We start from the raw sequence: 57,030 nt of genomic DNA, 5'->3' as shown, positions 1-57,030 counted from the left end.
CGCGTAGCCGAACAGTTCGCTCTCGATCAGCGCTTCGGGAATCGCCGCGCAGTTCACCGCCACGAACGGCCGGTCGGCCCAGGGCGAGCTGCGGTGCACCGCCTTGGCGAATTCTTCCTTGCCGGTGCCGGTGGCGCCGCACAGCAGGATCGACACGCGGTGCTTGGCCAGCTTCAGCGCATTGTCCAGGTTGTGCAGCACGCGCGGATCGGAGCCGACATGGTCGTTGGCCCGTGCAGCCTGGCCATCCTCGCCGGCGGCGCGCGTTCGGCCGGCAGCGATGCGCGCGCGCGGCGGCTGCGCCAGGGCGAAGAAGCGGCGGCCGTGGCAGGCGCAGCGGATCGACCACAGGGTGCTGGCATCGTTGCGCGCGCGCTGCTCCAGCGTATCGAAATCCAGCTGCATCACCTGGGCGATGTCGCGCCCGACCAGTGCGGTGCGATCCGGCTTGCCCAGCTGTTCCAGCGTCGCCTCGTTGACCGCGAGCACGCGGCCATCGCCGCCGACCGCGATCAGCGCCTCGTGCAGCAGCCCGGCGAACTCCGGGCGGCTGTGGAAGCGCAGGATCCACGCATGCCGGTACTGCTCCAGGAAGTAGGCGCGGGCGATCTGCGCCGCCGACATGCGCACCAGCGCGCCGGTATGGCATTGCACCAGCTTGGTGTCGCGCGCGTCGGGCGTGGAGGCATCCAGCACCGCCAGCAGGTGGCCTTGCGGATCCAGGATCGGCGCGCCGCTGCACGATAGCGGCAGGTGCCGTTCCAGGTAATGCTCGCCCCGGTGCACGCTCAGCGCGCTGCACTCCACCGCGCAGGTGCCGATGCCGTTGGTGCCCTGGTAGCGTTCGGCCCAGCTGGCGCCGCAAAACAGCCCGGTCTCGCGGAACGCCCGCAGCAGCGCCGGATCCTGCACGCTGTGCAGCACGGTGGCCTCGGTATCGGCGAACACCACCGCGTAGCTGCCGCCGGCGATCTGCTCGTAGAGATTCTCCATCTCCACCTTGGCGATGCGCAGCAGCGCCTCCAGCCGCTGCTGGCGCTCGCGCAGCTGGCCGTTGTCGTGGACCATCGGTGAGGGATGGGTGTCCGGGTCCAGGCCGTAGTCGTCGAGGCAGCGCCGCCAGGAGCGCGCCAGGGCAGGCGGCAACGGATCGATCTGGCGGAACCGGCGCATCCGCGCCAGCAAGGCGGACTCGGCCTCGGCGGCCGATGGCGCCGAGGCCGCGGCCTGCGGGAGGTTGGCTACAGTCAACTCCGACACGTGGCGCCCCTCGATCCGACCCCGGATCAGGCCGCCAGTGACGCACAATCGGATGCCGGGCTCAAACCGCAGTGCAGCAAAAGCGGGGATTTGGGAGTCGGGATTGGGGAATGGCAAGAGCGGCTTGGCTGGTGTGGATACCGTTCGCGCTGCGGCCAAAATGAAAAAACCGCGCGATCGCGCGGTTCTTCGTGGCTTCAAGGCGCCGGCTTCCTGCTTTTGCGACTCCCCAATCCCGACTCCCGGCTTTTCAGCAGCCGAATGGCTGATCATCCCAGCCTTACAACGCGTAGCCGAATTGCTGCTTGAACTGGTCGTTGAACTCGTCGAAGTCGAAGCGCTGGTTCTGGGTGCCGGGGTGCTCGACCTTCAGGGCGCCCATCAGGTTGCCCATGCGGCCGATGGTCAGCCAGTCGCAGCCGCGCTGGATGCCGAAGATCAGGCCGGCGCGGAAGGCGTCGCCGCAGCCGGTGGGGTCGACCACGCGGCGCTCGTGCGCCGGCGGGATGTCGTAGGTCTTCTCGGGGGTGTGCACCAGCGCGCCCTTCGGGCCCTGGGTGGTGATGTAGGCCTGCACGCGCGAGACGATGTCCTTCTCGTCCCAGCCGGTGCGCTCCTGCAGCAGGTTGGACTCGTAGTCGTTGACCACCACGTAGTCGGCCTGCTCGATGAACTGGCGCAGCTCCGGGCCGTTGAACAGCGGCATGGCCTGGCCGGGGTCGAAGATGAACGGCACGCCGCCGGCGCTGAACTCCTCGGCGTTCTGGATCATGCCCTCGCGCCCGTCCGGGCCGACCAGGCCCAGGGTCACGCCCGGCACGTCCTTCACGTGGTTCTCGTAGCTGCGCATCATCGCCCCTGGGTGGAAGGCGGTGATCTGGTTGTTGTCGTGGTCGGTGGTGATGAACGCCTGCGGGGTGAACAGTTCCTCGATCACCTTGACCCGCGACAGGTCGATGCCCAGCGCCTGGAAATGCTCGCGGTACGGGCCGAAGTCCTGGCCCACGGTGCCCATCGGGATCGGGTGGCCGCCCAGCAGGTGCAGGTTGTAGGCGATGTTGCCGGCGCAGCCGCCGAATTCGCGGCGCATCCGCGGCACCAGGAACGACACGTTCAGGATGTGCACCTTGTCCGGCAGGATGTGGTTCTTGAACTGGTCCGGGAACACCATGATGGTGTCGTAAGCGAGAGAACCACAGATCAGTGCAGACATCGGGCAGGCCTTGGCGGAGGGATGAGCCCGCATTCAGGCGGGCGAGGGGCGGGGTCGCCGCGGCGCAAAGGGTAACGGCTGCGGCCCGGCAGGGCCAGAACCACGATCCGTGGCGGTCCCGGCAATGCCGCGCAACGCTCGGTTTTAGCGAGAATTTTCCTTGCCCGCACCCAGGCGGATTGCTAGGCTAGCGGACTTCGTTTTCTGCCCATTTTTTCGCCATTCTGGCGACGGCGCGCGCCCCAGGACCCAATCCCCCGATGTTCAAGAAACTCCGCGGCATGTTCTCCAACGACCTGTCCATCGATCTGGGCACGGCCAACACCCTCATCTACGTGCGTGGCCAGGGCATCGTGCTGAACGAACCGTCGGTGGTGGCGGTGCGCCAGGACCGGGCGATCGGCGGCACCCGCTCGGTGGCCGCGGTGGGCGCGGAGGCCAAGCAGATGCTCGGCCGCACGCCGGGCCACATCACCACCATCCGCCCGATGAAGGACGGCGTCATCGCCGACTTCACCTACACCGAGGCGATGCTGAAGCATTTCATCAAGAAGGTGCACAAGTCGCGCTTCCTGCGCCCCAGCCCGCGCGTGCTGGTGTGCGTGCCGGCCGGCTCCACCCAGGTGGAGCGCCGCGCGATCAAGGAATCGGCCGAGGAGGCCGGCGCCCGCGACGTGTACCTGATCGAGGAACCGATGGCCGCGGCGATCGGCGCCGGCATGCCGGTGACCGAGGCGCGCGGCTCGATGGTCATCGACATCGGCGGCGGCACCACCGAGGTGGCGGTCATTTCGCTGAACGGCATCGTCTATTCGCAGTCGGTGCGCATCGGCGGCGACCGCTTCGACGAGTCGATCACCAACTACGTGCGCCGCAACCACGGCATGCTGATCGGCGAGGCCACGGCCGAGCGGATCAAGCTGGAGATCGGCTGCGCCTACCCGCAGGCGGTGGTGCAGGAGATGGAGATCTCCGGCCGCAACCTCGCCGAGGGCGTGCCGAAGATGATCAAGATCAACTCCAACGAAGTGCTGGAAGCGCTGCACGAGCCGCTGTCGGGCATCGTCTCGGCGGTCAAGCTGGCGCTGGAGCAGACCCCGCCGGAACTGTGCGCCGACGTCGCCGAGCGCGGCATCGTGCTGACCGGCGGCGGCGCGCTGCTGCGCGACCTGGACCGGCTGATCTCCGAGGAAACCGGCCTGCACGTGCAGGTCGCCGACGATCCGCTGACCTGCGTGGCCCGCGGCGGCGGCCGTGCGCTGGAGCTGGTGGACATGCACGGCAACGAGTTCTTCGCACCGGAGTGAATGTGAGGCCGGGAATGGGCAGTGGGGAATGGGGAATAGAATGGCCCCTCCGACGCTGCCCTGCCGGCGCCGTCTCCACTCGCCTGCCTGCGCCCCGGCCCGATCGCGCCGGGAGCGCGCCATTGCGTTCCGATTCTCCACTCCCGATTCCCCATTCCCGGCTCTAACCGTGCCTCCTTACGCCGGTCCTCCCGTCACCGCCCGCCCCGGCGAATCCGCCAGCACGCCGCGCCTGCTGGTCTACCTGGCGCTGGCGCTGGTGCTGATCGTGCTCGACGCGCAGGCCGACTGGCTGGCCCGCCTGCGCAGCCAGGCCACGGTGCTGGTGCAGCCGATCTGGGCGCTGGCCGGCCTGCCCGGGCGGCTGGGCACCCAGGTGCAGGAGAACGCGGCCAGTCACGCGCAGTTGGTCAAGGAAAACCGCGCGTTGCGCAACGAGCTGCTGATCGCCAAGGCGCGCCTGACCCGGCTGCAGACCGCGGCGCTGGACAACGCGCAGCTGCGCGAACTGCTGGGCGTGGCCGAGCGCCGCGGCCTGGACGTGCAGCTGGCGCCGATCCTGGACATCGACCTGGACCCGACCCGGCAGCGGCTGGTGCTCGACGCCGGCAGTCGTGACGGCGTGCACGTCGGCCAGGCGGTGATCGACGCCGGCGGCCTGATGGGCCAGGTGATCGCGGTGACCCCGCTGCACTCCACCGTGCTGCTGTTGACCGACCCCGACCACGCGGTGCCGGTGACGGTGGCGCGCAACGGCGTGCGCCTGATCGTCTACGGCCGCGGCGGCAGCCTGGAGCTGCGCGACATCCCGCTCAGCGCCGGGGTCGAGGTGGGCGACGAGATCGTCACCTCCGGCCTGGGCGGCCGCTTCCCGGCCGGCTTCCCGGTCGGCACCATCTCCGCCCTGCGCCCGGACGACACCCACGCCTTCCTGGTCGGCGAACTGAAGCCGGCGGCGAAGCTGGACCGGGGGCGGGATGTGTTGTTGCTGCGGCCTTCGGCCGCGGCAACGGGATTGGGGATTCGGGAGTCGGGATTGGTGAAAAGCGGCGCTACTGGCGTCGGCGACGGACATGGAATGCCGGCGGCGACCACGCAGCCGGTGTCCCCCTCTCAGCAGGCGACGCCTTCGCAGGGCACCGGCGACCAGCCGCGTGCACGGCCCGCGGCCGCGTCCGCAGCCCCCAAGCCGCCAGCGCCTTCCCCAATCCCCAATCCCCAATCCCCAATCCCGGCGTCTCCGCAGGAGACGCAACAATGAGCCGCCTGCGCAGCAAGGGCTGGGTGCTCCCGGTCAGCGTGATCGTGGCGCTGTTGCTGGGGTTGATGCCGTTGCCGCTGGTGGTGCAGCCGCTGCGGCCGTACTGGCTGGCGCTGGTGGTGGCGTACTGGGTGATCGAGACGCCGGACAAGGTCGGGCTGGGCTTCGCCTTCGCGGTCGGGGTGCTGGCCGATCTGCTGTACGGCGGGGTGCTGGGCGAGCAGGCGCTGCGGCTGGTGATCCTGAGCTTCATCCTGCAGCGCTTCCGCGCGCGCATCCGCTTCTTCCCGATGTCGCAGCAGGCGCTGGCGATCGGCGGCCTGCTGGTCAACGACCGCATCGTCGCCGCGGCGGTGCACCTGGCGGTCGGCGAGCCGACGCTGCCGTGGAACTACTGGTGGGCGCCGCTGCTGGGCATGGCGCTGTGGCCGCCGCTGTTCGTGCTGCTGGACGCGCTGCGGCTGGGCCGGCGGAGCAAGTAGCATGGCCCTGCATCCGCGCCGCGCGCAGAAGAACCCGCACGCCGAGGCCGAGCAGTTCCGGCGGCGCGCGGCGCTGGGCTTTCTTGGCGTGCTGGTGGCGTTGCTGGGCCTGGGCGGCTGGTACTTCAAGCTGCAGGTGCTGGACCACGACGTCTACGCCACCCGCTCCGATGCCAACCGCATCAAGCCGCGGCCGGTGGTGCCCGGGCGCGGCATGATCTACGACCGCAACGGCCGCCTGCTGGCCGAGAACGTCCCCGCGTTCCGGCTCGACGTGACCCCGGACAAGGTCGCCGACATGGACGCGCTGCTGGCCGAGCTGGGCAAGGTCATCGCGCTGTCGCCGGAAGACATCGAGCGCTTCCAGGCCGCGCGCAAGGCCAGCCGCAGCTTCCGCCCGATCACCCTGAAGCTGCGCGTCAGCGAGGAGGAGCGGGCGCGCTTCGCGGTGGACCGCTGGCGCTTCCCGGGCGTGGAGCTGGAGCCCTACCTGACCCGGCACTACCCCTACGGCGACCTGTTCGCGCACGTCATCGGCTATGTCGGCCGCATCGACGAGAAGGACCTGGAGGCGCTGGGCGAGGGCAACGCCGCGCTGACCCACATCGGCAAGTCCGGGCTGGAGCGCTATTACGAGGAGGAACTGCGCGGCAAGGTCGGCTACGAGCAGGTCGAGACCAACGTGCAGGGCCGCGCGATCCGCACCGTCGGCCGGGTACCGGCGCAGTCCGGCGCCGACCTGCGCCTGTCCATCGACGCCGACCTGCAGCGCGCCATGGTCGCCGCGTTCGGCGACTACCAGGGCTCGGCCATCGCCATCGATCCGCGCACCGGCGAGATCCTGGCCATGGTCAGCCTGCCGTCCTACGACCCCAACCTGTTCGTCAACGGCATCTCCCACGCCGATTTCCAGGCGCTCAACAGCGACCCGTCGCGGCCGCAGTTCAACCGCCTGGTGCTGGGTGGCGTGGCGCCTGGCTCCACCATCAAGCCGTTCATGGGCCTGGCCGGCCTGGACAGCGGCACCCGCCGCCCGGAGGACAAGATCCTCTCCACCGGCATGTTCTACCTGCCCGGGGTCAGTCGCGGCTGGGGCGACTCGCACCGCGGCGGCCATGGCTGGACCGACCTGCGCAAGTCCATCGCGCAATCGGTGAACACCTACTACTACAAGCTGGCCATCGACATGGGCATCACCAAGGTCGACCAGTACATGACCCGCTACGGCTTCGGCGTGCCCACCGGCATCGACCTGGTCGGCGAGACCGGCGGCATCGTGCCGTCGCCGGCGTACAAGGCCAAGAGCCGCAAGGAGGCCTGGTACCCCGGCGACACGGTCAACATCGCCATCGGCCAGGGCGACTGGAAGGTGACGCCGCTGCAACTGGTGCGCGGGGTCGCCGGCATCGCCGATGGGCAGTTGCGCACGCCGCACCTGGTGATGGCCACGCGCCAGGCCTTCGACCAGCCGTGGGCGCCGGTGCAGCCGGGCACGAGCAAGCCGATCAGCGACAACCCCAGCAATCTGCAGGCGGTGCGCGAAGGCATGATGGACACCATGCGCCCGGGCGGCAGCGGCTATTCCATCACCGTCGGCGCGCCGTACCAGATGGCCGGCAAGACCGGCACCGCGCAGGTGGTCAGCCGCAAGGGCATCGCCGCGGTCGATCCGCGCAGCCTGCCGATGCACCTGCGCCACCGTTCGCTGTTCGAGGGCTTCGCGCCGGCCGAGCGGCCGACCATCGCCCTGGCGATCGCGGTGGAGGGCGGCGGCTACGGCGCCAGCACCGCCGCGCCGATCGCGCGCAAGATCTTCGATGCCTGGTTGCTCGGCCGGCTGCCGCCCGGGGTCGAGCCGCTGGACAGCCTGCGCGGCGCCACCGCGTTCGGCAGCCACCTGTACTACGCCGAGGATCCGGGCTCGCGCGCCGCCGCCGATGCGGTGGCGCTGGCCGCCGGCGAACGCCCTGTGCTGATCGGCCAGGCCGAGGTGGATGCCGCGGCGGTGCCGCTGCCGTCCGCGCCGCCACCGATCCCCGACGAGATTCCGGACGAGCGATGAAGGATTTCCTGCGCTGGCTGGTCGAGATCGGCGGCCGCTTCACCCGGACCCTGGACTGGCCGCTGTGCCTGGCGCTGGGCGCGCTGATGGCGATGGGGCTGGCGGTGCTCAAGAGCGCCGGCGGCATGCACCTGGTGATGGCGCAGGGCGCGCGTTTCGCGATCGGCGCGGCGGCGATGTGGAGCCTGTCGCGGGTGTCGGCGCTGCGCCTGCGCGCCTGGACCCCGCTGATCTACGCGCTGTCGATGCTGCCGCTGCTGGCGGTGTTCGTGCTCGGCACCGGCAAGTACGGGCGGCAGTGGCTGGACCTGAAGGTGTTCTACCTGCAGCCGGCCGAGTTGCTGAAGATCAGCATGCCGATGATGGTCGCCTGGTACCTGCACCGCATGCCGCTGCCGCCGCGCATCCCCACGGTGCTGGTCAGCGCGGTCATCATCGGCATTCCCACCGCCTTGATCATGCTGCAGCCGGACTTCGGCACCGGCGTGCTGATCGCCGCCAGCGGCGGCTTCGTGCTGCTGCTGGCCGGCCTGCCGTGGTGGTGGGTGGGCATCGCCGTCGGCGGCGTCGCCGCCGCCGCGCCGGTGGCCTGGCTGTGGCTGCTGCGGCCCTACCAGAAGGACCGCATCATGATGTTCCTCAATCCGGAGAACGATGCGCTCGGCGCCGGCTGGAACATCATCCAGTCCAAGATCGCGATCGGCTCCGGCGGCCTGCACGGCAAGGGCTGGGGCCTGGGCTCGCAGTCGCACCTGAACTTCATTCCCGAGCAGACCACCGACTTCGCCTTCTCCGTGCTCAGCGAGGAGTTCGGCTGGATCGGCGTGGCCACGGTGCTGACCCTGTACCTGATCGTCATCGGGCGCTGCCTGTGGATCGCCTCGCAGGCACGCGACACCTTCTCGCGGCTGCTGGCCGGCGCCACCGGCCTGGCCTTCTTCGTCTACGTGCTGGTCAACGGCGGCATGATCTCCGGGCTGCTGCCGGTGGTCGGCGTGCCGATGCCGCTGATGAGCTACGGCGGCACCTCGGCGGTGTCGCTGCTGGCCGGGCTGGGCCTGGTGATGGCGGTGAAGGCGCATCGTCCGGTGCACGGATACTGAGCCAGCGGTACGGCGGCCGGCGCGCGCTGGCTTAACCGCGCCCGCGAGACAGGTTGCCGCATGATTGCGGCGCGTGTCGCGCTTGCGCACAATGCGCGCCGATGCCACGTGACGCGCGCCGCTCCCCCCGGCCCACACGCGTGCAGGAACTTCCGGGCAGGCAGGTGCGACCCCGCGCATCCATCCCAGCCCACATCGCCGAGGCACCCCACGCAGCGCATCCGCCGATCCGGGCCCTGGCCCGTCCGTCCGCGTCGTCCGCCGCTCCCTCGCCGTTCCCGTGGTTGTCCCGATGCTCGGCGCTGGCCGAGATGGATGCGTGTCGATGAAATTCCTGCGCGTGTTGCTGTTGACGAGCGTGGTGCTGGGCCTGAGCGGCTACGCGCTGCTGCGCTATTACTTTCCGCCGGGGGCGCTGCACGCCCGCGGCTACGGCCGCGCCACCCTGGTGCATCCGCAGGGCGCGCCGCAGGGCCTGGTGATCCTGCTGGCCAGCGGCAGCCCGGCGCAGCGGCAGGACGCTGCGCAGCGCATCGCCGCCAGCGGCGCGCTGGTCGCGGTGGTCGACGGCCAGCGCTATCTCAAGCACCTGCGCCGTGGCGGCCACGGGTGCGACAAGGCCTGGCACGATGCCGAGCAGTTGAGCCGGCGGCTGCAGCGGCAGTTGCACGGCGACAACTACTACCTGCCGGTGCTGGCCGGCACCGGGACTGCCGCCACGCTGGCTGAGCGCATCGTCGGGGCCGCGCCCACCGCGACCCTGGGCGGCGCCATCGGCGTGGCGCCGGCGCCGACAGAGGTCTGCGCCGGCACTGCCGCCGCCACCCCGGCGCAGGGCTTCGTCGACACCGTGGCGGCGCCGGCCGACGGCGGCGTGGAGGCTGCGCTGGCGGCACGGGTCGCCGCGCACCTGCATGCGCGCGGCCGCGGCGGCGCGCTGGACGACCTGCCGCTGACCGAACTGCCGTCGACCATCCCGGGCGCGCCGCTGGCCATCGTGCTGTCCGGCGACGGCGGCTGGCGCGACATCGACAAGGGCATGGCCGAGGCCTTGCAGCGCCGCGGCATCGCCGTGGTCGGCTGGGACAGCCTGCGCTACTTCTGGCGGGCCAAGCCGCCGGCGCGGGCCAGCGCCGACCTGAGCCGGGTCATCGCCTATTACCAGCAGCGCTGGCGGCCGCAGAAGATCCTGCTGGTCGGCTATTCCTTCGGCGCCACCACGCTGCCGTTCATGGTCAACCGGCTGCCGCCGGCGCAGCGCGAGCAGGTCGGCCTGGTCGCATTGCTGGGCCTGGAGCACAAGGCCGATTTCCAGATCCGCGTGCGCGGCTGGTTCAATCTCGGCGACGCCGACGACGCGCTGCCGGTGCTGCCGGAGCTGGCGCGCATCGCCCCGGCGCAATTGCTGTGCGTGTACGGCGACAAGGAAACCGATACGCTCTGCCCGCAACTGCGCGCGCGCGGCGCGGAGGTGGTGGTGTTGCACGGCGGTCACCATTTCGACCAACACCCGGCCGGGCTGGCGACGATCGTCGACGACCGTTGGCAGCAGCTGTCCGCCGGCGCGCAGCCCATCGCCGAATTGCGAACGCCGCCGCACCCCGCGCCGGCCGCGGCGTCGCCCTCGGCCACGCCGCAGCCAGCGCAGGGCGCACTCCGGCAATGACCTCACCCATGCGCGCGGCGCTGCTGCTCGGCGGCCTGCTCGCCGCCGCTGCGTTCGGCAGTAGCGCGGCGACCGGCGATTCCCGCCGTGTCGTCGAACCGCAGCTGCCGTCGCTGTGCACCACGCTCGACGCTACGTTGCAGGCGCAGCAACGCCGCTTCGCCGACGCGCAGGAACGCAACCCGCCGGACACCGCGCGCATCCAGGCCGCGCTCGACCGCTGCGCCGATGGCGCGCACGGCATGGTGCTGCTGCGCGCCGGCCGCGGCACGGCCTTCCTCAGCGGGCCGTTGACGATGCGCAGCAACACCACGCTGGCGATCGACAGCGGCGTGACCCTGTTCGCCTCGCGCCAGCCCGCCGACTACCAGGTGCCCGGCCGCAGCGCCTGCGGCCAGGCGGCGACGCGCAGCGGCAGCTGCCGCGCGCTGATCACCCTGCAGGGGCGCGCCCTGGGCGTGATGGGCGTGCGCGATGCCGCCGGCCATCAGGGCAGCATCGACGGCCGCGGCGACCTGCCGATGCTCGGCGGCAGCGACAGCTGGTGGCAGTTCGCGCGCAGCGCCAAGGCCGCCGGCCTGACCCAGAACGCCCCCGACCTGATCCGCGCCCAGGACGTCGCCGATCTGCAGCTCTACCACCTCAACCTGATCGACGCGCCGTACTTCCACCTGTTCGTGCACGGCGGCGACGGGGTCACCGTGTGGGGCGTGCGGGTCAGGGCGCCAGCCAACAGCCCCAATACCGACGGCCTGGATCTGGACAGCGTGCGCAACGCGACCCTGGCCGACAACGACGTGATGGCCGGCGACGATGGCGTCGCGATCAAGACCAGCGCGGCGCGCTCGGCCGACATCACCGTGCGCGACTCGCGCTTCTACGGCACCCACGGCATCTCCATCGGCAGCGAGGTGATGTACGGCGTCGGCAACGTGCTGGTGGACGGCAACAGCGTGGTCGGCCACGACGCCGACGGCATCGTCGCCACCGACAACAACGGCCTGCGCATCAAGACCGGCCTGGCCAAGGGCGGTCCGGTGCGCGACGTGCTCTACCGCAACACCTGCCTGTTCGGCGTGGCCAGGCCGCTGGTGATCACGCCGCTGTACGGCCACGACCGCGGCGGCAGCCGCAGCGGCAGCGTGCCCAGCTTCACCGGCATCGTGGTCGATGGCCTGCGCGCGCAGGACACGCCGGCGGGCAAGGGCAGCACGGTGCAGGGCTACAGCGCCGCGACGCCGCTGGACCTGGTGCTGGCGCACGTGGCCGCCGACGTCACCGCCCTGCATGCCAGCAACGCACGCATCGGCGTGGACCAGTCCGACCTGCACTTGAGCGAGGACAGCAGCGCGGCCTCGACCTATGCGACCACGCTCGCCGGGTCGGTCCCTGCCTGCAGCAGCGCGCCGGTGTTCCCGGCCCTGTAGCCCGCACGCGCAACGCCGGCGGCCACTCGGCGCGCGCCCGCGTGGCGGGAGCGGTTGGTGTCTGCGTCTTGCGGCTTTGATGGCGTGCGCCGCCACGCACTGCAATCGTTCGCACGTGATGCCAGCGTCCTGTCACACCGCAGCGTTCCGCCGCCCTGCTGCGCTCAGCGCGCGCGTTCTTTATGCGCGTGATGCGGCAGCGCGCTTGATCCGGATCAATGCCCGCGCGTCGGCCGGCGCGCACAGTGCACGCGTCCTCCAAGCGAGCCGCGATCATGGCGTTCACTGTTGCAGTCCTGAGGGAAGAACAGGCCGAGGAGCGCCGCGTGGCGATGGTGCCCGCGGTGCTGCCGAAGCTGGCCAGGCTGGGCGCACAGCTGCGCCTGCAGGCCGGTGCCGGCAGCGGTTCGCGATTGCCGGATGCTGCCTATGCCGGCGCCACCGTGCTCGACGATGCGCAAGAGGTGGTGGCCGGTGCGGACCTGCTGCTGGCCGTGCAGGCGCCATCGCTGCGCACGGTGGCGGCGCTGCGCCCGGGCAGCATGCTGATCGCGATGCTGTACCCGGCCAAGCTGCCCGGCCTGCTGGAGCTGCTGTGCGAACGCCGCATCACCGCCTTCGCGATGGAGACCGTGCCGCGCATCAGCCGCGCGCAGGCGCTGGATGTGCTGTCCAGCCAGGCCGCGTTGGCCGGCTATTACGCGCCGCTGCTCGGCGCCGTGCATCTGCCGCGCATCCTGCCGATGATGACCACCGCGGTCGGTTCGCTGCGCGCCGCGCGCGTGCTGGTGATGGGCCTGGGCGTGGCCGGCCTGCAGGCGCTGGCCACCGCGCACCGGCTTGGCGCGATCACCGAAGGCTACGACGTGCGTCCGGAGACCCGCGAGCAGGCGCAGTCGGTCGGCGCGCGCTTCGTCGACACCGGCATCGACGCGCGCGGCGAGGGCGGCTATGCGCGCGAACTCAGCGCCGAGGAGCGGGCCAAGGCCGCATCGGTGCTGACCCAGCACATCCAGCAGGCCGATCTGATCATCACCACCGCCAATGTGCCCGGGCGCACCGCGCCGATCCTGATCGACCGCGAGCAGATCGCCGGCATGAAGCCCGGCGCGGTGATCGTGGATCTCGCCGCCGACAGCGGCGGCAACTGCGAAGGCAGCGTGCCGGGGCAGACCGTGGACGTCGGACCGGTCACCCTCGTCGCCCCCCGCAACGTTCCTTCGGCGTTGGCCCAGCACGCCAGCGAGCTGTACGCCAAGAACCTGCTGGGGCTGCTCGACCTGCTGGTGCGCGACGGCGCACTGGCGCCGGACTTCGACGATGCGGTGGTCGCCGGCACCGCGCTCACCCATGACGGCCGCCTCTGCCACCCACCGGTGCCGGCCGCCGCGCCCGTTCCCACCAAGGAGTCCTGAGTCATGTCCCTCGATCTGTCGATGAGCTGGCTGATCGCGTTGTACGTGTTCATGCTGGCCGCGTTCACCGGCTACGAAGTGATCGGCAAGGTGCCGTCGATCCTGCACACGCCGCTGATGTCCGGTTCCAACTTCGTCCACGGCATCGTCGTGGTCGGTGCGATGCACGCGCTGTTCAATGCCGATACCGTCGCCGGCCAGGCGGTCGGTTTCGTCGGTGTGTTGCTGGGCGCCGGCAATGCCGCCGGCGGCTACGTGGTCACCGACCGCATGCTGGCGATGTTCAAGCCCAGCGCCGCGCCGGCCGCGAAGGAGTAGCGCCATGCTCTCGCTCCTGGTGGAACTGAGCGGATTCGCCGCGGCCTTGTTGTTCATCCTCGGCCTCAAGCGCATGTCCTCGCCGGTGACCGCGCTGCGCGGCATCGTCCTGGCGGGGATCGGCATGCTGGTGGCGGTGGCCGCCGCCTTCGGCTATCTCGCCGACCTGCAGCCCGCGGCGCGTCCGCATGCGCTGACCAACCTGGCCCTGGCGCTGCTGGCGTTGCTGCTGGGCGGTGCCTGGGCCTGGCGCAGCGGCCGCCGTGTCGCGGTGACCGCGATGCCGCAGATGGTGGCGCTGTACAACGGCATGGGCGGCGGCGCAGCCGCGGCGGTGGCCGGGGTCGCGCTGACCGCGCGGCAGCCGCAGCAGGGGGGCCTGCACCTGGCGGTGACCGTGCTCGGCGCGCTGATCGGCGCGATCTCGCTGTCCGGGTCGGTGATCGCCTGGGCCAAGCTCGATGGCCGCATCAACACCGCGTGGCGGTTCAAGGGGCAGAGCGCGTTCAATGCTGCGGTGTTCCTGGTCGCGCTGGTGCTCGGCACACTGGTGGTCACCGGTACGGGCGGCGCCTGGGCGGCGCCAGCGTTCTTCGTTGCCGCGCTGGGCTTCGGCGTGCTGATGACGCTGCCGATCGGCGGCGCCGACATGCCGGTGGTGATCTCGCTGTACAACGCCTTCACCGGCCTGGCGGTGGGCCTGGAAGGCTTCGCCCTGCAGAACCCGGCGCTGATGATCGCCGGTATGGTGGTCGGCTCGGCCGGCACCTTGCTGACCGTGCTGATGGCCAAGGCGATGAACCGCTCGCTGGGCAACGTGTTGTTCAGCAATTTCGGCGACGGCGCCGCGGTAGTGCAGGGCGACGTGCAGGGCCGCATGACCGCGGTCGAGCCGGGCGATGCGGCGACGTCGATGCGCTACGCCTCCAGCGTGATCATCGTGCCGGGTTACGGCCTGGCCGTGGCGCAGGCGCAAGGGCGGCTGTACGAACTGGTGAAGCTGCTGCAGGCCGCCGGCGTCGACGTGAAGTTCGCCATCCATCCGGTCGCCGGGCGCATGCCCGGGCACATGAACGTGCTGCTGGCCGAAGCCGGCGTGCCGTACGACCTGATCTACGACATGGAGGACATCAACGACAGCTTCGCCAGCACCGACGTGGCGCTGGTGATCGGCGCCAACGACGTGGTCAACCCGGCGGCGCGCACCGACAAGGCCTCGCCGATCTACGGCATGCCGATCCTCAACGCCGACCAGGCGCATCAGGTCTACGTGATCAAGCGCGGCCAGGGCAAGGGCTACGCCGGCGTGGAGAACCTGCTGTTCTACGGCGACAACTGCGACATGGTCTACGGCGACGCCGCCGCGGTGCTCAACCGCATGGTGCAGGCGGTGAAGGAACTGGCCGCCTGACCCAACCGCTTCCCGCGCCGGCACGAGGCGTCCGGCGCTTTCCGACCTTCCACGAGGACACCACCATGACCTATGCCACCCGCAATCCCTATACCGGCGAATTGCTCGCCACCTTCCCGGAGGCCACCGATGCGCAGGTGCTGGCCGCGATCGATGCCGCCGACGCCGCGTTCCAGCAATGGAAGCAGGCCCCGTTCGCCGAACGCGCCAGGGTGATGCATGTCGCGGCGCGGCTGCTGCGCGCCAACACCCGCGAGTACGCATGCCTGCTGACCCTGGAAATGGGCAAGCTGATCGGCGAGGCCGAAGCCGAGGTGCGGCTGTCGGCGGACATCTTCGAGTACTACGCGGTCAACGCCGAGCGCTTGCTGGCGCCGGAGCATCTGCCGGTGGCCGATCCGGCCGAGGGCAGGGCGATGGTGGTGCACGAGCCGCTGGGCGTGCTGCTGGCGATCGAACCGTGGAATTTCCCGTACTACCAGATCGCGCGGATCATCGCCCCGCAACTGTCGGCCGGCAACACCGTGTTGCTCAAGCACGCCTCCAACGTGCCGCAGTGCGCGGCCAAGTTCGAGGCGCTGATGGCCGAAGCCGGGTTGCCGGCCGGGGCCTTCGCCAATCTCTACGCCACCCGCGGCCAGGTGGAGACCATCCTCAACGATCCGCGCGTGCACGGCGTGGCGCTCACCGGGTCGGAAGGTGCCGGCGCCATCGTCGCGGCCCAGGCGGCCAAGGCGCTGAAGAAGTCGACCATGGAACTGGGCGGTGCCGACGCCTTCGTGGTGCTGGACGATGCGCCGCTGGAGAAGACGGTGAAGTGGGCGGTGTTCGGCCGCCACTGGAACGGCGGCCAGGTCTGCGTGTCGTCCAAGCGCATGATCGTGGTGCAAGAGGTGTACGCGGAATTCCTGCGCCGCTACACCGACGGCGTGGCGGCGCTGAAGGCCGGCGATCCGATGGATCCGGCCACCACCCTGGCGCCACTGTCGTCGCAAGGCGCCGCCGACGAGCTGAAGCGGCAGATCGCCGAGGCGGTCAGGCATGGCGCCACCGCGACCGAGGTCGGGCCGCCGGTGCCGGTGCATGGCGCGTTCGTGCAGCCAACCCTCCTCACCGACGTCGCCCCGGACAACCCAGCCTACCACCAGGAGTTCTTCGGCCCGGTGTCGATGCTGTTCCGCGCCCGGGACGAGGACGACGCGGTACGCATCGCCAACGATTCGCCGTTCGGCCTGGGCGGCTCGGTGTTCACCGGCGACGAGGCGCGCGGCGTGGCGGTGGCTAGGCGCATCTCCACCGGCATGGTGTTCGTCAACCATCCGACCATGGTCAAGGCCGACCTGCCGTTCGGCGGCGTGCGCCGTTCCGGCTACGGGCGCGAACTGATCGGGCTGGGCATCAAGGAATTCGTCAATCACAAGCTGATCGACGTGGTCGACATCGACGCGCCGTTCTGAGTGGGTCGCTACGCGTGGGCCAGGCCGTCGGGGGCAACCCGGCGGCTTTTTTGTGCCGTCGCCACGCCGGAGGCCGGGGTGCGCACCCGGTGCATGCCGTCAGGTCATGCTGCAGGCGCACTTGACCTGGGGCAAAGTTCTTTTGTTTCATGGCGTTATTGGTAGAAATTCATCTTGAATCTGGTAGTCTGCCGGCATGATCCGACGCTCGCTGATTTGCCTGCTCACGCTTGGCCTGGTCGCATGCGCGACCCAGCCCAAGGCGCCGCCTTCGCCGCCGCAGGCCAGCGCGCCGCCGCCGGCGCCACGCCCGGCACCGCCGGTCGAAGCCGCGCCCGAGGCGGTGCAGGCGCCGCCGGTGGACCTGACCCCGGTGCCGTTCGAGGTCGCCCGTGCCAACTTCGTCCGCGACACCGCGGCCAAGTACGGCATCGATCCGGCGCAGATCGAGGCGACCCTGGCGCAGGCGCAGTTCAAGGATGCGATCGTCGCGGCGATGTCGCGCCCGGCCGAGCGGGTCAAGCCGTGGAGCGAGTACCGGCCGATGTTCATCAGCCAGGCGCGCATCGACGGCGGCCGCGCGTTCCTGGCCACGCACCGCGACGAACTGCAGCGGGTGCAGGCGCGCACCGGCGTGCCGGCCGAGACCATCGTCGCGATCATCGGCGTGGAGACCAGCTACGGCAAGAACGCCGGTTCCTACCGCGTGCTGGACGCGCTGTACACGCTGGCGTTCCGCTATCCGCGCAGCGGCGATCCGGCCAAGCTCGAGCGCGAGGTGCGCCGCGAGCTGTTCTTCCGCGATGAGCTGGGCCAGCTGTTCGCGCTGGCGCGCGAGGAGAACCTGGACATCACCACGCTGATCGGCAGCTATGCCGGCGCGATGGGCCTGGGCCAGTTCATGCCCTCCAGCTACCGCCAGTTCGCGGTGGACGGCGATGGCGACGGCAAGCGCAACCTGTTCACCGACTACGACGACGCGTTCTCGTCCATCGCCAACTACTTCGTCAAGAAGGGCGGCTGGGTGCGCGACGGGCTGGTCGCGGTGCCGGCCACGCTGCGTTCCGGTGCCGAGGAATTCAATCCGACCGACTGGACGCCGACCTACACCCTGGCCGACCTGGCCGCGCGCGGCTACACGCCGAACGTGCCGGTGCCGGCTGGCGCCACCGCCACCCCGATCGCGCTCGACGGCAGCGCCGGCAAGCAGTACTGGCTGGGCTTCCAGAACTACTACGCGATCACCCGCTACAACAATTCCAAGATGTACGCGATGGCCGTGTACCAACTGTCCCAGGCCATCGCCGGCAAGGAGTTACCACCGGCATGAACCCGAACGCGCTGCTCCGGATCGCTCCCGTCGTCGCTGTGCTGGCGCTGGCCGCCTGCAGCAGCGCCCCGAAGAAGACCGCCGGCGGCGCCGGGCCAGGCATCCGGGTCGAGGGCAAGGGCCCGGCGCACGTCGCCACCGGCTGCCCCTCGACCTCGCCCTACGCGCCGGCCAAGGAAGACCCGTCCAAGCGCGGCAACTACACCGCCGGCGGCCTGTACGCGCCCGGCGTGCGCGACACCACCCCGGACTACGTGCCCAACGTTGCCTGCATCCCCGAGCCGCTGGTCACCGACGAGCCGCGGTCGGCGATCGGCAACCGCTCCCCGTACATGGTGCTGGGCCGCGAGTACGTGGTCATCGACGATCCGCACAGCTACGTCGAGCGCGGCACCGCCTCGTACTACGGCAGCAAGTTCCATGGCCGGCTGACCTCCAACCGCGAGGTCTACGACATGTACGCGTTCACCGCCGCGCACAAGACCCTGCCGCTGCCCAGCTTCGCCCTGGTCACCAACCTGGACAACGGCGAATCGGTGGTGGTGCGGGTCAACGACCGCGGCCCGTTCCACGACGACCGGCTGATCGACCTGAGCTACGCGGCCGCGGTCAAGCTTGGCATCACCGGCAAGGGCACCGGCCGCGTGGAAGTGCGCGGCCTGACCCCGGCCGACAACGGCGACCTGCTGGCGCGGCGCCGCACCGGCCGCGCGCCGGCGACGCTGCTGACCAGCGCGCGCAGCGATACCGTCACGCGCGATCCCGCCGCGGTGCGGCGCGCGGCGCAGATGGACGATTTGGTGAAGACCCTGCCGGCGAAGTCGGCCGGCGCCACGGTGGCCGCTGCCACGACCGTGCCGGCGCGCGCCGGCACGGCCGCGGTCACCGCGCCCACCGCGGCGGCGGCCACGGCCACGGCCGCGGCGCTGCCGGAAGGCGAGCGTTGGCGCTATCGCGTCCAGGACGCGCCGGGCCGGGTCGGCGATGCCGACCGCTTCGACGCCTGGATGAAGTCGCGCGGCGTGCGCGTGGCCACCGGCAAGCCGGGCACGCCCGCCCCCAGCGTGGCCGCGGCGAACACCCCGGTGCGCGGCTCCCGCGGCACCGCGACCGCCACGCCCACTGCCGCGCCTGCGGCCGTCGTGGCCGCGCCGAGCGTTGCGGTGGCGACGCCGGCAACGCCGCCCAGGACGGTTGCCACTGTCGCAACGCGTCCCGAGGCCGACAGCGCGCGCGGGCCGCTCGGCATCCTGCTGCAGGTGGCCAGCTTCGCCAGCCGCGAGAACGCCAACCGCGCGCTGTCGCAGCTGGCCTCGGCCGGCATCGTCGGCGCCAGCGTCAGCGATATCGTCTCCGGTGGCCGGACCCTGTGGCGGCTGCGGGTGGCCGCCGAGGACCATGGCCGCGCCGCGGAACTGGCCGCGCGCATCGCCGGCCTGGGCTTCGGCCGGCCGCAGATCGTCAAGGATTGAGGCGTCGCGGCCGCGGCTGCGAGCGTGCGGCCATGCCGATGGCTTAACGCCGGGTCGTGGCGGCAGCGTGTGTGCCTCTGCCCGGGCGCCGGCTCGGCCTACAATGTCGCGTTTTCCATCGGCCTTCGGGCCCGCCAGGAGTCGTTTTAGATGAAATTCCGCTTCGCCGTCGCTGCCGTGGCCACGTTCGCCGTCGGCCTGGTTTCCGCGCAGACGCCCGGTCCGGTTCCCGCGCCGCCGGCCGCCGCTGCCGCCGCTCCGGCCACCGTGGCGATCCCGCCCGCGCCGAAGCCGGCCGTCTCCAAGTCCTGGGTGCTGATGGATTACGCCACCGGCCAGGTGCTGGCCGGCGAGAACGAACACGAACGCGTGGCCCCGGCCAGCATCACCAAGGTGATGACCTCGTACGTGATCGCGGCCGAACTGAAGCTGGGCAAGATCACCCGCGACGACCAGGTCATGCTCAGCGAGCGCGCCTGGCGCGAGGGCGGCGCCGGCACCGATGGCAGCTACAGCGGCTTCCCGGTCAACAAGACCGCGCGCCTGGAAGACATGGAAAAGGGCATGGCGATCCAGTCCGGCAACGACGCCGCGATCGCGCTGGCCGAACATACCGCCGGCAGCGAGGAAGCCTTCGCGTCGCTGATGAACGAGTACGCGAAGAAGATCGGCATGACCGGTTCGCACTTCGTCAACGCCCACGGCCTGTCGGCCGAAGGCCACTACACCACCGCCTACGATCTGGCGCTGCTGGGCCGGGCGATGGTGCGCGACTATCCGGAAACCTACGCGTACAACAAGATCAAGGAATTCCGCGTCGGCGACATCACCCAGCCGAACCGCAACCTGCTGCTGTGGCGCGACCCCAGCGTGGACGGCATCAAGACCGGGCACACCTCCGAAGCCGGCTACTGCCTGCTCAGCTCGGCCAAGCGCGGCGACCAGCGCCTGATCGCGGTGGTGATGGGCGACAGCTCCGAGAAGCAGCGCGCCGAGGACAGCCTGGCGCTGCTGAACTGGGGCTTCCGCTTCTTCGAGACCCACAGCCTGTACGAGCCGGGCAAGCAGGTCGCGCAGCAGCGCGTGTGGAAGGGCACCGAGAAGCAGGTGCTGCTGGGCGTGGCGCAGCCGCTGCTGGTCAGCGTGCCGCGCGGCCGCTACAACGAACTGAAGCCGGCGATCGAAGTGCCCAAGACCCTGGAGGCGCCGATCAAGCAGGGCCAGCAGATCGGCATGGTCAAGGTGAGCCTGGACGGCAAGGTGGTGGCGCAGGCCCCGCTGGTGGCGCTGAAGGCGGTCGACGAGGCCGGCTTCTTCAAGCGCCTGTGGGACAGCTTCTGGATGTGGTGGGAATCGGAGTAAGTTTTGAAAAAAGCCGGCGGAAACGCCGGCTTTTTTCTTGGGAATGGAGAACGGGGAATGGGGAATGGCAAAAGCGGCGTCCCACGACCTGGCGGATTGGTTGGGAGATGGGAACCCTGCTTTTGCTATTCCCCATTCCCGATTCCCCACTCCCGGCCTCAAAGCCGATAGCTGATCGTAAAACTCCCGAACACCGGCGTCTGCCGTTGCAGGTCGAACTCGCGGGTGCGCCAGTAGCGGGCGAGCGCGAACTTCCATTTGCCGCGCATCACCGCCAGGCCGATGCCGGCGTCGCCGACGAAGGGGCGCTTCTTCACGCTGTGGCTGTCGCGGAAGGTGTTGCCGTCCAGGGTGATGTCGCGCAGCACCCAGCGGCCGTCGCTGGTCACGAACAGGTGCGCCGACCAGCCGCTGCCGACGCTGCTGGCCGGCGGGGCGACGTTTTCGCCGGCAGGGCGCAGCGGCGAACTGCCGAAATCGTCGGGCAGCTTCCAGCCCAGGCGCAGTTCCATGCCGGCATTGGCGTGGGTATCCAGCGTGCCGAGCGCGCCGCCCCAGTGGCTGATCGCGTCCCAGCCCCAGCCGTCGCGGCTGCCGTCGCCGGACCAGCGGCGCAGGCGCTCGTGCAGCACGCGGAACACCGGTTCGTCGTGCAACTGGTTGTCCCAGCCCTGGAACTTGGCGTCGCCCAGTAACTCATGCACCGCATCCTGCACCTGCTTGCCCTGCGTCGACGGGCCGATCAGGCCCAGGGTGAGTTGCGTGGTGCGCAGGCGCTCGTCGTTGCGCGCGTTGTAGCCGATGTTCATCAGCAACAGGCCGGCGTAGGGACGGTCGTCCTCGATCAGGTCGCGGCGGGTCTTGTCGGTGGGGGTGAACAGCGCCTGGCCGATCGCGAAGGTCATGTTGCGCTGGGTGAAGTCGCTGTTCGGCTGCAACCATGTCAGCGCGCGGTTCACCGCCCGCGCCAGCCGGGGCAGGCAGGGGTCCTCGGTGTAGTCGCGCAGATTCGGCGAGACCAGGATCAGGCCGAACCCGTTGGTATAGCCCTGGTCCTGGCCGGCGCCGCCGAACAGGTCGTTGTCGACGCGGAAGTTCACCGTGGGCGCGGTCGCTTCCAGGGTGTCGCGTGGGCATTGCGTGGTGGCGGCCGCGGGCGCGGCGATGAGGGCGAGGGCAACAGCCAGCGGAAGGAGCGGGCGCGATGACGACATGAATGCGTCTCTGTTCGGAAGAGGGAGGACGGCGCCGCCCGCCGGCCGCCGGTGGCGGGGGGTGAACAGCAGGGACCATGAACGCAGCCCGTGCGACAAGGATAGGTGTATGCGCGTCGGCGGACAAATTCGTCCGCTTGGGTTTGTCCGTCCCATTTGCCCGCTTGCCGTGTGAAGGCGGCAGTGGGACGTGGGAGCAAGAAGCCAATGCCCCTGCGCGCAGGGCGCGACAGCGCCTGGCCCGCCGGCGCGCCTCGGACGCGCCGGCGCCAAGGGCTGCTTCGCTGCCCACCGGCGCGGCCTTGGGTTTGCCCGGCGCCGGCCCGATAATGCGGGCATGGACATCACTTCCGACAACCCCGATCACGGTTTCCAGTTCCCCGGCGTGTTCGAACTCAGCGCCATGGGCACCGCCAACACCGGCCTGGAGGCCGAACTGCCGCGCCTGCTCGTCGCCGCCGGCGTGGAGGTGATGGAAGAGCGCATCAGCTGGAAGCATTCGTCCAACGGCAAGTACGTGTCGGTCCGCATCGCCTTCCGCGCGGTCGACCGCGCCCAGTACGACGCCGCGCACCAGGCGCTGCGCGAACACCCGGAAGTGAAGTGGACGCTGTAGCCGAGGACGCGCCACTGGCGCCGGCACCGACGCTGCCGCCGTGCCGGGTGCGCCAGCTCGGCCGCCAGCCCTACGAGCCGGTGTGGCGGGCGATGCAGCGCTTCACCGACGCGCGCGACGAGGCCACGCCCGACGAACTGTGGGTGGTCGAACACGACCCGGTGTTCACCCTCGGCCAGGCCGGCAAGCCGGAACACGTGCTGGCGCCCGGCGACATTCCGGTGCTGCAGGTCGATCGCGGCGGCCAGGTCACCTACCACGGCCCCGGCCAGTTGGTGGTGTACCCGCTGCTGGACCTGCGCCGGCTGCACATCGGCGTGCGCGACTACGTGTGCCGGATCGAGCAGGCGATCATCGACACCCTCGACGAATGGAACATCCTCGGCCAGCGCCGCGACGGCGCGCCGGGCGTCTATGTCGGCGGTGCCAAGGTCGCCGCGCTCGGCATCCGCGTGCGCCGCGGATGCACCTTCCACGGCCTGTCGTTCAACGTGGCGATGGACCTGGAGCCGTTCCACCGGATCAATCCCTGCGGCTACCAGGGCCTGCAGGTGACCGCGGTGCTAGACTTGGGCGGTCCCTCCGGCATGCAGGCGGTCACTCCGGTCCTGCTGGCCCAACTGGCGCGCCAGTTCGGGCTGACCCTGCAGCCGCTCGACGCCTTGCCCGACCTCTCGCTCACGCACGCGGCCTGACCGCCTGCCCGCCGACCACGCCATGACCCAGCCCAGCGCACGCTCCATTCCCTTGCAGGTCCTTTCCGGCGACAGCGCGTCCGCGCCGCTGCAGACCGGCGTCAAGCAGTTGGGCGGCGACAAGATCGCGCGCTCGCCGGTGCAGTTCGCCGACGCGCCGGTGCTGCGAAAACCGTCGTGGATCCGCGTACGCATTCCTTCCGGCAATGCGGTGCAGAACCTCAAGGCCAAGCTGCGCGAGAACCGCCTGGTCACCGTCTGCGAAGAGGCCAGTTGCCCGAACATCCACGAGTGCTTCGGTCACGGCACCGCCACCTTCATGATCCTGGGCGAGGTCTGCACCCGGCGCTGCTCGTTCTGCGATGTCGCCCACGGCCGGCCCAAGCCGCCGGATGCCGGCGAGCCGGCCAGCCTGGCGCAGACCGTGGCCGACATGGGCCTGAAGTACGTGGTGGTGACCAGCGTCGACCGCGACGACCTGCGCGACGGCGGCGCCCAGCATTTCGCCGACTGCATCGGCGCGATCCGCGTGGCCGCGCCGACCACCCGCATCGAGATCCTGACCCCGGACTTCCGCGGCAAGGGCCGCATGGACCGCGCGCTGGAGATCCTGGCGACCAACCCGCCGGATGTGTTCAACCACAACATCGAGACGGTGCCGGACCTGTATCCCAACGTGCGTCCGGGCGCCGACTACCAGTGGTCGCTGACCCTGCTGAAGAAGTTCAAGGCGCAGCACCCGGCCATCGCCACCAAGTCCGGCATCATGCTCGGCCTCGGCGAGACGCTGGAGCAAGTGCAGGCGACCCTGCGCGACCTGCGCGCGCACGACGTGGACATGGTCACCATCGGCCAGTACCTGCAGCCGACCGCCCATCACCATCCGGTGATGCGCTACTGGACCCCGGACGAGTACAAGGCGCTGGAGGAATACGGCAACGCGCTGGGCTTCAGCCACGTCGCCTCCGGCCCGATGGTGCGGTCCTCCTACCACGCCGATCGCCAGGCGGCCGGCGCTGGCGTCGCTGCCTGAGCCGCATCCGCGCGATCTCGCGCCGCGCGTCCTGTCGCGCCGGCGCTGCGCGTTCGTCGCCGCAGCACCGCCGTCTGCACGGCTCGCACCGGCAGCGTTCACACTTCTGCGCAGGCCGGCCGCTAGTCTGCTTCATGAACAGGTGACACGGCCTGCAACTTGCGTCACTGTCGTGTTGTCTCACGCGATGTGCTGCCCCCCTGACGGCCTGGTGCCGAGAGTCCCCAGATGAAATTCAAAGCTTCCGCCTTCCTGCTGGCGTTTGCGCTGACCGCACCGCTGGCGCTGTTCGCCCGGACCGATGCGCCCGCACTGCCGGCCGCTGCCACCGCCGACCAGGCCACCACCGCCAAGCTGGTGTACGGCCTGTTGTCCGACAGCCGCTACGCCTACCGGCCGCGCGCCCTCGACGAGGCCACCTCCAAGGAGGTCTTCAAGAAGTACCTGGAGACCCTCGACGGCAGCAAGCAGTTCTTCACCCAGGCCGACGTCGACAAGTTCGCCAGCTTCCAGAACAACCTCGGCGCCAACATCGCCTCCGGCCAGCTGGAACCGGCGTTCCAGATCTTCGCCGTGTACCGGCAGCGGGTGGACGAGCGCATCGCCTACGCGCGCAAGCTGCTCAAGCAGGACTTCAACTTCGACGGCGACGAGAAGTTCGAGTACGACCGCAAGAACGCGCCATGGGCCAAGGACGACCAGGAGCTGGATGCGCTGTGGCGCAAGTCGGTGATGAACGACTGGCTGCGGCTAAAGCTCGCCGGCAAGAAGCCGGAAGACATCCGCAAGACCCTGGACAAGCGCTACGCCAACCTCGACGACTCGGTGAAGGAACTGAAGAGCGAGGACGTGTTCCAGTTCTTCATGAACGCCTACACCAACACGGTCGATCCGCACACCGACTACTTCACCCCGCGCACCGCCGAGAACTTCAACCAGCAGATGTCGCTGTCGCTGGAAGGCATCGGCGCACAGCTGCAGAAGCAGGACGACCTGGTGGTGATCCGCGAGGTGATCCCGGGCGGTCCGGCGGCGCTGGACGGCACGCTCAAGCCGGGCGACCGCATCGTCGGTGTCGGCCAGGGCAAGAGCGGCCCGGTCGAGGACGTGATCGGCTGGCGCATCGACGACGTCGTCGCCAAGATCCGCGGCGACAAGGACACCCAGGTGCGCCTGGAGTACATCCCGGCCGAGGCCGGCGTGGACGGCAAGCACCGCCAGGTGCTGCTGACCCGGCAGAAGGTGCGCCTGGCTGAACAGGCCGCCAAGGGCGAGACCATCGAATTGCCGGCGAAGGACGGCGAGCCCGCGCGGCGCATCGGCGTGATCAAGCTGCCGGCGTTCTACCAGGACTTCGAAGGCCGCCGCCGCAACGCCAAGGACTATGCCTCGGCGACCCGCGACGTGGCCAAGCTGCTGGCCGGGTTCAAGACCGACAAGGTCGACGGCGTGGTGCTGGACCTGCGCAACAACGGCGGCGGTTCGCTGGATGAGGCGATCGAACTGACCGGCCTGTTCATCGAGCAGGGCCCGGTGGTGCAGGTGCGCGAATCCGGCGGCCGCGTCACCGTCAACAGCGACCAGAACCCGGCCGTGGCCTGGGACGGCCCGCTGGCGGTGCTGATCAACCGCGGTTCGGCCTCGGCGTCGGAGATCTTCGCCGGCGCCATCCAGGATTACGGCCGCGGCCTGATCATCGGCGAGACCAGCTTCGGTAAGGGAACGGTGCAAAACATCGTCGACCTGGACCGCTGGCCGGCCAACGAGACCGACCGCTTCGGCCAGGTCAAGCTGACCATCGCCCAGTTCTTCCGCGTCAGCGGCAGCAGCACCCAGCACAAGGGCGTGGTGCCGGACATCGCCTTCCCGGCCAGCGTCGATGCCACCGAGTTCGGCGAAAGCACCTACGACAACGCGCTGCCGTGGAGCCGCATCGCCGCGGTGCCGCACACCCAGTACGGCAATTTCGCGCCGCTGCTGCCCAAGCTGGAGGCGCTGCACACCACGCGCATCGCCAACGACAAGGAATTCCAGTGGTGGGAAGAGGACGTGCGCCAGTTCCGCACCGAGGCGGCGAAGAAGTATGTGGTGCTCAACGAGGCCGAGCGCCGCGCCGAGCGTGAGAAGCAGGACGCGCAGCGCAAGCAGCGCCAGGAGATCCGCAAGCAGCTCGGCCTGCCGCTGGATCCGCTCGCCGACGACAGCAGCGACGACGGCCTGACCGGCAACGAGCGCGACATCGTCAAGGATGCCGCACGCGAGAAGCTGGTCGACAAGCGCCCGGACCCGCTGCTGCGCGAATCGGCGTCGATCCTGAGCGATGCGGTCAACCTGCTGGAGAAGGACCGTCCGCTGTCGGTGCAAGTGCTGCCGCAGTCCACCGGCCCGGGGCGCTGGGCCGACTGAGTCCACGCTCCACCGTCGTGCGAACACGAACGCGCCATCGCTCAGCGGTGGCGCGTTTTTTGTTGCAGGTCCGGGTTGCAGGTCCCGACCTGCGCCATCGTCGTGTGCTGACCGATCGGTCCACGCACGGTGTCGGTGTCGGTGCGTGCGGAGGAACCGGCGGGCTGCGCGGGCCGGCAGGCCACGGCCTGGTGATCGGCACGCACCGCGAATGCGGCGTTCGGTCCGCCGCGTCCTTGCCGTGTTGTGTCGTAGGAGCGGCTTCCGCCGCGACAGGGCTTCTCGGGGATGCCGGGTCATCCTACGGCTGAGCGGTGCTGCGGCGAAATCACGTCTTCAGCCCAGCGCCTGCCACAGCTGATGCACGCCCAGCCCCAGCAGGGTCAGGAAGAACACACGGCGGAACGCGCTGGCGGAAATGCGCTCGCGCAGCCGAGCGCCCAGCCACATGCCGATCGCGGTGGGCAGTAGCGCCAGCAACGAGGGGCCCAGTGCCTGCGTGGGGAAGGCGCCGTGCGCGATCAGCGCCGCGGCCAGCGCCAGGGTCGCCGCAGCGAAGCAACTGCCCAGGGCGCGCATCAGCGTCTCCCGCGGCAGGTGCAATGCCACGAGGTAGGGCAGTACCGGCAACACGAACACGCCGGTGGCGCCGGTCAGCAGACCGGTCGCCAGGCCCACCGGCGGGGCTGCCCAGCGCGCCTGCGAGGGCGACAGGCGCCCCTGCCACTGGACCAGGCCGAGCACGGCGTACAGCGCCAGCAACGCGCCCAGCCCGGCGCGCGCCAGCCGCGGGTCGGCGCCGGCGAGGATGCCGGCGCTGCACCAGGTGCCGGCGACGATGCACGCCAGCAGCGGCCACAGCCGCCGCAGCAGCGCGCCCGTGCCCGCGCCCCATGCCTGTTGCAGGTTGGTCAGCAGCGACGGCAGCGCCAGCAGTGCCGCGGCCTCGGTCGGCGTCAGCCACAGCCCGAGCAGGCCCATCGCCACCGTCGGCAGGCCCATGCCGGCCACACCCTTGACGCCGCCGGCAAGCAGGAACACCGGGGCGATCGGCATCAGGTGCGGTGCAAGGGTGTCCATGGGGCCCAGCATCGGCGCGCCGCGGCGGCCGGACAATGCGCGAATGCTTCAGGCAGACTTCGGCAACGACGAAGGCGGGAGTGCCGATGCATCTGGATTTCATCGATCTGCGGCTGTTCCTGGCGGTGGCCGAGGCCGGCAGCATCACCGCCGGCGCTGACCGCGCGGCGCTGTCGCTGGCCGCCGCCAGTGCGCGCATCCGCGCGCTGGAGACGCAGCTCGGGGTTGCGTTGTTCGAGCGCGGCCCGCGCGGCGTCGGCCTCACCGCAGCCGGCACCGCGCTGCTGCGGCACGCGCGGCAATTGCTGGGCCAGGCCGAGGCGATGCGCAGCGAACTGGGCGAGTACGCCGGCGGCCACCCGACCAGCGTGCGCCTGCTGGCCAATACCGCGGCGTTGTCGGAATGGTTGCCGGAGGTGCTGGCCGCGTTCCTGGTGGCGCATCCGCGCATCGATCTGGCGCTGCGCGAGCAGGGCAGCGTCGCCGCGGCCGATGCGCTGCGCGAGCAACGCGCCGATCTGGCGGTGATCGCCGACCATGCCGATCTGCAGGGCCTGCACGCGCACCCGTTCCGGCAGGACCGGTTGGTGCTGGTGGCCGCGGCCACGCACCCGCTGGCGCAGGCGCCGCAACTACGGTTCTCGGAGCTGTGGCAGGCGCAGTTCCTCGGGCTCGCCGAGGACAGTGCCCTGCAGCAACACCTGCGCACGCAGGCGGCGCGCGCCGGCGGGCAGTTGCGCCTCCGCGCGCAGGTGCACGGCATCGAACCGTTGTGCCGGATGTTGGCGCGCGGTGCCGGCGTGGCGATCCTGCCGCAGGCGGCGCTGGAGCGGGTCAGCGTGCGCGCGCAACTGGTCGCGGTGCCGCTGCAGGAGCCGTGGGCGCTGCGCCAGTTGTCGATCGTGTGGCGGCCGACACCGGCGCCATCGCCGCCGGTGCAGCAGGTGTTGGACTGGCTGTGTGCGCATGCCGCGCCGGCGGCCTGAGGATCCGTCGGCTGGCGCACGACGGACGCTTCTGGCGATGCGCTTGCGCACTGGTGCAGCGAGGCATCGTCAACCGGCAGGCGCGGTCCTTGTTACGCTGTTCGGGATCGCTTGCGACGGCTGTTTCCCGGGCGGCGCGTGTCGCGGCTGACGCCGCTCCTGCGGCCGCACGGCCCTCTGTCAGCGCAGCTGCTTCCTGTGGGAGGGACTTCGGTCCCGACTGCTGATGGAGCCGGATGCTTTCCGGTGTGAGATCGCGACTGAAGCACTGCGCGGATCACGCGCTTCTGCTTTGGCTGTGCCGGAGGTCTTGCCCGTCTTGCAGCGCTCGAGTGGCCTTGGCCAGCCCGCCACGCCGAGCCCTTTCACGTCATGCGTCGCGGCTGAAGCCGCTCCTGCGAGCAGCGGCACTTCGTTAGCGCACCGTCTGCCTCGCCAGGCATGAGGTCGCCTGGTAGGAGCGGCTTCAGCCGCGACAGGCTTTACCGCTGGCGCCTCGTCGCGGCTGATGCCGAACAGATGGAATCGCTCCCGCACATCGGCCTGCGGTCCATGCCGCAGGCCCACGTGGGTCAGTTCGGCCAGGCGAACGTGGCGATCACCGGGAAGTGGTCCGACGGCCAGTGACCCTGCGGCCGCGCGTCGAGCGTGGCGTAGTGGGTGGCCTGCAGGCCGCGCGAGAAGATCCAGTCGATGCGCCGGTCCGGGTGGCCGGTGAAATCGTGGAAGGTCGCTTCCGGACCCTGCGGCTGCGCCACCTGCGTGCGCGCATCGGCCAGGCTGGCGGTGAGGGTGCGGTAGGTCGGCGAGTCCGGCACCGTGTTGAAGTCGCCGGTCAGCACCACCGGCACGTCCGCCGGCAGCGCCTTCAGGCGCGACACAATCAGCGCCGCGCCCTTGGCGCGCGCCGCTTCGTCCTCGTCGCGATAGGGCAGGTGGGTATCGAACAGGTAGAAGCGGCGGCCATCGCCGATGCGCTCGAACAGCCCCCAGTTGACCATGCGCGGCAGCGGATGGCCCCAGCTGATGCTGCCCATCACCTCCGGCGTGTCCGACAGCCAGAAGTGTCCCGACTTCACCAGCTTCAGCGTGCGGCTGTCGTAGAACACGCCCATGCGTTCGCCGTCGTCCTTGCCGTCGCGGCTGGGGCCGAACCAGCGGTACTCGGGCAATTGCGCGGCCAGGTAGTCGGCCTGGCGCTTGACCAGTTCCTGGGTGCCGAACACGTCGGGATGCTGCGTGCGGATCAGCGCGGCCATCGCACTGCGGCGCACGTCCCAGCGCTTGTCGCCGTCGGTGTCGACCGGCACGCGCACGTTGAAGCTCATGACCTTGAGCGGGGCCGGCGCGGCGGGCGGCGCCGGCTTATGTGCCTGCGCCGGCGCAATGCACACGCCCAGCACCAGCAGCAAAGGGAGCGCGAGCTTGCGCGCGGACGACAGCGACAGCGACATGGCAGGTCTCGACAGGAGCGGAACGCGCGATGGTGGCACGGCGGTGGTGTCGGTGACCACCGCGCGGCGCGCCTGTCGAGCGGCGATCAGTTGAACGCCGACAGCGCCTGGGTCAGCTGCCCGTTGTTGTTGACCGCACCCATCGTGTAGCCCTGCCAGCCCGGGTAGGCGTCGGGTTCCCAATAGAACACGCCCAGGCCGCGGCTGCCGAGCGCGCGCGTCCTGGTGAGCAGATCGGCCAGCATCGCGCGGGTGGTGGCGGCCTGCTGCCAGTCCATGCCGACCTCGCTGACGATCACGTCCGAGCCGTAACGCGCCACCATGTCCTGCATGTTGCTGGCGATCTGGGTGTTGGCGCTCTGCCAGGCATTGGGGGACGGGTAGTGCGACATGCCGACCACGTCCCACTTGCCGCCGGCCGACTTGAGGCCATCGAAGAACCAGCGGAAGGTCGCGTTGTCGTAGCCGTTGGCCAGGTGCACCACCACCTTGGCGTTGGGGTAGACCGACTTGCTGGCGTTGTAGCCGCTGTTGATGAGCTGCGCGAGGTTGCCGAAGTTGGGCGTCTTGCCGTCCGGCCACAGCATGCCGCTGTTGATCTCGTTGCCCACCTGCACCCAGCTCACGTCGATGCCGTTGGACTTGAGGTAGGACAGGATGCCGTTGGTGTGCGAATACACGTCCTTCACCAGGGTGGCGAAGTCGTGGTTGCTCCAGGCCGCCGGCTTGGTCTGCTTGCCGGGGTCGGCCCAACTGTCGCTGTAGTGGAAGTCGATCATGATGCGCATGCCCTGCGCCTTGGCGCGCTTGGCCATGTTCAGCGTGTCGGCGCCGTCGTTCCAGCCGCCCTGCGGATTGACCCACACGCGCAACCGGATCGCGTTGACCCCGGTGCCCTTGAGCAGCGAGAAGAAATCGGTGGTGGCACCGGAGGCGTTGCGGAACACGCGCCCGCTGCTCTCCTGCTGGTCGATCCAACTGACATCGGCGCCCTTGGCGAAGGTCTGCGCCATGGCCGGCGCACACAGACAGGCGAGCAACAACACCAGCAGCCAGGCGGACACGCGCTTGCTCGATCGGTTCATGCGATTCTCGCAGTGATGGGAGGAGGGAAGGAGGGGCGTCGCGCGGCCCCGAACGGCGGCCGGCAGGACGCGCCGGGCGGTCCCCTTGGCCGCGGCGCGCACGAGGCTAGCGCGATCGCTGTGGCGACGCGCGCTGCACTGCAGCGTCGCCGGCGCGGCGTCCACGCGCGCTGTCTGGATGGCCGATGAATCTGCGCGGTGCGTCACTTGACGCGATGCGGCATCGGCGTAGCATTTTGCCCACGCCAAGGGACAGACCCGCGGCGATCCACCCAACCGTGAGGGATGCTCATGGAGTTCGACTATCTGGTGTTCATCGGGCGCTTCGAGCCCTTCCACAACGGCCACGCCGCCGTTGCCCGCCACGCCCTGGCGCGTGGCCAGAAACTCATCTTTCTGATCGGCTCGGCCGAGACCCCCCGTACCATCCGCAATCCCTGGACCGTTGCCGAGCGCAGCGTGATGATCCAGGCGGCGCTCGAGGGTGCGGGCGAACGCCTGATCCTGCGCCCGCTGCGCGACCACCTGTACAACGAAAGCCAGTGGATCGCCGCGGTGCAGTCCACGGTGGCCGAGGCGGTGCGCAGCGACGGCGGCAGCGCCGAGGCGCGGATCGGCCTGATCGGCATGGACAAGGACGCCAGCAGCTATTACCTGCGCGAATTCCCGCAGTGGCCGCTGGTCGACGTGCAGCACACCGAAACGCTGTCGGCGACCGAACTGCGCCGTTACCTGTTCGAGGCCGGCAGCATCGATTTCCACGGCGCGCTGCTGATGCTGCGCGGCAATGTGCCGGCGCCGGTCTTCGACATGCTCGAGGCGTTCCGCAAGAACTCGCCGTCGTATGGGGAACTGCTGGCCGAATACCAGTTCATCGAGCAGTACCGCGCGGCCTGGAAGGAGGCGCCGTATCCGCCGACCTTCGTCACCGCCGACGCGGTGGTGGTGCACTCCGGGCACGTGCTGCTGGTGCGCCGCCGCGCGGCGCCGGGCAAGGGCCTGTGGGCGCTGCCGGGCGGCTTCGTCGGCCAGCACGAGAGCATCCTCGACGCCTGCCTGCGCGAACTGCGCGAGGAGACCCGGCTGAAGATCCCGGTGCCGGTGCTCAAGGGCTCGCTGAAGAACCGTCACGTGTTCGACCACCCCGAGCGCAGCCTGCGCGGGCGCACCATCACCCACGCCTTCCACTTCGAGTTCGTGTTCGGCGAACTGCCCGAGGTGCGCGGCGGCGACGACGCCGACAAGGCGCGCTGGGTGCCGGTCAGCGAGGTGCTGGGCATGGGCCCGAAACTGTTCGAAGACCACCTGCACCTGCTCGAATTCTTCCTGGGCCGCGGTTGACGCGGCCTCCCCGGCTGGCGGACAGACCGCCGGCTTTCCCCGACGCGAAGGAGCTTCCGTCATGCAATGCCTGAACAACCTGCTGCTCAACACCGATAGCTACAAGGCCAGCCACTGGCTGCAGTACCCGCCCGGTACCGACGCCACGTTCTTCTATGTGGAATCGCGCGGCGGCGTCTACGACCGCACCGTGTTCTTCGGCCTGCAGTCGATCCTCAAAGAGGCGCTGGGCCGCCCCGTCACCCATGCCGACATCGACGAGGCGCGCGACCTGTTCGCCGCGCACGGCGAGCCGTTCAACGAGGCCGGCTGGCGCGACATCGTCGACCGCCTCGGCGGCCAGTTGCCGATCCGCATCCGCGCCGTGCCCGAGGGCAGCGTGGTGCCGACCCACAACGCGCTGATGACCATCGAATCCACCGACGCGCAGGCCTACTGGGTGCCGTCGTACCTGGAGACGCTGCTGCTGCGCATCTGGTATCCGGTGACCGTGGCCACGGTGAGCTGGCACGCCAAGCAGACCCTGCGCCAGTTCCTGGAGCGCACCAGCGACGACCCGGACGGGCAGTTGCCGTTCAAGCTGCACGACTTCGGCGCGCGCGGCGTGTCCAGCCTGGAATCGGCGGCGATCGGCGGCGCGGCGCACCTGGTCAACTTCCTCGGCACCGACACCGTGTCCGGGCTGTTGCTGGCGCGCGCGCACTACCACGAGCCGATGGCCGGCTATTCCATCCCCGCCGCCGAGCACAGCACCATCACCAGCTGGGGCCGCGAACGCGAGGTCGACGCCTACCGCAATATGCTCAAGCAGTTCGGCAAGCCCGGCGGCGTGGTTGCGGTGGTGTCGGACAGCTACGACATCTTCCACGCGATCCGCGAGCACTGGGGCACCACGCTGCGCGAAGAGGTGATCGCCTCCGGCGCCACCGTGGTGATCCGCCCGGACTCCGGCGATCCGGTGGCGGTGGTGCACCAGTGCCTGGAACTGCTCGACGAGGCCTTCGGCCACACCGTCAACGGCAAGGGCTACAAGGTGCTCAACCACGTGCGGGTGATCCAGGGCGACGGGGTCAACCCGACCAGCATCCGCGCGATCCTGGAGCGCATCACCAGCGCCGGCTACGCCACCGACAACCTGGCCTTCGGCATGGGCGGTGCGTTGCTGCAGCGGCTCGACCGCGACACCCAGAAGTTCGCGTTGAAGTGCTCGGCCGCGCGCGTCGATGGCCGCTGGATCGATGTCTACAAGGATCCGGTCACCGACAAGGGCAAGCTCAGCAAGCGCGGCCGCATGCGCCTGCTGCGGCACCGCGAGTACGGCAGCTATCGCACCGAGCCGGTGGCGCCAGACGCGGTGTCGGCCGAGGCGGTCGCCGGCCCGGCCGGCTACGACGATGCGATGGTCACCGTGTGGGAGAACGGCCGCCTGCTGCACGACTGGACCTTCGCCGAGGTACGCGAGCGCGCGAACGCCGCGCGCCTGTAGGAGGCGGCCATGCACGCCTCCCTGCCGAGTGCGCCGCCGTTGAGCGGCGGCTCGCCGCTGTTCGCCGCCCTGCGCGCCAGCACCCCGCATCTGGAATGGCGGGTGCCGGCCGCGGCCGATGCCTCGCGCTGGCGCCAGCAGCGCATCGGCGCGCGCGACTACCGCGTCGCGCAGCCGGTGACCTTCACCCCTTACGCGTCGGTGCGGCCGTGTTCGGCGCGCTGCCGCTTCTGCTCGGAAACCCTGCGGCCGCAGAGCGGCGGCACCGCCGCGGCGAGCCTGCGGCCACCGCCGCACTACTTCGCGCAACTGCGCCAGGCGCTGACGCAGCTGCGCGGGCTGCCGCTGTCGCATTCGTTGTCGGGCCTGGAGATGACCGACGACGAAGCCTGGTTCGTGGAACTGCTGCAGACCCTGGGCGCGGCCGAGCGCGACGGCCTGCTGGTCGAACAGCGCGTGCTGTACAGCAACGGCGCCGGTTTTGCCCGCGGCCACGGCGATGCGCTGTTGCAGGCCTTGCAGCGCTTCGACCTGTCGTGGATCGAACTGTCGCGGCATCATCCGCAGCAGGCGCGCAACGACGCGATCATGCGTTTCCGCCCTGGCGAGGCGATCGCCGATGCGGACGTCTTCGTCGCCACCGCCCAGCGCATCGCCGAAGCGCTGCCGCTGCGCCTGGTGTGCATCCTGCAGCACGGCGGCATCGCCGATGCCGACGGCGTCGCCGCCTACCTGGACTGGGCGCGCGCCTGCGGGGCGCGCACGGTGATCTTCCGCGAGTTCTCCCGACTCGGCGACGGCTACCGCGACGGCGGCACCGCGCGCTATCTGGCGCAGGCCCGGGTCGCGGTGGAGCAGGTGCTCGGCGCCTGCATGGCGGCGCCGTGGTGGGGCGCGCTGCAGCCGCTGCAGATCACCGAGGGCTACTACTTCTGGAATGTGCGCCTGGCCAGCGCCGACGGCATGGAGGTGGTATTCGAGACCTCCGACTACGGCGCGATGCACGCGCGCCACGACAGCGGCGACATCTACAAGCTGGTGTTCTTCGCCGATGGGCGGCTGTGCGCCGGCTGGCAGCCGGACCGCGATCTGCTGTGGCGGGCGCCGCATGGATAGCCGTAGCTGGTGGACGCCGCAGCCGGATCCGCCGGACCATCGGCTGCCGGAGGACCTGCGCCAGCGCGATCCGCTGGGTGCGCGCGACTGCGGCTGGGTCGGGCAGATGCGTCCGTTCGTGCGCCACTTCAGCGCGCCCGGCGCGCGCGTGCTGGATCCGTTCTGCGGCTTCGGCAGCACCTTGCTCGCCGCCGAGCTGGAAGGCCGCCACGGCATCGGCCTGGAGATCGACGCGGCGCGCGCGGTGCTGGCGCGCGAACGGCTGCAGCGGCTCGGCCTGCAGGCCGAGGTACTGGACGGCGGCTTGCCGCAGTGCGCGCCGGCCGCAGCGGTGGACCTGTGCCTGACCAACGTGCCGTACTTCGGCTGCGCCTGGCCGACCGCGGCAGCGCCAAGCCAGCTTTACGCCAGCGCCGACTACGCCGCCTACCTGCATGGCCTGCGTGCGGTGTTCCATGGGGTGCGCCGCGTCCTGCGCGAAGACGGCTTCTGCATCGCGATGGTGGAGAACGTGCAGCTCGGCGAGGTCACCGTGCCGCAGGCCTGGGACCTGGCCCGGATCCTCGGCAGCCTGTTCGCGCCCCGTCCCGAGCGCGTGCTGTGCTACCCGCGCGAGATGGCGCATCCGCTGGCGCCCGGCGACACCCGCAACGACCGCAGTCACGAGTACGCGCTGATCTTCCAGCACCGGCGCCAGCCCATCGACCTGCCTGGCACGGCGCAGTTGCTGGCGGCCCTGCGTGCCGACGGCTTCGCCTTTGCGCTGTACGGCAGCTATCCGCACTGGCTGGAGGATCCGGCCGCGGCACCGCGCCTGCCCGGCGACGTCGACCTGCTGCTGCCGCGCGACCTGGACGGGCTGCTGCGGCTGCTCGCCTGGCTGCGCGCGCGTGGCTTCCTGCTGAGCCTGTGGGGCGAGCCGCTGGCGGCGCCGCCGACCCTGGAACTGCTCGATGCCCATCATTACCTGCGCGCCGAACGCCGCGCCCACGACGGCGGCCTGCTGCGCGTGGACCTGGCGCTGGAACCCGCCGCCTGAGCCGGCGCGGCCCACGCCGCGCACCTCGCTAACCGCGGGATGAGCGGCCGCACCGGCGTCAAGGCCGCGCCGACGCGCTTGCGGCTATTCTTTGCCGCGGTTCCCTCTCTCCGGTCAACGGCCTATGTCCGCTCCCTCCAAGGTTCTCGCCATTCCCGCGCTCGCGCTGATCGCGATCGGCCTGAGCGGCTGCTTCGCCCGCAAGCAGGACGGCCTGGTGAAAGAGACCTTCAATTCCGACAACACCTATTCGCGCAACTACCCGGTGCAGCCGGCGCAGGCCTGCGAATCGGCGCGCCGCGCGCTGCTGAGCCAGGGCTACGTGGTCTCCAAGGCCACCGCCGATGCGGTGGAAGGCACCAAGAACTTCCAGCCCAGCGACGAGTTGCACGAGCAGCTCGAGTTGCGGGTGTCCTGCGTGGCGCATGGGCAGGACGAATCCTGGGTGTTCGTCAGTGCGTTGCAGGACCGCTATGCGCTGAAGAAGAGCCCGACCTCGGCCAGCGTCGGCGTCGGCGTGCTTGGCTCGGTGTCGCTGCCGATCGGCAGCAGCGACGACTCGATGGTGCGCGTGGCCAGCAGCACGGTGCAGGACGGCGACTTCTACAAGCGCTTCTTCCAGTTGATGAGCGAGTACCTGCCCAAGAACAAGCCGGCACCGGAGCCGCCTGCGCATCCGCCCGCCGCGGCGGCCGTGACCGCGCCGGCACCGACGCCGGCAGCGCCCGCACCTGTCCCGGCAGCGTCCGCGGTGCCGCCGCCGCCGCCGCCCGCCACGGCGCCGGCACCCGCGCCCGCCACCGCGGCGCAGCCGCCTGCGACGACGGCGCCGCAGAGCGGCGAACCCGGCGGCGCCGACTGATTCAGGTGCCGCTGCGGAAGCTGAATCCGCGCGATTTCGCTTCACGAACCATTCGCGAAGTCGATGAGAAGGTGGCGCCCGTCGAGAGCGCGGTGCTTGTGCATCGGCTCCGCCACCCAGGAGCAATCAGCATGAACACTCTCAAGTCCGCCTTGTGTCTTTCCGTGCTCGCCATCGCCACGGCCGCCGCGCCGCTGGCCGAGGCGCAGCGCCACTACGGCCCCGAGGACAACGGCCGCCGCTTCAGCGACGGCACCCGCGTGCACTGCAAGAAGGTCGCGGTGCGCAAGAACAGCACCGATCCCGACCGCCTCGGCGGCACGCTGGCCGGTGCGGCGATCGGCGGCCTGCTCGGCAACCAGATCGGCAAGGGCGATGGCCGCAAGCTGGCCACGGTCGGCGGCGCGGTCGCCGGCGGCGCCACCGGCCGCTACATCCAGGGCCAGCGCCAGCAGGCCAACGGCAACCGCGTGGTCGAGACCGTCTGCAAGCGCTATTGAGTCGCACCCACGCATCGCGTCGACCGGCGCCTGACGCCGGCGCGGCGACCTGATGCAGCACGCCCCGGCGGAGGCCTCCGCCGGGGCGTTTTCGTTTCGGTACTGATTGTGGCGCTGGGCGACGCGGCGCCGCCGCAGGGGCTCAGTCGGCGAGCACGGCGCGCAGCGCTGCGTCCAGTTGCGGGTAGCGGAACACATAGCCCTCGCGCTGCGCGCGCGTCGGCAGCACGCGCTGGCTGCCCAGCAACAGGTCGGCCATCTCGCCGAAGGCCAGGCGCAATGCCGCCGCCGGCATCGGCAGCAGTGCCGGACGATGCAGGGTGGCGGCGAGTTGCTGCGCGAACGCGGCATTGGTCACCGGCGCCGGCGCGGTGGCGTCGTAGGCGCCTTCGTCGCCGTGCTGCAGCAGCCACAACAGCAGCCCGACCTGGTCGTCACGGTGGATCCAGCTCATCCACTGACGGCCATCGCCCATGCGCCCGCCCATCCCGAACCGGAACGGCAACAGCATCCGCGCCAGTGCGCCGCCGTCGCGGCCCAGCACCACACCGGTGCGGACCAGGCTGGTGCGCACGCCCAGGTCCTGTGCGCGCAGCGCCTCGGCTTCCCAGTCGCGGCACAGTTGTGCGGAAAAGTCGTCGCCGGGCGTGCTGGTTTCGTCCAATACCTCGTCGCCGCGATCGCCGTAGTAGCCGATCGCCGAGCCGGAGATCAGGCAGCCCGGGCGCCGCGCGGCGTCGAGCCCGCTCATCCAGTCGATCAGAGCGCGGGTGGTGCCGATGCGCGAGGTGCGGAAGCGGCGCTTGCGGGTGGCGCTCCAGCGTCCTTCGCCCAGCGGTTCGCCGGCGAGGTTGACCACCGCATCGGCCGGTCCGGCGCGCTGCAGGTCGTCCAGCGTCTGCACCGCCGGCAACAGACGCGCTGCGCGCGCCGGGTCGCGGGTGAGCACGCTGACCTTGTACCCGGCGTCGAGCAGGGCAGCGCACAGCGCGCGGCCGATGAATCCGGTGCCTCCGGTAACGAGCACGTGCATGCAGGGGGATCGCTTGCGCCAAGAGAGCCGCAGTGTAGGTGCGCCGGGCATGGCGGAAGAGTGAACGCCGCGCGGGCGGTGCGGGGGCGGATGACTTCGCGACGCCTGCACGGGCGCTGCGGCAGGCTGCACCGGCGCCGCCGCCGCTGCGGCCGACGGAGTTCCTGCCCGCGATGCCCGCTGCATGATTCGATCACTCAGGTTCGCTCGCGTTGCGCCTCGTCGCGGCGTCGGCCTGCTGTTGGCCGCACTGCTGGCCAGTGCCGCGGCCAACGCCGCGCCGGCGCCGGCCGACCAGGCCAGCGTGACCTGCCTGGCCGCGTTGCTGGAGCGGCTGGGCTGGCGCATCGGCAGCACCGCCGCCGCCCAGCCGCAGATCGCGGCCGGCGCGCCGTGCGAGCGCGGTTCGCTGGCCGAGGCGCAAGCACGCGGCGATCTGCAGGTGGCCTTGCCGGCGACCTGGAACGACGCGCAGCGGCGGCAGGCGCTGCGTGCCTTGCTGGACACGCCAGCCACGCAGTGCGGCTATTTCCTGCAACTGGGCGCGGCCACGACGCGCGCGATCACGCGGCTGCAGGACAATCCCGGCTATCGCTTCTCGGCGCTGCAACTGGGCTGGATCGGCTTTGGCCTGCGCGGCGCGCAGGCGCAGGGCTGGGAGCGCTTCCGCAGCTTCGGCCGCGGCTATCGGCCGGCAGGCAGCAATGCGCAGGCGATCGAGGCGTTCTACAGCGGCCATGTGCGTTCGGAATGCGGCGTCGGCCGGCAGGTCGCGCAATTGGCCACGCAGCGCGAACTGTATGGCGATGCCGCGTTCGATCGTGCGTTCAGCGCCGACGAGCTGTCGATCGGCACCTTCCTGGCCCTGCACGACACCGACAGCGTCCTGCTCGGCGCGCACGCCGGCGATTTCTTCGCCGACGGCAAGGCGGCCAAGACCGCGCAACGCGGCCGTGCCGCCTTCCTCGGTGCGCCGGGCTACATCGTGCACGTGTTCGAGCGCCGCTATCTGGACGACATCAACAACCAGGCGGAGAACTTCGTGGTCGCCGCGGTCAGCGCCGAGGCCGCCGCCGCGCTGCGCACGCACGGTGGCTTCGCGTACTACGACGGCCAGAACCGGCGCATCTGGGAACTGGCGCGGGCCCTGCGCGGCCCGGGGCGCGAACGCTTCGAGCGCCTGCTGTACGACCGCGATCCGGCGCTGCGCGCACGCCTGGATCCCGCGCAGCAGGCCATGCTCGCGCAACTGGATGCCCTGCTCGACGATCCGTTCTACCGCGGCTTTCAGGTCTACGTGCATCCCAAGGGCGTCAAGCCGATCGGCTACCACGTGGTGCGGCTGCTGGATCGCAACCCGCGCACGCCGTTCGCGGTCGAACTGACCCTGCACAACCTGCACACCACGCTGTACCGGCGCTGGCGCGACCTGCAGCTGCGCGATTGCGCGCAGGCGCCGGTGCCGGCCGCCGCCGCGGCGCCTTAGCTGCGCGTCACGTCGGCGCCGCCGCTTCGTGAGACCCTAACCCCCCTTTTTTCGAACCGGGAACGACGCATGGAACTGGGACTTGTAGGCTTGGGCCGGATGGGCGCCAACATGGCCGAGCGGCTGGTGCGCGGCGGGCATCGCGTGGTCGGCTTCGACCTGGGCGAGGCCGCGCGCAGCGCCGCGCAGCAGCGCGGGGTGGAAGCGGTCGACAGCATGGCCGCGCTGATCGCGGCGCTGCCGGCGCCGCGCGCGGTGTGGCTGATGGTGCCCGCCGGCAAGGTCGTCGACGACACCCTGGCGGCGTTGCTGCCGCTGCTGGGCAAGGGCGACGTGGTGATCGACGGCGGCAATTCCTACTACAAGGATTCGATGCGCCGCGCCGGCGAACTCGCCGCGCACGGCATCGCCTATGTCGACTGCGGCACCAGCGGCGGCGTGTGGGGGCTGCGCGAGGGCTACAGCCTGATGATCGGCGGCGACACCGCCGCGGTGCAGCGCCTGCACGACGTGTTCGCGACCCTGGCACCGGCGGCCGATGCCGGCTGGGGCCATGTCGGCCCGAGCGGCGCCGGCCACTTCACCAAGATGGTCCACAACGGCATCGAGTACGGGATGATGCAGGCCTACGCCGAGGGCTTCGCGCTGATGGGGCGCAAGCAGGAGTTCGCGCTGGATCTGCACCAGGTCGCCGAGGTCTGGCGCCAGGGCAGCGTGGTGCGTTCGTGGCTGCTGGACCTGTGCGCGGACGCGCTGGGCGCCAATCCGACCCTGGCCGGGATCGCGCCGTACGTCCAGGATTCCGGCGAAGGCCGCTGGACCGTGGCCGAGGCGATCGACCTGGACGTGCCGGCGCCGGTGATCACCCTCTCGCTGCTGGAACGGCTGCGCTCGCGCGACGACGATTCGTTCGCCGACAAGCTGCTGGCGGCGATGCGCAACCAGTTCGGCGGCCATGCGATCAAGCACGAGGGCGGCGACGCGCCCGCGCCGGGCGGCACGCGTCCCGCCTGACCCGCGACGCTCAGTCCAGCGTCACGCTGCAACCGGAGGCGGCGCTGCGCACGCCCGCCTCCAGCAGCCGCATCACCGCCAGCGCCTGCGCCGCATCCACCGGCGCAGGCCCGCGCCCGCCCAGCGCCTCGCGAAAGGCCGCATAGCAGTCGCGGTAATCGCCGCGGTGTGCCGGCAGGGTCTGTACCGAATGCGTGCCGTCGGCGCCGACCAGACGCAGTTGGCCGGGCAGGGGATCCTCGCCCCACTCCGGCGCGCCCGGCGCCACGCCCGCGCGCAACTGCGCTTCCTGCGTATCCATGCCGTGCTTGAGATAGCTGCCGCCGCTGCCGTGGATCGCGAAGCGCAGCCCGTTCGCGGCGACCAGCGAGCCGGCATGCAGCACCACCCGCAGCCGCGGATAGCGCAGGACCGCGTGTACGTAGTCCACGGCCTGTGCGCCGGGGCGCTGCAGTGCCAGGTCGGCCTGCACCGCCTGCGGCGGTCCGAACAGTTGCAGCGCCTGGTCGAGCAGGTGCGGCCCGAGGTCGAACCACAGCCCGGAGCCGGGCAGGGCGTGCTCGCGCCAGCGGTCGCCCACCTGCGGGCGATGGCGGTCGAAGTGCGAATGGAACTCGGCGATCTCGCCCAGCGTGCCGGCTTCCAGCAACGCGCGTACACCGAGGAAGTCGCCGTCCCAGCGCCGGTTCTGGAACACGCTGACGATGCGGCCGGCCCGCTGCGCCTGCTCGAGCACCTGCTGCGCTTCGGCCACGTCCACGGTGAACGGCTTGTCCACCAGCACGTGCTTGCCCTGCGCCAGCGCGGCCAGCGCCAGCGGCGCGTGGGTCTGATTGGGCGTGGCGATCACCACGGCGTCGATCTGCGGATCGGCGAAGGCCTGCGCCGCATCCGCAACCACATGCGCCTGCGGCCAGGCCGCGTTCACGGCGTCGGCCTGGCGCGAGACCACGGTGTGCAGGCGCAGGCCGGGCGTGTGGGCGATCAGCGGTGCATGGAAGGTACGGCCGACATAGCCGAAGCCGAGCAGGGCGAGATTGAAGTCGGACATGGGCGCGGGCGAGAGCGACGGGAATCCAGTATCGCGCGGCCCATGTCGGCGGATTGCGCATTCACGCTGCGGCGATTCGGCGGTCACGCCGCCTGTACGACGGCGTGGTGGAGACTGCGCGCACCTTCAGCGGAGGAAGACACGATGAAAACGATCAATGCACGCACCCTGCTTGGCGCCACCCTGGTGGCCGGTTTTGCGTTCGGCGCAGGCCAGGCGTTCGCGGCCGGCCAGTCCACCGGCGCCAAGGACCACGGCACCATGGGCCAGCAGGACACCATGCAGCACGACACGACCGCCCACGACGCCGGCCGCCACGACTCCAAGGAGCCGGTCACCGACACCTGGATCACCACCAAGGTGAAGGCCGATCTGCTGGCCACCAAGAACGTGTCGGGTACCGAGATCAAGGTCGATACCGTCAACGGCACGGTCAAGCTGTCCGGCGCGGTCGCGACCAAGGCGGAGAAGGACAAGGCCGTGGCCGTCGCCAAGAAGATCGACGGGGTCAAGAAGGTGGATGCGACCGACCTGAAGGTCAGCGCGGCTGCCAAGAAGTAAGTAGCGATCCGCGGCCGCGGGTGGGGAAGCGACGAGGCGCCCCACCCGCGACACCGGCCATGGCGCACCCTGCGGGGTGCGTTTTTTTTTTGGGTGGACCGCGGGAATTCGCGACGTGCATCGCATTTCGCATCGCTTTGACACCGGTTCGGACATCATCCCTTCATGTTCGTCAACGGATCACGCGCGATGTTGGACACCCAACCCCATCCGGCCGCGGGGCATGCGGCCGCAGCCGCCGAGGCGCTGGGCGCCGCGCTGTCCAGCCATGCGGCGCAGCCCTCGCCGCTGCTGCCCGCGGTGCGCCGGCTCGAGGCCCAGCTGAGCATGCTGTTGACCACCTTCCACGACGACGCCGGTTTCTGGCCCGCCTTCTCCGCACTGATGCAGGAGCTGGATCAGGGGCTGAGCCAGTCCGAGCGCCGTCGCCTGCGCAGCCATGCCGATTTCCTGCTGGTCCGCGCGGGCATGCCGGCCTGGGCGCTGGTCGGCACCCAGGCCGGTTCGGCCGCCTCTGCGGCGCGCCAACCCTGAGCGCCGCGCGTGCGTGGCGCTCCTGCCGGCGGCCGAGGGTCGCCGGCGTCGGCGTGCGCGCGAGCTGGGATAGAGTCCATGCCGTTGGTGCGATCGGGGTATCGCGCTTCCGCTGAATAATTCATCTGCTGCCGGGGAAGATGGGCGACAATGCGCGCCCGCGATGGCCGCAGCCGTTCCTCCTTCTGACGCACCCGCTATGCAGACCATCGCCAAACACGATGCTTGGGACCGCTGGCGCCTGCCGCTGCTGGCCCTGGCCGTTGTTCTGATCGTCATCCTGCCCTCGCTGCTGCTGCGGCAGATGAATGCCAGCACCCTGCGCGCCGCCGACTGGGTCGGCCACAGCCAGGAGGTGACCGCCACGCTGAACGCGATGGAGGCGGACATGCGCGACATGGAGTCGGCGGCGATGGCGATGTCGCATGGCGTGCAGTCGCCGATCCTGACCGCGCGCCTCAAGGACGCGCGCGCGTCGTTGCAGCCGTCCATCGCCCACCTGGCCGAGCTGACCCGCGACAACCCCGACCAGCAGATCCGCATCGGCCGTCTGCAGAGCACGCTGGAACGGCGCGGTCTGATCGCCGAGCGGATCGCGCAGACACGCGATCCGGAGCGGATCCGCGCGCTGATCCAGGACATGACCGCCGACAATCCGGTGCGCGGCCTGATTGCCGAACTGCAGCGCCGCGAGGACGAACTGTTGACCGAGCGCACCGCCGACGCCGAACAGCGTCGCATGGTCGCCTCGATGGTCAGCTGGGCCTCGCTGGTGGTGCAGTTGCTGCTGCTGGGCCTGGTGATCTGGCTGTTGCAGCGGCAGATCGGCCGGCGCCTGGATGCCGAGCGCCACATGCTGCGCGCCAACGGCCGCGCCGCGGCGGTACTGCAGACCGTGCGCGAGCCGATCGTGCTGCTCGACAACGGGCAGCGGATGCTGATGCACAACACCGCCTTCGCCGAACTGTACGGAATGGACCTGGCCGATCCGCCGAAGATGCTGGCCGATGTGGGCCACGGCGTCTGGCAGGACCCGATCATCGTCCAGCGGCTGGCCGACGTGCTGCTGCGCGGACGCGAATTGTGGGATTTCGAGCACGAACAACTCGGCGCGGACGGGGTACCAAGGACCATGCTGCTGAATGCGCGGCGCATGCCGCTGCCGGACAGCGAGGATGAAGTGGTCTTGATGACGGTCAGCGACATCACCCTGCAGAAGACGGCGCAACAGCGCATCCAGGAGCTGAACCGGCAACTGGAGGGCAAGGTCGAGCAGGTGTCGGAGGTCAATCGCGAGCTGGAGGCGTTCAGCTACTCGGTCTCGCACGATCTGCGTGCGCCGCTGCGCCATGTCGCCGGCTTCGCCGACAAGCTCGCCCGCCACCTGGGCGACGGCGCCGACGAGAAGAGCCGGCACTATCTCGAGGTGATCGGCACCTCGGCGCGGCGCATGGCCTCGCTGATCGACGACCTGCTGGTGTACTCGCGCCTGGGCCGCAGCGCGCTGCGCCTGCAGGCGGTGGACATGCAGTCGCTGGTGGCGGAGACGCGCTCGGTGCTCGACGCCAATTACCAGTCCGACCACGGCGGCAGCGGCCACCGCATCGAATGGAGCATCGCCCCGCTGCCGATCCTGGTCGCCGACGAGAACATGATGCGCCAGCTGTGGCTGAACCTGCTCGGCAATGCGGTCAAGTACAGCGCCAAGCGCGAGGTCGCGCAGATCGAGGTCGGCTACCAGGTGCAGCCGGACGGCAGCCATCACTTCAGCGTGCGCGATAATGGCGCCGGCTTCGACATGACCTACGCGGCCAAGCTGTTCGGCGTGTTCCAGCGCCTGCACAAGGCCAGCGAGTACTCCGGTACCGGCATCGGCCTGGCCAGCGTGCGCCGCGTGCTGGCCCGCCACGGCGGCCATATCTGGGCCGAGTCCGCCCCCGACCAGGGCGCCACCTTCCACTTCGTCTTGCCCCCGGCGCCCGAAACGCCCTCTACCGAGTTCATTGCATGACCGCCATCCGCACCATTCTGCTTGCCGAAGACAGCCCCGCCGATGCCGAGATGGCAGTGGATGCATTGCGCGACGCGCGTCTGGCCAATCCCATCGTGCACGTCGAGGACGGCGTCGAGGCGATGGACTACCTGCTGCGCCGCGGCGCCTACGCCGATCGCGAGGAAGGCCTGCCGGCGGTGCTGCTGCTGGACATCAAGATGCCGCGCCTGGATGGCCTGGAAGTGCTCAAGCTGGTGCGCAGCGACGAGTCGCTCAAGCGCCTGCCGGTGGTGATCCTGTCGTCCTCGCGCGAGGAAAGCGACCTGGCCCGCAGCTGGGACCTGGGCGTCAACGCCTACGTGGTCAAGCCGGTGGACGTGGACCAGTTCTTCACCGCGGTGAAGACGCTGGGAACCTTCTGGGCGCTGATCAACCAGGCGCCGGACAAAGAGTAAGCGCGCATGCCCACCACCGGCCCCAGGCTTGGCCCCATCCGGATCCTCATGGTCGAGGATTCGCCGGAGGATGCCGAGCTACTGTCCGACCAGTTGCTGGACGCCGGCCTGGAGGCGACGTTCCGCCGCGTGGAAAGCGAACCGACGTTGCGCGAAGCGCTTGGCGAGTTCGCCCCGGACATCGTGCTGTCGGACCTGAGCATGCCCGGTTTCTCCGGGCACGAGGCGCTGCGGGTGGTGCGCGAGGACGGCAACGCGGTGCCCTTCATCTTCGTCTCCGGCACCATCGGCGAGGAGACCGCGGTGGAGGCGCTGCGCGACGGCGCCAACGACTACATCATCAAGCACAACCCGACCCGCCTGCCGTCGGCGGTGGCGCGGGCGATCCGCGAGGCCCGCACCGAGCGCGAGCGGCAGCGGGTGGAGCGCGAGCTGATGCGCGCGCAGCGGCTGGAGAGCCTGGCCCTGCTCGCCGCCGGCCTCAGCCACGACCTGCGCAACATCCTGCAGCCGCTGCTGATCGTGCCGGAACTGATCGTCGGTCGCAGCGACGATCCGCAACTGCGCCATCTGGCCGACGTCATTGCCGAATGCGGCCGGCGCGGCCATGAGATGGCCGAGTCGATGCTCTCGTTCGTGCGCGGCTCGCGCACGCCCAGCGAGCGGGTACGCATCGCCGAACTGCTCCAGGCGGTGCAGATGCTGCTCAAGAGCAGCCTGCCGGAGCGGGTGACGCTGAAGGTGAACGTGGCCGATCCGGCGCTGTCGATCGAGGCCAACTACACCGAGCTGCAGCAATGCCTGCTCAACCTCGGCCTCAACGCGATCCAGGCGATGCCCGACGGCGGCCAGCTGAGCTTCTCGGCGAGCCCGGCGATCGGCGCCGACGGCAGCGAGCAGGTGCGCATCCTGGTCCGCGACACCGGCATGGGCATGGACGCGGAAATCCAGGCACGGCTGTTCAGCCCCTTCTTCACCACCAAGCCGGACGGCACCGGCCTGGGCCTGATCTCCTGCAAGCGCATCGTCGAAAGCTACGGCGGCCGGATCGGCGTGGACAGCACGCCGGGCGAGGGCACCTGCTTCGAACTGCTGATGCCGCTGCGCACGCCGGCGCCGTCGACCGAGCCGGAGCTGTCGCTGCCGATGGGCAAGGGCCAGCGCGTGCTGCTGGTCGACGGCGAAGCCACGCGGCTGTCGCTGCTGGGCAATGCGCTGTCCAGCCAGGGCTACCGCCCGCAGCTGGCGTCCGACGGCGCCGCGGCGCTGCGCGACGTCGAGGAGCACGGCCTGCCGGACCTGGTGATCGTCGACAGCGACATCATCCTGCTGTCGGCGGTGCGCCTGCTGCTGGCGCTGCAGGACCTGGGCTACCAGGGCCCGGCGATCGTCCTCGAGGACACCGGCACCCACCTGGAACGCGACCACTTTCCCGCCGACATCGCCGTGCACGTCCTGCGCAAGCCGCTGGAAATGCAGCGCGTGTTCCGCGCCGTGGCGCATGCCCTTGAGAGTGGCTGAGTCAGGGGCCGGGATTAGAGATTGGGGATTGGAGATTCGTTGTGAAGCGGGGATTCGGGAATCGGGATTAGGGATTCGTTGGAGGTAACAGCAACGGCCGTCTCCGCTTCGCGCGCGAAGCGTAGCGATGCTCTTAGCGCGCGGTGTCAGTTCCCAAAAACCCGCTTTTGCCAATCCCGAATCCCGAATCCCGAATCCCAGCCTTTCACTGCTGCGCCGACTGGTCTTCCGGGTCGCGGCGGGCGGGGGCGCGGCGGGGGGGCAGGGGCGGCAGGACGTCGCGGGTTTCGTTGTCGGGGTCGGCGGCCAGGGCCGGTTCCCAGGGGAAACGCGGCAGGGTGCGCACGGCGTTCTCCAGCTTGCGCGACCAGGTGTCGTGGATCTCGGCGTACAGCGGGGTGTCGGCTTCCAGGCGCATGCGCTCGGTCACGCGCAGGTCGTTGCGGCGGATCAGCGCCAGGTCGATCGGCATGCCCACCGACAGGTTGGAGCGGATGGTCGAGTCCAGCGACACCAGCGCGGTGCGCGCGGCGTCTTCCAGTTGCATCTCCGAGCGGATGATGCGGTCCAGGATCGGCTTGCCGTACTTGGATTCGCCGATCTGCAGGTACGGCGTCTCCGGCGAGGTGGCGATGGCGTTGCCGAGCGGGTAGATCATGTACAGCCCGGGCCGTTCGCCGGCGATCTGCCCGCCCAGGATCAGCGTCGACTGCACGTTGACGCCGCTGTGCTGGGATTGCTCGGAGAGCTTGATCTGGCTGGAGGCCAGCACCTCGCCGACGTACTCGGCGACCTCGAACAGGTGACGGAAGCTGCGCAGACTGCGCGGCGCCTCGGGATCGTCGGCGTCGCGCTGCAGGCGCGAGAGGGTCAGCTGCGTGGTCGCCAGGTTGCCGGCCGACATCAGTGCGAACACCGCCTGGCCCGGATACTCGAACACGTGCAGCTTGCGGTGCACGCGGACGTCGTCCAGCGAGGCGTTGGTGCGGGTGTCAGCGGCGAAGACCAGGCCTTCGTCCACTTCGATGCCGACGCAATATGTCATGGCGCTGCCGAAAAACCAGGTACGTTCCGATTCTATGCGGGGGGCTCGGGCTTGGCTACCGTTGACGCTCGCCGCCGCGGCATGCGCGAATAGCGCATGACCACCGTGCTTCTGAGCCTGGGCAGCAATCTGCGCCCGCATCACCACCTGGCCGCGGCGATCGCGGCGCTGCGCCGGCAGTTCGGCGCGATCGCCGTGTCGCCGACCTATCGCACCGCGGCGGTCGGTTTCGACGGGCCGGCGTTCCTGAACAACGCCGCGGCGCTGCAGACCGACTGGGAGCTGGCGCCGCTGGACGACTGGCTGCATGCGCTGGAGGACGCGCATGGCCGCGACCGCAGCGGCCCGCGTTTCAGCGACCGCACCCTGGACATCGACGTGGTGTTCTACGGCGACCGCATCGTCGAGGGACCCGGCAAGTTGCGCATCCCGCGCCCGGAACTGCGCCACGCCTTCGTCCTCAAGCCGCTGGCCGACATCGCCGCCGACTTCGTCGACCCGGTCAGCGGCCAATCCCTGGGCGCGCTATGGCAGGCGCATGCCGAGCATGGCAAGGCGTTCGAGGTGGTCGAGTTGGTTGAGTAGCCGGGATTGGGGAGTCGGGATTGGGGATTCGCAAAAGCGGATTGCAGCGGTCCGATAGCGCCCGCTTGAAACGTCGCTGCGCTTACCCGATGAGGTCTCGCTGTTGCTGCTGCCTGAAGCGAATCCCCAATCCCGACTCCCCAATCCCGGCCTCACATCAGCCCGCGCCCGCCGTCCACCCGCACGGTCTGCCCGGTGACGAAACTGGCATCGTCGAGCAGCCAGCGCACGGCCTCGGCGATTTCCTCGACCTGGCCGGTGCGCGCCAGCGGCGTGCGTGCCAGCAGGGCCTGCTGCGCGGCCGCGTCCTTGCCCGCGTCGGGCCACAGGATCGCGCCGGGAGCGATGGCGTTGACCCGCACCTGCGGTGCCAGTTCCAGCGCCAGCGAGCGGGTCAGCATCGCCAGGGCGGCCTTGGCCGCGCTGTACAGCGGATGCGCGCGCAGCGGTTGTTCGGCGTGCAGGTCGGTGAGGTTGACGATCGCGCCGCCATGCTGGCGCAGTTGCGTGGCTGCGGCCTGCGCCAGGAACAGCGGCGCGCGCGCGTTGACCGCGAACAGGTCGTCCCACTGCGCCGGCGTCGCCTCGTGCAACGGCGTGGGATAGAAGTTGGAGGCGTTGTTGACCAGCGCGTCGAGCCGGCCGAAACGCGCCACGCACTGCGCCACCAGGTCCGGTAACTGCGCGGTGTCGCGCAGATCGGCCTGCAGGGTCAGCGTGCTGCCGGCGCGCATAACCTCCAGTTCCTGCGCCAGCGCCTGCAGCTCGGCCTGCGAGGTATGCGCATGCAAGGCGACAGCGTAGCCGGCCGCGTGCAGGCGCCGGGCGATGCCGGCGCCGATGCGCCGCGCGCTGCCGGTGATCAGGGCGACTTTGGTCTGGGTCATGTACGGGTTCCGTGCTCGGCTATGCTGTGCATTGTCCACGCAATCCGGCGCCGCATGCCCACCGACCTTCCTTCGCCCGATGCCATCGCACTGGCCCATAGCGATCGCCTGGCCGCGCACATGCGCGCCGAGATCGCCGCCGCCGGCGGGGCGATTCCGTTCTCGCGCTTCATGGAGCTGGCGCTGTACGCGCCAGGTCTCGGTTACTACAGCGCCGGCAGCAGCAAGTTCGGCGAGGAGGGCGATTTCGTCACCGCGCCGGAGTTGGGGCCGTTGTTTGCCGCGACCGTGTCCAATGCGCTGGCGCCGGTCTTGCAGCAACTCGGGCCGCAGGCGCGCATGCTGGAAGTGGGCGGCGGCAGCGGCGCCTTCGCCGAGGTCATGCTCAAGCGCCTGCTGGCGCTGGATGCGCTGCCCGAGCGCTACGCGATCCTGGAGCCCAGCGCCGATCTGCGCGAACGCCAGCGCGAGCGCCTGGCGCGTGCGCTGATCCCGCCGGTGTTCGACCTGGTGGAGTGGCTGGACCGGCCGTTCGACGACGACTGGAACGGCGTGCTGTTCGCCAACGAGGTGATCGACGCCCTGCCGACGCCGCGCTTCGCGCTGCGCGACGGCGAGGTGTTCGAGGAGACCGTGACCCTGGACGGCGAGGGCCGCTTCCGCCGTGGCGAACAGCCGGCCGATCCGCTGCTGGCGGCGGCGGTGCGGCACATCGAGCGCTATCTGCAGGCGCCGTTCGCCGATGGCTACCGCTCCGAGCTGCTGCCGCAGTTGCCGTACTGGATCCAGGCGGTGGCCGGCGGCCTGCGCAGCGGCGCGATGCTGTTCGTGGACTACGGCTATCCGCGCCGCGAGTTCTATCTGCCCGAGCGCGACGACGGCACCTTGCGCGCGTTCTACCGGCATCGCACGCATGCCGATCCCTACCGCTGGCCGGGCCTGCAGGACCTGACCGCGTCGGTGGACTTCACTGCGCTGGCCGAGGCCGGCACCGGCGCCGGCTTCGACCTGGCCGGGTACTGCAATCAGGCCAGCTTCCTGCTCGGCAACGGTCTCGACGCGCTGCTGGCCGAGGCCGAGGCGCGCGGCGACGAGGCCGCGCGGCTGCGCCTGCGCCAGCAGGTGAAGCAGCTGACCCTGCCCAGCGAGATGGGCGAGCGTTTCCAGGTGATGGGTTTCGAGCGCGACGTCTCGCTGGCACCGGCGTTCCTGTCCGGCGACCTGACCTGGCGGCTGTGATGGCGGCAGTGCGCGCCTTCCGCTGGCCGTGGCTGTGGCTGGGGCTGTGGTGGCTGGGCATCGTGGTGCTGATCTACGTGTGCATGATGCCGCACCCGCCGGAGTTGTCGGACCTGCCCGACAGCGACAAGGCCGAGCACTTCATCGCCTACCTGCTGCTGTCGGCTGCGGCGGTGCAGATCTATGCCGGGCCGCGCGCCTGGCGCTGGGCCGCGCTGGGCCTGCTGGCGCTGGGCGTGGGCATCGAGTTCGCGCAAGGGGCGTGGACCACCACGCGCGCGGCCGATCCGCTGGATGCATTGGCCGATGCCTTGGGCGTGGCGGCGGGCATGGCCACCGCGGCCACGCCGTGGCGCGACCTGCTGTGGCGGCTGGAGCGCGGCAACCTGCGCCGTCGCTGAGCGACGTGGTGGCGCGGTCTACGGCGTCGGCCAAGTCGTGGAATTCCCGACCGCGCGCAAGGCGCGGCAGGCGCGCGGCGTCCTAGAGTGCCGGCGCCGGGCAGGCTGCCCGGTCGCCGCGCGGCGACTCCGCGCGCCTGTGCAGGAGAACACGCATGCAAGCACGCCACTCCACCCGTGCCGCGCGCGGCGCCGGCCTGTTCGCCGCGCTGTGCCTGGCGATCGGCGCGGCACCGGCCAGCGCCGCCTGGAACGATGTCTGCAGCGGCACCGCCACCTACACCAGCTCCGGCTATTCCGGGGGCGCGTTGTTGCTGGATCCCATCGACCCGACCGCGACGATCACTGCGCTGAACCCGAAGCAGCTTAATTACGGCGGAATCCAGGCGGCACTGGCCGGTGCCTACCTGCAGGTGCAGGGGCCACGCGGCACGGTCACCGTGTACGTCACCGACCTGTATCCGGATGGCGCCGACTGCGGGCTGGATCTGTCGCCCAATGCGTTCGCCGCGATCGGCGACACCAGTGCTGGGCGCATCCCGATCCGCTGGCAGGTGGTGGCCGCGCCGGTCGCCGGCAACGTGGTGTACCGGATCAAGGAGGGCAGCTCGCAGTACTGGGCGGCGATCCAGGTGCGCAACCACCGCTATCCGGTGGTGAAGTTCGAATACAAGAAGAACGGCGACTGGGTCAGCCTGCCCAAGACCGCGTACAACCATTTCGTCGGCGAGCAGATGGGCGCGCAACTGCTGGAGATCCGCCTCACCGACATTCGCGGCCAGGTGGTCACCGATACCCTCGGCGCGCTGCCCAGCCAGGGCGACAAGGGCGTGTACTTCGCCGACGGGCACGTGCAGTTCCCGCGCTGACGGACGTTCTTGCATGCGCCGGCGATCGCACGCCGGCGCTGCTTCCACGTGCGCGCGCGCGCCTGCGCCGCGGCATTGCCGCAGCGCAGGCGTGGCGATGCGCTCAAAACTTGAAGTGCAGCGTCGCCATGTAGCGGCGGCCGTTGTGGTAACGCCCGGCCGGGTGGTCCTTGTCGCCCAGGTACTGTAGGTACTCCTCGTCCAGCAGGTTCTGCGCGTCCAGTTGCAGCGACCATTGCGCGTTGATCGCGTAGCCCACGCTGGCGCCCAGGTCGGTGTAGTCGTCGACGCTGGCCGGCGCGGCGCCGGCGACGTAGCCGCCGGCCAGATAGCTGTCGCGCCAGTTCAGGCTGATCCGCGCGTTCCACGGCCCCTTCTCGTAGTACGGACTGAAGGCGACGCTGTTGCGCGACTGGTAGGGCAGCGGGTTGCCGCTGTTGTTCTCGCCGCTGGCGTAGGTGTAGTTGGCGGACAGGCCGAAGCCGCTCTCGCCGAACGGCTGCTGGTACGCCAGGGTGAAGCCCTTGACCTTGCCGTCGCCGGCGTTGCGCGGGCGCTGGATGCTGTAGTCGCAATAGCCGTCGGCGGTGCAGCCGTTGCTGCCGAGCATCTGCGCCCAGGTCTGCGGCGAGGTGTCGCGGATCGCGTTGTACTGGCGCTCGATGGTGGCCGAGGTGTCGATGTAGTTGTCGATCTTCTTGTAGAAGATCGACCAGGCCACCACCGCCTGCGGCGCGAAGTAGTACTCGGCCGAGAGGTTGAAGTTCCACGATTCGTACGGCGAGAGCTCGGCATTGCCGCCGCTGCCGGTGAGCGTGGTGTCGTTGAGGAAGGTGTTGTTGACCATCTGGTTGTACGGCGCCCAGGCGATCACCTTGCCGGCGCCGAAACGGAACACCCAGTCGTTGTCGGTGTCGTAGGCCAGGTTCAGCGACGGCAGCAGGAAGTGCTCGGTCTGCGTGCGCGTCTGCCACTTGCTGTCCAGGTCCTGCAGGGTCGGCGTGCCGCTGTAGACGAAGCCGCTGCCCTCGGTCTTGGAACGCACGTAGCGCAGGCCGAGGTTGCCGCGCAGGCCGGCGTTGGAGAAGTTCAGCTGCACGTAGGCGGCGTTGTTGGTCTGCTGTAGCGCCCAGGTATTGTTGAGGTAGCTGGACGGGTCCGGGTTGGCGTAGTCGACCGGGCTGTTGCGGATCCAGTCGATCACGTTGCCGCGCCCGGCCTGCACGTGCTGGCCCTGGTCGGGGTAGAACCCGCGGATGTCGGTCAGGCCGATGGTGCCGATGTCGGCCAGCGTGCCGGGGGTGACGCCACCGTACACGTTGAGCGCGAAGTCCTCGTCGTGCTTGCCCTGGCGCACGCCGGCCAGCAGCTGGTTGAACACGCCGTCGAACTGCAGGTCCAGATCGAGCTGGCCGTAGCGGTCCTTGCTCTGGGTGGAGAAGACACCGTTGTTGCCGATCCAGCCGCCGGCCGAGCCCCAGTTGGCCGGATTGCGCGCGGCCGCCGGATCGTCGAAGCGGATGCCGCGGTCCAGATCCCAGCGGAAGCCGCCGTTGTAGAACGGCTCGAGGAAGTACTGCGGCAGGTGATCGTTGTCGGACTTGCTCTGGCCGACCTGGCCGCGCAAGGTCCAGCGTTCGCCGCGGTAAGCACCGCGCAGGTCCAGGCCCTTGGTGGTCACCTGCGACTGGCGCACGTTGTTGTCGTAGATCACTGTGCCGCCACCCGCACTGGCGTTGGCGCTGGAGTGGCCGCTGTTGACCACGCCGTTGCGCACGTCGCCCAGCGCGTCGACCGCGGCGACGGTGCCCGGGTTCCAGGTCAGGAAGCTGTACATCGACTGGTTGTAGTTGTCGAAGTCTTCCTTGATGTACAGGCCGCTGAGGTTAAACTCCAGCGCGTCGCTGGGCTTGAGCTGCAGGTTGAGCACCGCGCTGTCGCGCTTGCGGTCCTGCTGGAACCAGGCGGCGTTGATCGAGTTGGGCACGTCCGCATCGGCGGGCACGCCGGTGGCGTTGGCGAAGGTGCCGGCCTTGGCGTAGCCGAACACTTCCAGGCCCTGGCGATCGACGCGTTCCTCGTAGTGCTGCGCGGAGACCGCAATACCGAAGGTCTCCTGCGGATTCTTCCAGCTGTACAGCAGCGACGCGTTCGGCTTGCCCTCGCTGGCCTGCTGGCTGTAGCTGTAGCCCACCGAGCCCGCGATCTCGTTGGCCTTCAGGTCCAGCGGCTGGCGGCTGTGCATCAGCACGGTGCCGCCGAGGCTGCCTTCGGTCAGCCGCGCCTCGGTGGATTTGACGATCTCCGCGCGGCCCAGGATCTGCGGCGACAGCAGGGTGTAGTCGAAGCCGCGGTTGGGCTGCTCGCCGTACAGCCAGATCGCCTGCGCCACCGGGTGCCCGTCCAGGAACGACAGGTTGAGGCTGGGATCGGTGCCGTCGATGCTGACCCGCTCACCCTGGCCGAAACGGCGGTCGATGGTGACGCCGGGGATCTGCGCGAACGCCTCGGCGACGTTGGTGCTGGGAAACTTGCCGATGTCCTCGGCGGTGATCGCCTCGGACACGGTGACGTTGTTGCGCTTGGTGTCCAGCGACTTCTCCAGGCTGGCGCGGATGCCGACCACCTGGACCGCGTCCAGGTCGGTGGCGGCGGAGTCGGCCTGCTGCGCCTGCGCGGCGAAGGCGAGGACGCTGGCGGCGATGGCCGCCGACAGGGCGGAATGGCGGTATTGCATGATGTCTCTCCCTCATCATTCAATGGATCAACGCGATTGCGCGGACGTCGGGCCGCGTGCCGGGGTTGCCTGTTGTCTTACTGCCTGGGGTGCGGATACGGGCTGGAGTGCCGGGTGATGCGGAACCTGGAGGCCGTCCTGCGCTGCACGGGACGACGGGTGCTGACGGTGTCGTGCGCACGCGCAGGCGCGAGCGGCCTCGGCGCGTGCACGGCGATATCGCGTGAATCGAGGAGGTGCGCCGGCGAGGCTGCCCATTGCGGGTGATCGGACCACGCCCCGATGGCGGGACGCCGCGGGAACGGTGGCAGGGCACCGGGCGCGGCGTGCGCCGGCGACCTCGCGCCGGGCAGGGCGCGACGCCGTCCTTCGGAGTGCCACGACGTGCCGCGTGCGACACGGGATGCGTGCGAACGGATCATTGCGATCACATGCCTCCCTTGGCCCGCTTTCGCGCCGCACATGCGCGGCTACACCCCCGTGTGCGCCGATTCTTACGAGGCTATGACAACGATGTCAAGCCTTGGCAAGAAAATTTGTCTGGTTCTGGTTTTGCCGCTCAATCTCGGCACTGGATCCCGGAAAGGACGTTGTGGTGGGGTGGGGATGTAGATTTATCAATCAGTTGCATAAGAGGCTGGAACAATGCGTGGCCGTGCGCAAATGAGAATGCAGTGCGGTTATGCCGCGTCGCACAAATTGGTCTCGTTGTCACAATTGGTGCGGCATAGGTATCGTGACAACGATGCGTGGAAAACGCCGCGCCGGAAATATTTTGTCGGCGCATGCAATTGATAAATAAGCGATTTATCGGAATACGCGCGCAAGTCCAGGGGTCATTGTGCGATTTCGTGCGGCACGGCGTTGACACAATCTTTCTAAGACCATAAGAATCGAAGCGCCTGGAATTGGTCCTTGCCAATTCGGGCCAGATTCCTCCAGCCGCACCATGCAGTCGCCCGTTCCGGGGAAGGGACGGGGACGCGCCTCCCGCAAGACCGGGCGCAGGAAACAGTCGGAACGCTCCATTGGCTCCGTGTCCGCACGGACGGCATCGCCCTGCGCGTCGCGTGGGGCGCGATGGAGGGTGCTGCCTGCCGATCGCCGCCCTGGATGTCAGCCGTCGTCGTGCCGATCCGCCATCAACCAGGATAGCCCAATGCCACATGTCGCCCGCTCCCGTTCGCATTGTTGTCCCCTGTCCGCCCTGGCCAGCGCCATCGCGCTCGGCCTGCTCAGCGCCGCTGCGCAGGCGCAGGAAGCGCCCGCATCCGACGCGGTCTCCCAGCTCGATACGGTGACCGTCACCAGTTCCTACCAGAAGAGCCTGATCACCGCGCTGGACAACAAGCGCACCGACGCACGCATGACCGACGGCATCTCCTCGGAGGACATCGGCAAGTTCCCGGCCGAGAACATCGCCGAGGCGATCCAGCGCATTCCCGGCGTGCAGATCTCCACCATCAACGGGCGCGGGTCGACCATCAGCATCCGCGGCCTGGGCCCGCAGTATTCGGCCACCACCATCAACGGCCAGACCATCAAGAGCGCCGATTTCACCGACGGCTTCCGTTACGACATCATCCAGCCGGAAGTGGCTGCGGCGATCCAGGTGATCAAGTCGCCGTCGGCGGACATGGATGCCGGCGGGCTCTCGGGCACGGTCAACATCGAGACCACCAAACCGCTGGACTACAAGGCGCGCAAGCTGATCTTCTCGGCCAAGGAGCAGTACGCCGAATTCGCCGGCGGCGCACCGACGCCGAAGGGCGTGCTGACCTACATCGACCAGTTCCATCTCGCCGACGGCGGCGAACTGGGCGTGTTCGTCAACGCCGGCTACCAGAAGCTCAAGGACCGTGCCGACTACCTGTGGATCGACCGCTGGTACACCCAGGCCACCGACGACGGCACCCTGTACATCCCGCGCCGTCCGCGCTATCGCTCGATCGAGCGCGAGACCGACCGCAAGATGCTCACCGCCGGGCTGCAGTGGAAACCCAACGACCGGCTGGAGATGAATCTGACCGCGCTGTATTCGCAGGACAAGACCGACAACGACATGAACCAGTTGGTCTACTCCTTCGATCGCAATTACCTGAGCGTGCTGCAGACCGACGGCCTGACTGCGACCAAGGTGTCGGCCTCCAACTACTGGCT

Annotated in this window: 47 protein-coding genes and 1 pseudogene (2 of these 48 cut by a window edge); 37 read left to right on the top strand and 11 right to left on the bottom strand. The window is 69.8% G+C overall.

Translation table 11 applies throughout. From position 1 onward, the window contains the following. Both Q7W82_RS19660 and Q7W82_RS19655 read right to left on the bottom strand, forming a co-directional pair. A protein-coding gene (locus Q7W82_RS19660; protein WP_242160868.1) for a sigma-54-dependent Fis family transcriptional regulator crosses the window boundary here: on the bottom strand, nt 1–1,260 show its 5' portion. It extends 723 nt beyond the left edge of the window; 1,260 of the gene's 1,983 nt are visible here — the first part of the coding sequence; it begins with the start codon at nt 1,258–1,260; its stop codon lies off the left edge, out of view. A 280-nt stretch (nt 1,261–1,540) separates the two neighbouring features. Next, on the bottom strand, nt 1,541–2,473 hold the full coding sequence (locus tag Q7W82_RS19655; RefSeq protein WP_010343691.1) for a carbohydrate kinase family protein: 933 nt from the start codon (nt 2,471–2,473) through the stop codon (nt 1,541–1,543). 260 nt (nt 2,474–2,733) lie between these two features. On the opposite strand from Q7W82_RS19655, the gene Q7W82_RS19650 reads away from it, so the two are divergent. The 14 genes from Q7W82_RS19650 to Q7W82_RS19585 all read left to right on the top strand — a co-directional run bounded on the left by Q7W82_RS19650 (nt 2,734) and on the right by Q7W82_RS19585 (nt 20,546). Continuing rightward, entirely contained in the window at nt 2,734–3,780 is a 1,047-nt protein-coding gene (locus Q7W82_RS19650) for a rod shape-determining protein (RefSeq protein WP_010343692.1), read from the top strand. 169 nt (nt 3,781–3,949) lie between these two features. After that, entirely contained in the window at nt 3,950–5,041 is a 1,092-nt protein-coding gene (gene mreC / locus Q7W82_RS19645; protein WP_242160869.1) for a rod shape-determining protein MreC, read from the top strand. Next, the gene (gene mreD / locus Q7W82_RS19640; RefSeq protein ID WP_010343694.1) at nt 5,038–5,523 is read left to right on the top strand and encodes a rod shape-determining protein MreD; all 486 of its coding nucleotides are present in this window, start codon (nt 5,038–5,040) and stop codon (nt 5,521–5,523) included. Before mreC ends, mreD begins: the two co-directional genes overlap by 4 nt. 1 nt (nt 5,524) lies before the next feature. After that, entirely contained in the window at nt 5,525–7,585 is a 2,061-nt protein-coding gene (gene mrdA, locus Q7W82_RS19635) for a penicillin-binding protein 2 (RefSeq protein WP_242081991.1), read from the top strand. Then, nucleotides 7,582–8,688, top strand: a complete 1,107-nt coding sequence (gene rodA, locus Q7W82_RS19630) for a rod shape-determining protein RodA (protein WP_160945449.1) — start codon at nt 7,582–7,584, stop codon at nt 8,686–8,688. The genes mrdA and rodA overlap by 4 nt, the downstream gene beginning before the upstream one ends. Before the next feature lie 325 nt (nt 8,689–9,013). Beyond that, on the top strand, nt 9,014–10,354 hold the full coding sequence (locus tag Q7W82_RS19625; protein ID WP_242160870.1) for an AcvB/VirJ family lysyl-phosphatidylglycerol hydrolase: 1,341 nt from the start codon (nt 9,014–9,016) through the stop codon (nt 10,352–10,354). Continuing rightward, nucleotides 10,351–11,781: a glycosyl hydrolase family 28 protein gene (locus Q7W82_RS19620; RefSeq protein ID WP_242160871.1), complete on the top strand. Its 1,431-nt coding sequence runs from the start codon at nt 10,351–10,353 to the stop codon at nt 11,779–11,781. The genes Q7W82_RS19625 and Q7W82_RS19620 overlap by 4 nt, the downstream gene beginning before the upstream one ends. Before the next feature lie 326 nt (nt 11,782–12,107). Then, nucleotides 12,108–13,196, top strand: coding sequence for an NAD(P) transhydrogenase subunit alpha (locus Q7W82_RS19615; protein ID WP_242160872.1), 1,089 nt, complete (start codon nt 12,108–12,110; stop codon nt 13,194–13,196). Between the two features lie 3 nt (nt 13,197–13,199). Continuing rightward, nucleotides 13,200–13,514: an NAD(P) transhydrogenase subunit alpha gene (locus Q7W82_RS19610; protein WP_242160873.1), complete on the top strand. Its 315-nt coding sequence runs from the start codon at nt 13,200–13,202 to the stop codon at nt 13,512–13,514. A 4-nt stretch (nt 13,515–13,518) separates the two neighbouring features. Further along, nucleotides 13,519–14,925 carry an NAD(P)(+) transhydrogenase (Re/Si-specific) subunit beta gene (locus Q7W82_RS19605; RefSeq protein ID WP_242160874.1) on the top strand — a complete coding sequence of 469 codons (1,407 nt, stop codon included), beginning with the start codon at nt 13,519–13,521 and terminating at the stop codon, nt 14,923–14,925. Nucleotides 14,926–14,990: 65 nt separating this feature from the next. Continuing rightward, the gene (locus Q7W82_RS19600; RefSeq protein WP_242160875.1) at nt 14,991–16,382 is read left to right on the top strand and encodes an NAD-dependent succinate-semialdehyde dehydrogenase; all 1,392 of its coding nucleotides are present in this window, start codon (nt 14,991–14,993) and stop codon (nt 16,380–16,382) included. A gap of 196 nt (nt 16,383–16,578) precedes the next feature. After that, on the top strand, nt 16,579–17,712 hold the full coding sequence (gene mltB / locus Q7W82_RS19595) for a lytic murein transglycosylase B (protein WP_242160876.1): 1,134 nt from the start codon (nt 16,579–16,581) through the stop codon (nt 17,710–17,712). Then, entirely contained in the window at nt 17,709–19,184 is a 1,476-nt protein-coding gene (locus tag Q7W82_RS19590) for a septal ring lytic transglycosylase RlpA family protein (protein ID WP_242160877.1), read from the top strand. Before mltB ends, Q7W82_RS19590 begins: the two co-directional genes overlap by 4 nt. Before the next feature lie 150 nt (nt 19,185–19,334). Then, on the top strand, nt 19,335–20,546 hold the full coding sequence (locus Q7W82_RS19585) for a D-alanyl-D-alanine carboxypeptidase family protein (RefSeq protein WP_148829351.1): 1,212 nt from the start codon (nt 19,335–19,337) through the stop codon (nt 20,544–20,546). A 158-nt stretch (nt 20,547–20,704) separates the two neighbouring features. Here the strand turns inward: Q7W82_RS19585 and Q7W82_RS19580 are convergent, their stop codons facing one another. After that, nucleotides 20,705–21,760, bottom strand: a complete 1,056-nt coding sequence (locus Q7W82_RS19580; protein ID WP_242160878.1) for a lipid A deacylase LpxR family protein — start codon at nt 21,758–21,760, stop codon at nt 20,705–20,707. 337 nt (nt 21,761–22,097) lie between these two features. Between Q7W82_RS19580 and Q7W82_RS19575 the strand changes: the two genes are divergently transcribed. From Q7W82_RS19575 to Q7W82_RS19560, 4 genes are all read left to right on the top strand, one after another. Continuing rightward, a complete protein-coding gene (locus tag Q7W82_RS19575; protein WP_160945443.1) occupies nt 22,098–22,376 on the top strand; it encodes a YbeD family protein in 279 nt (92 codons plus the stop codon). After that, nucleotides 22,364–23,071: a lipoyl(octanoyl) transferase LipB gene (gene lipB, locus Q7W82_RS19570; protein ID WP_242160879.1), complete on the top strand. Its 708-nt coding sequence runs from the start codon at nt 22,364–22,366 to the stop codon at nt 23,069–23,071. The genes Q7W82_RS19575 and lipB overlap by 13 nt, the downstream gene beginning before the upstream one ends. A 22-nt stretch (nt 23,072–23,093) precedes the next feature. Next, a complete protein-coding gene (gene lipA, locus Q7W82_RS19565; protein WP_242081998.1) occupies nt 23,094–24,104 on the top strand; it encodes a lipoyl synthase in 1,011 nt (336 codons plus the stop codon). Nucleotides 24,105–24,332: 228 nt separating this feature from the next. Further along, nucleotides 24,333–26,510, top strand: coding sequence for a carboxy terminal-processing peptidase (locus Q7W82_RS19560; RefSeq protein WP_017908122.1), 2,178 nt, complete (start codon nt 24,333–24,335; stop codon nt 26,508–26,510). 336 nt (nt 26,511–26,846) lie between these two features. Here the strand turns inward: Q7W82_RS19560 and Q7W82_RS19555 are convergent, their stop codons facing one another. Continuing rightward, nucleotides 26,847–27,590 carry a sulfite exporter TauE/SafE family protein gene (locus Q7W82_RS19555; RefSeq protein ID WP_242160880.1) on the bottom strand — a complete coding sequence of 248 codons (744 nt, stop codon included), beginning with the start codon at nt 27,588–27,590 and terminating at the stop codon, nt 26,847–26,849. An 86-nt stretch (nt 27,591–27,676) separates the two neighbouring features. Here Q7W82_RS19555 and Q7W82_RS19550 point away from each other — a divergent pair, with 86 nt between their 5' ends. Continuing rightward, complete coding sequence (locus Q7W82_RS19550) at nt 27,677–28,576, top strand: LysR substrate-binding domain-containing protein (RefSeq protein ID WP_242160881.1); 900 nt, start codon at nt 27,677–27,679, stop codon at nt 28,574–28,576. 572 nt (nt 28,577–29,148) lie between these two features. On the opposite strand, the gene Q7W82_RS19545 is transcribed toward Q7W82_RS19550, so the two are convergent. Both Q7W82_RS19545 and Q7W82_RS19540 read right to left on the bottom strand, forming a co-directional pair. Next, complete coding sequence (locus tag Q7W82_RS19545) at nt 29,149–30,030, bottom strand: endonuclease/exonuclease/phosphatase family protein (protein WP_242160882.1); 882 nt, start codon at nt 30,028–30,030, stop codon at nt 29,149–29,151. Nucleotides 30,031–30,116: 86 nt separating this feature from the next. Next, nucleotides 30,117–31,115, bottom strand: a complete 999-nt coding sequence (locus Q7W82_RS19540) for an arabinogalactan endo-1,4-beta-galactosidase (RefSeq protein WP_242160883.1) — start codon at nt 31,113–31,115, stop codon at nt 30,117–30,119. A gap of 285 nt (nt 31,116–31,400) precedes the next feature. On the opposite strand from Q7W82_RS19540, the gene Q7W82_RS19535 reads away from it, so the two are divergent. The 6 genes from Q7W82_RS19535 (at nt 31,401) to Q7W82_RS19510 (ending at nt 37,459) form a co-directional block, all read left to right on the top strand. Next, the gene (locus Q7W82_RS19535; protein ID WP_242160884.1) at nt 31,401–32,456 is read left to right on the top strand and encodes a bifunctional nicotinamide-nucleotide adenylyltransferase/Nudix hydroxylase; all 1,056 of its coding nucleotides are present in this window, start codon (nt 31,401–31,403) and stop codon (nt 32,454–32,456) included. Between the two features lie 61 nt (nt 32,457–32,517). Then, nucleotides 32,518–33,942 carry a nicotinate phosphoribosyltransferase gene (locus tag Q7W82_RS19530; RefSeq protein WP_242160885.1) on the top strand — a complete coding sequence of 475 codons (1,425 nt, stop codon included), beginning with the start codon at nt 32,518–32,520 and terminating at the stop codon, nt 33,940–33,942. A gap of 9 nt (nt 33,943–33,951) precedes the next feature. Continuing rightward, a complete protein-coding gene (locus tag Q7W82_RS19525; RefSeq protein WP_242160886.1) occupies nt 33,952–35,058 on the top strand; it encodes a hypothetical protein in 1,107 nt (368 codons plus the stop codon). Next, nucleotides 35,051–36,097 carry a DNA methyltransferase gene (locus tag Q7W82_RS19520; RefSeq protein WP_242160887.1) on the top strand — a complete coding sequence of 349 codons (1,047 nt, stop codon included), beginning with the start codon at nt 35,051–35,053 and terminating at the stop codon, nt 36,095–36,097. Before Q7W82_RS19525 ends, Q7W82_RS19520 begins: the two co-directional genes overlap by 8 nt. 124 nt (nt 36,098–36,221) lie before the next feature. Further along, nucleotides 36,222–36,959, top strand: coding sequence for a DUF2242 domain-containing protein (locus Q7W82_RS19515; RefSeq protein ID WP_242160888.1), 738 nt, complete (start codon nt 36,222–36,224; stop codon nt 36,957–36,959). A gap of 131 nt (nt 36,960–37,090) precedes the next feature. Next, nucleotides 37,091–37,459 carry a glycine zipper 2TM domain-containing protein gene (locus Q7W82_RS19510; RefSeq protein ID WP_160945432.1) on the top strand — a complete coding sequence of 123 codons (369 nt, stop codon included), beginning with the start codon at nt 37,091–37,093 and terminating at the stop codon, nt 37,457–37,459. 142 nt (nt 37,460–37,601) lie between these two features. Here Q7W82_RS19510 and Q7W82_RS19505 read toward each other — a convergent pair whose 3' ends face one another. Further along, complete coding sequence (locus tag Q7W82_RS19505) at nt 37,602–38,492, bottom strand: TIGR01777 family oxidoreductase (protein WP_242160889.1); 891 nt, start codon at nt 38,490–38,492, stop codon at nt 37,602–37,604. Between the two features lie 184 nt (nt 38,493–38,676). Between Q7W82_RS19505 and Q7W82_RS19500 the strand changes: the two genes are divergently transcribed. Beyond that, nucleotides 38,677–39,978 (top strand): hypothetical protein, encoded by a 1,302-nt coding sequence (locus Q7W82_RS19500; protein WP_242160890.1) that lies wholly within the window; start codon nt 38,677–38,679, stop codon nt 39,976–39,978. Nucleotides 39,979–40,047: 69 nt separating this feature from the next. Then, a complete protein-coding gene (gnd, locus tag Q7W82_RS19495; RefSeq protein ID WP_242160891.1) occupies nt 40,048–40,992 on the top strand; it encodes a phosphogluconate dehydrogenase (NAD(+)-dependent, decarboxylating) in 945 nt (314 codons plus the stop codon). A gap of 10 nt (nt 40,993–41,002) precedes the next feature. Here the strand turns inward: gnd and Q7W82_RS19490 are convergent, their stop codons facing one another. Continuing rightward, entirely contained in the window at nt 41,003–42,043 is a 1,041-nt protein-coding gene (locus Q7W82_RS19490; protein ID WP_242160892.1) for an oxidoreductase, read from the bottom strand. A gap of 144 nt (nt 42,044–42,187) precedes the next feature. On the opposite strand from Q7W82_RS19490, the gene Q7W82_RS19485 reads away from it, so the two are divergent. The 5 genes from Q7W82_RS19485 (at nt 42,188) to Q7W82_RS19465 (ending at nt 47,107) form a co-directional block, all read left to right on the top strand. Then, the gene (locus Q7W82_RS19485; protein ID WP_242160893.1) at nt 42,188–42,604 is read left to right on the top strand and encodes a BON domain-containing protein; all 417 of its coding nucleotides are present in this window, start codon (nt 42,188–42,190) and stop codon (nt 42,602–42,604) included. Between the two features lie 189 nt (nt 42,605–42,793). Beyond that, nucleotides 42,794–43,138, top strand: coding sequence for a hypothetical protein (locus Q7W82_RS19480; RefSeq protein ID WP_242160894.1), 345 nt, complete (start codon nt 42,794–42,796; stop codon nt 43,136–43,138). 199 nt (nt 43,139–43,337) lie between these two features. Then, complete coding sequence (locus Q7W82_RS19475; RefSeq protein WP_242160895.1) at nt 43,338–45,149, top strand: ATP-binding protein; 1,812 nt, start codon at nt 43,338–43,340, stop codon at nt 45,147–45,149. Then, complete coding sequence (locus Q7W82_RS19470) at nt 45,146–45,586, top strand: response regulator (RefSeq protein ID WP_242160896.1); 441 nt, start codon at nt 45,146–45,148, stop codon at nt 45,584–45,586. The genes Q7W82_RS19475 and Q7W82_RS19470 overlap by 4 nt, the downstream gene beginning before the upstream one ends. Nucleotides 45,587–45,592: 6 nt before the next feature. After that, on the top strand, nt 45,593–47,107 hold the full coding sequence (locus Q7W82_RS19465) for a hybrid sensor histidine kinase/response regulator (RefSeq protein WP_242160897.1): 1,515 nt from the start codon (nt 45,593–45,595) through the stop codon (nt 47,105–47,107). 205 nt (nt 47,108–47,312) lie between these two features. On the opposite strand, the gene Q7W82_RS19460 is transcribed toward Q7W82_RS19465, so the two are convergent. Continuing rightward, nucleotides 47,313–48,152: a 20S proteasome subunit A/B gene (locus tag Q7W82_RS19460; RefSeq protein ID WP_242160898.1), complete on the bottom strand. Its 840-nt coding sequence runs from the start codon at nt 48,150–48,152 to the stop codon at nt 47,313–47,315. 96 nt (nt 48,153–48,248) lie between these two features. Here Q7W82_RS19460 and folK point away from each other — a divergent pair, with 96 nt between their 5' ends. After that, a complete protein-coding gene (gene folK, locus Q7W82_RS19455; RefSeq protein ID WP_242160899.1) occupies nt 48,249–48,737 on the top strand; it encodes a 2-amino-4-hydroxy-6-hydroxymethyldihydropteridine diphosphokinase in 489 nt (162 codons plus the stop codon). Between the two features lie 152 nt (nt 48,738–48,889). Here the strand turns inward: folK and Q7W82_RS19450 are convergent, their stop codons facing one another. Then, nucleotides 48,890–49,624: a pteridine reductase gene (locus tag Q7W82_RS19450; protein WP_242160900.1), complete on the bottom strand. Its 735-nt coding sequence runs from the start codon at nt 49,622–49,624 to the stop codon at nt 48,890–48,892. 54 nt (nt 49,625–49,678) lie between these two features. Here Q7W82_RS19450 and Q7W82_RS19445 point away from each other — a divergent pair, with 54 nt between their 5' ends. The 3 genes and pseudogenes from Q7W82_RS19445 to Q7W82_RS19435 form a co-directional block, all read left to right on the top strand. Continuing rightward, complete coding sequence (locus Q7W82_RS19445; protein ID WP_160945422.1) at nt 49,679–50,863, top strand: SAM-dependent methyltransferase; 1,185 nt, start codon at nt 49,679–49,681, stop codon at nt 50,861–50,863. After that, a complete protein-coding gene (locus tag Q7W82_RS19440) occupies nt 50,863–51,264 on the top strand; it encodes a VanZ family protein (RefSeq protein ID WP_242160901.1) in 402 nt (133 codons plus the stop codon). The genes Q7W82_RS19445 and Q7W82_RS19440 overlap by 1 nt, the downstream gene beginning before the upstream one ends. 263 nt (nt 51,265–51,527) lie before the next feature. Next, nucleotides 51,528–52,133: pseudogene (locus Q7W82_RS19435) on the top strand (expansin EXLX1 family cellulose-binding protein); the annotation flags it as partial. A gap of 103 nt (nt 52,134–52,236) precedes the next feature. Here Q7W82_RS19435 and Q7W82_RS19430 read toward each other — a convergent pair. Then, complete coding sequence (locus Q7W82_RS19430) at nt 52,237–54,870, bottom strand: TonB-dependent receptor (protein ID WP_242160903.1); 2,634 nt, start codon at nt 54,868–54,870, stop codon at nt 52,237–52,239. 1,159 nt (nt 54,871–56,029) lie between these two features. On the opposite strand from Q7W82_RS19430, the gene Q7W82_RS19425 reads away from it, so the two are divergent. Beyond that, nucleotides 56,030–57,030 carry the 5' portion of a TonB-dependent receptor gene (locus Q7W82_RS19425; RefSeq protein ID WP_242160904.1) on the top strand. The gene runs 1,699 nt beyond the window's last position, so 1,001 of the gene's 2,700 nt are visible here — the first part of the coding sequence; it begins with the start codon at nt 56,030–56,032; its stop codon lies beyond the right edge, outside the window.

It is taken from the genome of Xanthomonas indica, assembly GCF_040529045.1.
In the GTDB taxonomy this organism is placed as follows: domain Bacteria; phylum Pseudomonadota; class Gammaproteobacteria; order Xanthomonadales; family Xanthomonadaceae; genus Xanthomonas_A; species Xanthomonas_A indica.
This window is presented reverse-complemented; position numbering and strand designations above follow the sequence as displayed.

Bases quoted from the DNA above. Each gene is read 5' to 3' on its own strand.
- Q7W82_RS19655 (WP_010343691.1), bottom strand. From the start codon at position 2,473: ATGTCTGCACTGATCTGTGGTTCTCTCGCTTACGACACCATCATGGTG.
- Q7W82_RS19650 (WP_010343692.1), top strand. From the start codon at position 2,734: ATGTTCAAGAAACTCCGCGGCATGTTCTCCAACGACCTGTCCATCGAT.
- mreD (WP_010343694.1), top strand. From the start codon at position 5,038: ATGAGCCGCCTGCGCAGCAAGGGCTGGGTGCTCCCGGTCAGCGTGATC.
- mrdA (WP_242081991.1), top strand. From the start codon at position 5,525: ATGGCCCTGCATCCGCGCCGCGCGCAGAAGAACCCGCACGCCGAGGCC.
- rodA (WP_160945449.1), top strand. From the start codon at position 7,582: ATGAAGGATTTCCTGCGCTGGCTGGTCGAGATCGGCGGCCGCTTCACC.
- Q7W82_RS19625 (WP_242160870.1), top strand. From the start codon at position 9,014: ATGAAATTCCTGCGCGTGTTGCTGTTGACGAGCGTGGTGCTGGGCCTG.
- Q7W82_RS19620 (WP_242160871.1), top strand. From the start codon at position 10,351: ATGACCTCACCCATGCGCGCGGCGCTGCTGCTCGGCGGCCTGCTCGCC.
- Q7W82_RS19610 (WP_242160873.1), top strand. From the start codon at position 13,200: ATGTCCCTCGATCTGTCGATGAGCTGGCTGATCGCGTTGTACGTGTTC.
- Q7W82_RS19605 (WP_242160874.1), top strand. From the start codon at position 13,519: ATGCTCTCGCTCCTGGTGGAACTGAGCGGATTCGCCGCGGCCTTGTTG.
- Q7W82_RS19600 (WP_242160875.1), top strand. From the start codon at position 14,991: ATGACCTATGCCACCCGCAATCCCTATACCGGCGAATTGCTCGCCACC.
- mltB (WP_242160876.1), top strand. From the start codon at position 16,579: ATGATCCGACGCTCGCTGATTTGCCTGCTCACGCTTGGCCTGGTCGCA.
- Q7W82_RS19590 (WP_242160877.1), top strand. From the start codon at position 17,709: ATGAACCCGAACGCGCTGCTCCGGATCGCTCCCGTCGTCGCTGTGCTG.
- Q7W82_RS19585 (WP_148829351.1), top strand. From the start codon at position 19,335: ATGAAATTCCGCTTCGCCGTCGCTGCCGTGGCCACGTTCGCCGTCGGC.
- Q7W82_RS19580 (WP_242160878.1), bottom strand. From the start codon at position 21,760: ATGTCGTCATCGCGCCCGCTCCTTCCGCTGGCTGTTGCCCTCGCCCTC.
- Q7W82_RS19575 (WP_160945443.1), top strand. From the start codon at position 22,098: ATGGACATCACTTCCGACAACCCCGATCACGGTTTCCAGTTCCCCGGC.
- lipA (WP_242081998.1), top strand. From the start codon at position 23,094: ATGACCCAGCCCAGCGCACGCTCCATTCCCTTGCAGGTCCTTTCCGGC.
- Q7W82_RS19560 (WP_017908122.1), top strand. From the start codon at position 24,333: ATGAAATTCAAAGCTTCCGCCTTCCTGCTGGCGTTTGCGCTGACCGCA.
- Q7W82_RS19555 (WP_242160880.1), bottom strand. From the start codon at position 27,590: ATGGACACCCTTGCACCGCACCTGATGCCGATCGCCCCGGTGTTCCTG.
- Q7W82_RS19550 (WP_242160881.1), top strand. From the start codon at position 27,677: ATGCATCTGGATTTCATCGATCTGCGGCTGTTCCTGGCGGTGGCCGAG.
- Q7W82_RS19545 (WP_242160882.1), bottom strand. From the start codon at position 30,030: ATGTCGCTGTCGCTGTCGTCCGCGCGCAAGCTCGCGCTCCCTTTGCTG.
- Q7W82_RS19540 (WP_242160883.1), bottom strand. From the start codon at position 31,115: ATGAACCGATCGAGCAAGCGCGTGTCCGCCTGGCTGCTGGTGTTGTTG.
- Q7W82_RS19535 (WP_242160884.1), top strand. From the start codon at position 31,401: ATGCTCATGGAGTTCGACTATCTGGTGTTCATCGGGCGCTTCGAGCCC.
- Q7W82_RS19530 (WP_242160885.1), top strand. From the start codon at position 32,518: ATGCAATGCCTGAACAACCTGCTGCTCAACACCGATAGCTACAAGGCC.
- Q7W82_RS19525 (WP_242160886.1), top strand. From the start codon at position 33,952: ATGCACGCCTCCCTGCCGAGTGCGCCGCCGTTGAGCGGCGGCTCGCCG.
- Q7W82_RS19520 (WP_242160887.1), top strand. From the start codon at position 35,051: ATGGATAGCCGTAGCTGGTGGACGCCGCAGCCGGATCCGCCGGACCAT.
- Q7W82_RS19515 (WP_242160888.1), top strand. From the start codon at position 36,222: ATGTCCGCTCCCTCCAAGGTTCTCGCCATTCCCGCGCTCGCGCTGATC.
- Q7W82_RS19510 (WP_160945432.1), top strand. From the start codon at position 37,091: ATGAACACTCTCAAGTCCGCCTTGTGTCTTTCCGTGCTCGCCATCGCC.
- Q7W82_RS19505 (WP_242160889.1), bottom strand. From the start codon at position 38,492: ATGCACGTGCTCGTTACCGGAGGCACCGGATTCATCGGCCGCGCGCTG.
- Q7W82_RS19500 (WP_242160890.1), top strand. From the start codon at position 38,677: ATGATTCGATCACTCAGGTTCGCTCGCGTTGCGCCTCGTCGCGGCGTC.
- gnd (WP_242160891.1), top strand. From the start codon at position 40,048: ATGGAACTGGGACTTGTAGGCTTGGGCCGGATGGGCGCCAACATGGCC.
- Q7W82_RS19490 (WP_242160892.1), bottom strand. From the start codon at position 42,043: ATGTCCGACTTCAATCTCGCCCTGCTCGGCTTCGGCTATGTCGGCCGT.
- Q7W82_RS19485 (WP_242160893.1), top strand. From the start codon at position 42,188: ATGAAAACGATCAATGCACGCACCCTGCTTGGCGCCACCCTGGTGGCC.
- Q7W82_RS19480 (WP_242160894.1), top strand. From the start codon at position 42,794: ATGTTGGACACCCAACCCCATCCGGCCGCGGGGCATGCGGCCGCAGCC.
- Q7W82_RS19475 (WP_242160895.1), top strand. From the start codon at position 43,338: ATGCAGACCATCGCCAAACACGATGCTTGGGACCGCTGGCGCCTGCCG.
- Q7W82_RS19470 (WP_242160896.1), top strand. From the start codon at position 45,146: ATGACCGCCATCCGCACCATTCTGCTTGCCGAAGACAGCCCCGCCGAT.
- Q7W82_RS19465 (WP_242160897.1), top strand. From the start codon at position 45,593: ATGCCCACCACCGGCCCCAGGCTTGGCCCCATCCGGATCCTCATGGTC.
- Q7W82_RS19460 (WP_242160898.1), bottom strand. From the start codon at position 48,152: ATGACATATTGCGTCGGCATCGAAGTGGACGAAGGCCTGGTCTTCGCC.
- folK (WP_242160899.1), top strand. From the start codon at position 48,249: ATGACCACCGTGCTTCTGAGCCTGGGCAGCAATCTGCGCCCGCATCAC.
- Q7W82_RS19450 (WP_242160900.1), bottom strand. From the start codon at position 49,624: ATGACCCAGACCAAAGTCGCCCTGATCACCGGCAGCGCGCGGCGCATC.
- Q7W82_RS19445 (WP_160945422.1), top strand. From the start codon at position 49,679: ATGCCCACCGACCTTCCTTCGCCCGATGCCATCGCACTGGCCCATAGC.
- Q7W82_RS19440 (WP_242160901.1), top strand. From the start codon at position 50,863: ATGGCGGCAGTGCGCGCCTTCCGCTGGCCGTGGCTGTGGCTGGGGCTG.
- Q7W82_RS19430 (WP_242160903.1), bottom strand. From the start codon at position 54,870: ATGCAATACCGCCATTCCGCCCTGTCGGCGGCCATCGCCGCCAGCGTC.